A 57,671-nucleotide genomic window follows, 5' to 3' on the forward strand; every position below is an offset into this window, starting at 1 on the left:
GGGGCTGGGCCGCCCCTGGCCCCACCCGGGGGGGCGGGCCGCCGCTACGCGGGTCCCCGCCCCGGCCGTATTCAGTTGTGACCCTCGGATTCAGCCTTTGATGGCGCCGGTGAGGACGCCCTTGGTGAAGTAGCGCTGGAGGAACGGGTAGACGATGAGGATCGGGACGGTGGCGAGGACGATGACCGCCATCTGCAGGGTCACGCCCGGCGGCGGGGGCTGGTCGGGGGAGACCACGGCTCCCGGGATCGCCACGCCGGCGAGGACATACTGCTGGAGCACGACCTGGATGGGCCACTTCTCGCTGTCGTTGATGTAGAGCAGCGCGTTGAAGTAGGTGTTCCAGTAGCCCACGGCATAGAACAGGCCCATCACCGCGAGCACGGGCTTGGACAGCGGCAGGACGATCTGGAGGAAGATCCGCCACTCGCCCGCGCCGTCGATCCGGGCCGCTTCGATGAGTTCCTCTGGCAGGCCCTGGAAGAAGTTCCGGATCACGATCATGTTGAAGGCCGAGATGAGCCCGGGAATGATCAGCGACCAGGTGGAGTCCAGAAGACCGAGGTACTTGATGAGCAAGAAGTTCGGGATGATGCCGGCCGAGAAGAACATGGTCGCCAGGACCATGACGAGGACGACCTTGGCGCCAGGGACCTGGCGAGTGCGCGCCAGGCCCCAGGCGAGCATCGATGTCGCGGCGAGGGAGAGCAGGGTGCCCACGACGGTCAGGTACACGGAGTTCATGAGGCCCTGGGTGACGGTGCCGCCGTTGAAGATCGCGCGGTAGGCGTCGAGCGAGTACTCGGTCGGGAAGACGACGCCGGCGCGGGCCTGCGAGGGCGAGGCGAAGCTCATCGCGATCACGTACACGAGCGGGTAGATCATCGTGATGACGATGAGGGCGATGACGACGGCCTTGACCGCCTGGACCGTGCGGGACGGCGGGGCCACCCAGGGCGGGCGCCCGGGCTTGTGTCGGCGGGCCATGGTGGTTGCGGCCATTAGAAGATCCCCTCTCCGCCCATCTTCTTGGCGAGTCTGTTGGCCGACAGGACCAGGATGGTGCCGATGATGCCCTTGAGCAGGCCCGCCGCCGTCGCGATGCCCCATTGGCCGCCGAGGACGCCTCTGAAGTAGACGAACGTGTCGAGCACTTGCGCGGCTTCCGCGCCGACCATGGGCTGCTGCAGGAGCAGCTGCTCGAAGCCCACGGTGAGGATCGAGCCGATGTTGAGGATGAGCAGGAGCATCGTGACCGGGACGAGCGCGGGGAGCGTGATGTGCCAGGTGCGCTGCCAACCGGAGGCGCCGTCGATCGCGGCCGCTTCGTAGCGGTCGTTCGGGATGCCCGCGATGGCGGCGAAGAAGATGATGGTGCCCCAGCCGATGTCCTTCCACATGCCCTGGGCGACGACGAGGAGCTTGAAGGTGTCGGCGTTCGTCATCGCGTCGAACCCCGTCATCCCCATGTCGCCCAGGATGTTCGCGACCAGGCCGCCGCCGCCGAGGACCTGCTGCCACACGGAGATGACGATGACCCAGGACAGGAAGTGCGGGAGGTACACGACGGTCTGGACCAGACGCCGGACCTTCTCCGAGAGCAGCGAGTTGAGCAGGAGCGCGAGGGCGATCGGAGCCGGGAAGGCGAAGACCAGCTGCAACACCGCGATGACGAGCGTGTTGCGGAGGGCGGTGAGGACTTCGGGGTCGGTCCAGATCGCCTGGAAGTTCAGGAAGCCGACCCAGGGCGAGCCCTCGAAGCCGCGGAACGGCGAGTAGTCCTGGAACGCGATGACGTTGCCGAGCATGGGCACGTACGCGAACACGAGGAAGAACAGCGCGCCCGGGATGATGAAGGTGTAGGACCACCGTTCGCGCCAGATGCGCTGGCCCAGTGAGAGCTTGCGCTTTCCGGCGGGTGCGGGCGGCCCCGGGGCCCGCTCAACGCGGGTCCCGGGGCCGGTCTTCTCAGCGGTGACGCTCACTTACTTGCCCGCGTCCTTGAGCGCCTGGGTGTACTCGTCCTTGACCTGCGTCCCGCCCTGCGCCATGTAGTTGGAGACGAAGGACTCGAGGTCGTCGACGCTCTCGCGGCCGGTGATGACGCCGTTCTCGAAGTCCGTCCAGAGCTGCTTGAGCTGCGCGCCCTTGGTGATGAACGTGGCGGAGGCGCTTTCGAGGCCTTCGAGGTCACGCGCGATCGAGTTCTGGGCCATGGCCTCCATGACCGTGACGAACGAGTCGGCCCAGGGGGCCGCGTTCGGGTGGATGCGGTACGAGTTGTCGCCGGAGGTGACGCCGACGTACTGCACACCGAGCTCGGTCTTGTAGTCCATGTTCGAGACCGGCATGCCGAACTCGTTGAACTCGAAGTGGCGTCCCTGCTGGCCCGAGCCGATGAACAGCGCCTCCTCGGAACCGAACGGGGCCGAGAAGTAGTCGAGGACGTTGAGGATCTCGGTGAGCCGGTCCTCGTCCTCGGCGGCCTTGGCGGACACGCAGGTCGACTTGCCGTAGGGGACGTTGCGGACGACGAGCTGCGCGGAGCCGTCGAAGCCGGGCATGTCGAAGAAGTCGAACTTCGCGCCCGGAAGGTCGGCCTCCCACTGGGACAGGCCGGCCGCGCCGATCGCCGCGCCGACCGCGTCGTAGCGGATCGCGGCACCGGAGACGATGTCGGTTGCCGTGGGGGACATCGAGACCGGGTCGAAGATCCCCTCGGCCCAGGCGCGCGCGAGCCATTCGAGCATCGCCCTGTAGTTCTCGGTCTGGGTGATGTGGACCAGATCGCCGTTGCCGTCGAGCTGCCATTCGGGGCCGGTCTTGAACAGGCGCTGGAACATCGAGGCGGTTCCGGGGTGGGCGTCGTACTTGTTGAGCCCGTAGACCTTCTGGCCGCCGGGGCCCGTGCCGAGGGCCGAGACCTCCTTGAGCATGGTGAACAGCTCGTCGGCGTCCTTGGGGGCGCGCCCGATCGAGGTCTGGTCGACCAGGTCGGTGCGCATCACCGGGAGGTTGGTGAGGTTCCAGACGATCGAGGGGATCTGGTAGATGCGGCCGTCCTTGAGGCTGGCCTGCCAGATCTCCTCCTTGCGCGCGGCCAGGTTGGGCCACTTGAGGATGTTGTCGCCCGAGAGCACCTCGGAGAGGTCGGCGAACGCGCCGTCGCGGATGCCCTGGAGGTTCACCGCGGACTGGTCGTTGACGAAGACCAGGTCGGGGACCTCGCCGGAGGCGAGCATGGTCGCGAACTTCTCGTCGAACACCGGCTGGGGCACGAACTGCGGCTCGAAGCTGACGCCGAGGCGCTCGTTGAGCTCCTGCCAGTACGGGTTCTCGTCCAGGGGCTTGGACGGGTCGCCCCAGGTGAGCTGGAAGCTGGTGACCGTGCCGCCCGAACCGGGCTCGCGCTCGACCGACTTGAAGTAGGTCTTCGGGTACTCGGTGTAGACGTTCTCCATGCCGGGCGTCTCGGTCGAGTAGAACGGCTGGACTTCCAGATCCGGTGCGGGCTGGTACGTCGGCAGGTCGTAGTCGCCGCCGCCCGAGGCGCCGCCGGTGCTGTCGCCGGAACATGCGGCGGTGGTGCCGAGCGCGGTGACTGCGGCTGCGGCGCCGGCCGCGCCGAGAAGCTTACGGCGAGTGACTTCGGCCATGAGGGGCCTCCTTAAATCAACGTTGATACAGGGGTGAGGGATGTGGCTGGTGTGAAGGTTATGGCGACGACCGTGGCGGTTGCCTGCCGGGTGCCGGTCCAGGTCGCCGGGGAGATAACGCTATCACTAGACATGGAAAGTAGTCAATGATTCATGTTGCGAAATCTCGTATATCGGCGAGTTGTGTTCGGTTGCAGCGCAATGAAATTGCAGCTTGTTGCGAAATCGATGCGAGATCTTATGGCCGTCTCTGGCGTTCGCATTCGTTGCGCAACGGACGGATAACGGTTTCTATCATGTCCGATTCAGGCCTGCCTCCAGAGCGTCTCGGGGTCCACGCGGTGCACCAGCGGCCGGCCCGCCACGTACCGCTCGGCATCCTCGACCATGTACAGGCCCATGCGGGACAGCTCATTGCCGTGGGAGCCGGCCACGTGCGGGGTGAGGAAGACATTGGGAAGGTCGTAGAGCGGCGAGTGCGCCGGGAGCGGCTCGGGGTGGGTCACGTCGATGACCGCCGAAAGACGCCCGTTGAGGACCTCGGCGGTGAGCGCATCGGTGTCGAGGAGGCGCCCGCGCGCCGTGTTGACCACGACGGTGCCGTCCCGCATGAGCGCCAAGCGCTCCGCGTTGATGAGGTGCTCGGTCTCGGGCAGGTCGGGCGAGTGGATGCTCACCACGTCCGCCCGCGACACGAGTTCCTCCAGCCCCACCAGCTCCGCACCGAGTGCGGCGGCCTCGGCCTCCTCCACGAACGGGTCGTACAGGAGCACCGTGAAGTCGAAAGGCCGCAGCAGCTCCAGCACGCGCCGCCCGATCTTCGAGGCGCTCACGATACCGATCGTGCGACCGAAATTGCCGACCTCGGGGTGGATGTAGCCGAGCTTGAAGCTCCGCTCCTTGCGGAAGCCCTCACGGAGCTGGAAGATCCCCTTGCCCGCCAAGAGGATCGACGCGAGCGTGTACTCCGCCACCGGCAGCGCGTTCGCCCCCGACGAACTGGAGACGACCAGGCCCCGCTCCCAGCCGGACTCGCCGATCAACCACTTGACCGTACCGGCCGCGTGCAGCACCGCCTTGAGGTTCGGGGCCCCGGCCAGCGTCTCGTCGGTCAGCATCGGCACCCCCCAGCTGGTGACCACGACCTCGGCCTCGGCCAGCGCCGCCTTCGCGGCGGGTTCGGTGAAGTCCCGCACGACGAGTTCGGGGTCGAAGTCGAGCACGGTGGCGAGCCGCTGCATGAGCGGCGCGGGGAAGAGCAGCGGGAGGAACTCGGGGCTCATCGCCAGGAGGGCTCGGGGTCGGTCTGCCACTCTGCATCCTTCGGGGTTGCCGGATAGATATCGGTTTCTAAGTTAGATCTCGATTCCCGTCTTGTCGAGACCCGTGGATCGACCAATGTCCACAGGTCGATGCGGTAGCAGCCGAAGATGCGATCGATCATGCAGGTAGACAACCAGATTCATGAGATATAACGATTCGGTAACTTGAGACACCGAGAATCGAGGTCCAGCGTAAGTGAGCAGAGAACGTTATCTGTCTGAGCCTTGATTCTCGCCACGGCAGGCGCTATCGTCCGCATAGACGGATTCCGATATTCGGCTGCTTGTGCACCAGGGCCGCGGCCCCCAGCGCCCGCCACCCGCGCTGGGGGGAACCGGAACGCCATGCCCCGACATGCCCCTCAGGGCCCTATCTCGAAAGGACGTGCAATGACGCAAGTCGACCGACGAAAGCGGCCGCGCCTCACCGCGCTGGCCGCCGCCCTCGTGGCGGGCATCGCGGTGGTAGCCGCGCCGCCCCCCGCGCAGGCGCAGACGGAGGAAGCACTGCCCTACGCCGGCCTCCTCACCGACCACGTCGTCCAGATCAACGAGACCGTGAGCGACGCCGGGTTCGTCCACCCCGGCGTGGGCCTCTCGGCCGACGACCTCCGCAACGCCCAGGAGATGGTCCGCACCGGCCAGGAGCCCTGGGCCTCCTACTTCGACGCCATGACGAAAGTCGGCGAAGCCTCCAAGACCTACCGCGCGACCAACTCGAAGTCCGCCTCCGAACCGGACGTCGCGCTCGACCCGAACTTCGACCACGGAGGCCTGCGCGGCCGCGAGACCCGGGACTCCTTCGGCGCGCTCACCCAGTCGCTCATGTGGGTCATGACCGGCAACGAGGTCTACCGCAAGAACGCGATCCAGGCCCTGCGCACCTGGGGGAGCATGAACCCCGACGGGTTCGTGTACTTCCCCGACGCGCACATCCACACCGGCAAGCCGCTGTCGCAGTTCCTCATGGCCGCCGAGATCATCCGCGCGACCGAGCCGACGGCCGACGACACCCCCGGCACCCAGGACGGCTACGACGTCGTGTGGAGCGCCGCCGACGACGAGAAGCTGCTGGGCAACTTCGCCGAACCGGTCGTCGAGAAGTTCCTCTACTCGCCCGAGCGGTGGATGAACCAGCACAACTTCGGCCTCTACGGCCGCATTGCCACCGCGATCTACGCCGACGACGCCGAGGCCTACGCCAAGGGCGTCGAGTGGTTCACCGTGAACTCCGAGTTCGTGGACTACGCCAGCGGGAGCATCGCGCAGCAGATCCCGCTCATCGAAGCCGACGACCCCGCCAACCCCTACGGCGAGGACTTCGTGCAGCTCCGCGAGATGGGCCGCGACCAGGCCCACGGTGAATGCAACATCGACAACTTCGCCGCGATGGCGCGCTTCCTCCACGTTCAAGGCACCAAAGTGGACCCCGAGGACGGCACCGTCTCCACCGCCGACGACGCGGTGACCGCGTACGGGTTCCTCGGCAACCGGCTCCTCGAGGGCGCCGACGCCTTCGACGGCTACATGATGGGCCAGCCCACCAAGTACATCGACGACCGCGGCACCGGCGGCACCATCTCCCCCGCCTACCGCGGCCGGATGTTCAACGCGCTCAACGAGCTGTACTACCAGTACACGTACGTCGAGGGCGTGGACGTGGAGGCCGAGGCCCCGAACGTCGCCCTGCTGAGCGAGCGCATGGACGGACCCCTCTACAAGTACGGGACCGGCGTCCACAACTTCTGGGCAGCCGGCGACAAGAGCGTCGAGTACTGGGTGGCGTTCCCTCCCGAGATCGCCGGCACTGAGCCGAGGTCCGTCGAGGACACCACGCTCACCTTCGGCAACTACGGCATCCCGCTCGACGCCGGCACCGAGATCGTCACCGAGGGCGACCGCACCTTCGCCCGCGCGACCGCGGACGCGGACGGCACCGTCAGCGTCGTCAGCCGCGTGATGTACCCCGGCAACAGCAAGATGGGCGTCCTCGTGCGCACCGACGGCCCCGCCGTCATGGAAGTGCTCGACAAGGAGGAGCGCGACCCCCGCAACGAGGCCGAACCGGAACCGGGCGTCATGTCGCGGATCGAACTGCCCGACACGCAGGGCGAATGGCGGTACATCACCTACCGCGCGACCGGGCCCAACACCCAGTTCTACCGGATCACAGGCGATGGTGCGACTGTGGACTTGGACGCGTTGATGTTCAACGCCCAGAACCAGCTCACCCCGCCCGCGTTCGAACAGGCCCGCGGCAGGTACTACCTGTGGCCCGACGCGACCTCGACCTTCGAACTCGGCGCGACCGACACCGGCGGCGCCCCCGCCTACAGCGCCTCCGGCCTGCCCGAGGGCGCGGAGCTCGACGCCGAGACCGGCACCGTCACATGGAAGCCGACCGACCGCGACCGCGGCACCCACAAGATCCAGATCATCGCCGACGACGGCGACGCCGTCACCGCACGGACCTTCGAACTCGTCGTGGCCAAGAACCGGCCCAAGATGATCGACACCGCCGTCGCCGACGGCACCGATGAGGGCGCCGTCTACACCACCGCCAGCCTCGAGCCGTACCAGGCCGCACTCGCCGCCGCGCGGGACGCGTCCGAGAACGGCACCGACGCTGACTTCCGCACCGCCTTCGAGGCACTGCTCGACGCCATCGAAGCACTCGAACTGCTCAACGCGCGCCTCGCGGACGGATCGCTCGACTACCGCAACGCGGTCACGCCCGGCAACATGACCGTGAACCAGACCCGCGCCCTCGCCGACGGCAACAACAACAGCCACTTCGGCGACCTCCGTGTCGGGTACGTCACGCTCGACTTCGGCACCCGGTACCGCGTCGCGCCCGGGTCGTTCGGCCTCCAGGCCCGCTTCTCATTCCCGATGCGGTCGCAGGGCACCAACGTGTACGGCTCCAACGACGGCATCACGTGGACCCTCCTCACCGAGCGGCCGACCGGCGACACCAACGACATGGAGAACATCCCCGTCATCGCCGAACACCGCGGCAAGGAGTTCCGCTACCTGAAGCTCCAGATCGACGATCCGGCTCCGCCGATCGACCCCGCCTACCCGGGCATCTGGTCGGTCGGCGAATTCCACGTCTTCGGCGACCGCTCGGAAGTCCCCGGGGACATCACCGATGTCTCCGTGGCCTCTCCGGACGCGCTGGCGGGCAGGGTGAACGCCGGCGACGTCGTCGACGTGACCTTCACCAGCGCGAAGCCGATCAGCGACGCGACGGTGAGCATCGGCGGCCAGGAGCTCACCGTGACCAGCGAGGACTCGCTGTCGTGGACGGCCACCGGCACACTCGGTGACCTGACCGGCGGCGGCCGCCTCGACCTCGCGATCGACCACACCACTGAGGACGGAGCAACGGCCGCGACGATCCACGGCGCGACCGACAACACCGCCCTCTACGGCTCGGACGAACGGAACCTCATCGACCTCGCCGACGCCCAAGTGGTCAAGGCGGACGGCACGGCCGACGAAGCGAAGGCCACGCAATCGGCGAAGATGTTCGACGGCAACGCCTCGACGTACAGCGACATACCCGCCGTCGACGGCGAGTCCTACCTGGTCTTGGACTTCGGCGCGGGCATGCAGGTCAGCGTGGAGCGCTTCGACTACCTTGCGCGCCGCGACAACGAGGGCGTGCGCCGCATGGACGACCAGGTGATCCAGGGGTCGAACGACCTCAGCACCTGGACGACGATCGCCGACGCATCCTACAAGTCGCTCTCGTGGCAGAACCTCCCGTCGAAGGAGGCGGAGGCCTACCGCTACCTGAGGATCGTGAACAGCGCACCGATCTACATCGCGGAGCTGCGGCTCTTCGGCGCGCCCGTGTACGACATCGACCCGATCCTCGATCGCGCCGACGCCGTGGACCTGAGCGCCTACACGCGCGGGTCGCAGCTCCTGTTCCCCCGCGAGGTCGCGGCGGTCCGTGAGGCGCTGGCCGAACCTGACGCCGACGAGCAGGCGCTCGCCCAACGTCTCGTCGACGCCTGGGATCTGTTGGACCCGTTGATGACCGAGGCGCCCGCCGCCTTCGATCAGTCCTGGGTCGCGGCCAGCACGGGTTCGTGGGACGGCACGAAGGACGCGTCCGCCAACGGCTGGGCCATGTTCGACGGCAACACCGGGACGTTCACCGACACGACCACGAAGTCGTGCACGAACACGGTGCTCCCGACTGACGGGTCCGCATTCACCGTGATCGGCATCAAGTACTTCCCGCGTGACAACGCATGGTTGCGGGTGACCGGACTGGAGATCCAGGGCTCCAATGACGGAGGCGCGACCTGGACCAAGTTCGCGAGCACCGGAAGCCCGGTCCGCGGCTGGAACACCGTGGCCATCGCCGAACCCGTCCACTATGGGGCGCTGCGCATCAGCGGCGGCAACGGCTACTGCAACGTGGCCGAACTCCAGTTCCTCGTCGCAGTCATCGACAAGTCCGGCCTCGCCGTCCACCTCGACGACGCTGCCGAACTGACCGAGGCCGGCTGGACCGCCGACTCCTGGTCGGCCCTCGTCGCCGCCCGCGACGCGGCCACCACCGTCAACGGCGACAAGGGCGCCACTCAGGAGGAGGTGGACACCGCCTCCGACGCCCTCGCCGCGGCGATCGACGGCCTCACCAAGGCCTAACTGCTCGACACAGTGGGCCCCAAGCGCGAATGCGCTTGGGGCCCTTCTTCATGTAGACATGCGCTGCATTTCCTGCGATCTCGTTCACCTTCACTCACTCGTTGCCCATGCGTCCCTCCGCGTGAAAGGACTCCCCTTGATGCCGGAGCACGAAATCATCATCAAGGCGATCCAGGACGAACCGCAGTCGGCGGCGTGGCTGCTCGATCTCGACGTTGACCACAGCCATCTCGCCGCTGCGGCCGCCCAAATCGAGCGCGTCGTCGCGACCGCGGCCGCTCTCAAGGCCGGCCGCGCCGCCCTCGCCGCCTGACACCGCACCTCGCCGCATACGTCGCGCGCCCGCTCGGTCCTCCTGTGACATCAGGAGACCGGGCGGGCGTTCGTCGTCGTCAATCGGGGTTGGTCTTTGGCCGGGGTTCAAGCAGTCAGCGACGAAGAGGTGAATGGTGGGGCGGGGTCAGGTGGCGGGTGTGAGGTTAGGCGGGGTGGGCGGGGTGGACGGGGTGGACGGGGTGGGCGGGTGACACGCCCGGGCGCGGGGTGCGAAGGCGCGGTTCGGTTGCGGCCCAGTCGGTTCGGTACGGAACGTGAATGGTTTCGCATCGTGTGGGTGATGACAGTCGGGGGTTGTATGGGGGACAATTGAGGTACGTACAGGGACAGGAAACTGGTACAGGTGTCGGGGTAGGTGTAAGCAGACTACGACAAGCCTCTGGCCGATCCGACAAACCGACTTGTTTCGAGGCGACGACCCCGCAAGCCAGGGTGCTCCTCCTCCACTGGAGGCGTCCGATCTCACCCCCGTGCCATCGCCCGCAGCTGTCCGCGCCCCCGATGGGCCGTGACTGGGTGGACGATCCTAGTTGGGATCACCCCAACCAGAAGGCAATGCCCCACACGGGGGCACCTGCGATTCGAGCACGACCCGTCAGCGTCAGCGGTGAGGCCACACCGAGCGAATAGAGGACTCGGTACGGCGACACCGCAAGCACGTCCATGGCGAGCACCACCCCGTCCCGGCAGCGCCGCGCCCGCAAGCCCGCGCGACTGCAGGACGGACCCCGAGGAACAGGAAGCGATCCTCGGGAGGCGAACCCGCCACCGGCAACCACCGGGACCATCACCGGCATCCGCCAGGAGGCCGCACCGCTCCCTCAGGGACGGCAGGCACCAGCACCCGCCCCGGCAGGAACGGCGTGTTCAGGCGAAAGCCGAAGGGCCGGAACCGGAAGCCCAAGCAAGGTCGACAAGGCCAGCAGGGCCAGCAGGGCCAGCGAGGGAAGCAAGTAGAGCAGCGGGAAGGAGGCGACAGGCACATGAGAACCACGACCATGCACACGAACACGAACACGAACACGAACACGAGCATGTCCGGGCCGACCCCGTCGACCGGCGGCTCCCTCGTCGCCGACCACCCGGTCACAGCGGCATCGGGCCGGACCCACCCGGCCCGGCCAGCAGCGGCCACCGGACCGGCCCCGGCGGCCCACTCCCAGGCCACCGCCCACCGCTCCTTCGCTGCCGGATCGAACCCGGGTCGAATCGCCACCCGGCCCCGGAGACGGAGCCTTAGGCGCCACCCCGCGCTTCCGTCGCTGCCTGATTGAACCCGGGTCGAATCGCCGCCCGGCCCCGGAGACGGAGCCTTAGCCGCAGCTCCTGTCCGGAGCGCACCGTCCCGGGCGGCCCCGGGCGATAGCATCGGGCCGTGAGCGTGTTGCGGGAACGTGGGTCCACTGGGGTCGGTCCGGTTGAGCTGTTCTTCGACCTGGTGTACGTCTTCGCGATCACGCAGCTGTCGCATTTCCTGCTGCACCATCTCGATATCGCGGGCGCGCTCGAGTTCGCGGTGTTGTTCGCCGCCGTGTGGTGGGGCTGGAACTACACCGCCTGGGCCGCCAACTGGCTCGACCCGAACGACCGCACCGTGCAGTCCTGGTTCGCCATGTGGATGTTCGCCTCGCTCGGCATGGCCGTCGCCGTCCCGGAGGCCTACGGCGACCGCGCCTGGCTGTTCGTCGTCTCCTACCTGGCACTGCAGCTCAGCCGCGCCGCGTTCATGGTGTGGGCCTGGCGCGGGCAGGTCATGAGCCGCAACTACGCCCAGCTGCTCGCATGGAGCGCGATCGCCGGAGTCGTGTGGGTCGCGGGCGTGTTCACGCCCGAAGCGGCACGCGTGTGGGTGTGGCTCGGAGCGGTCCTCCTCGACTACCTCGGGCCGCGGGTGAACTTCTGGCTGCCGCGCCTCGGATCGACCCCGATGTCGACGTGGCCGCTCAGCGAAGACCACCTCGCCGAACGCAACCGCCTCGTGTTCATCGTGGCCCTGGGCGAATCGATCGTGATCCTCGGCGCGACCCTCACCGGCACGACGCTCACCGCCTCCGCCGTCATCGCCTCGATCCTCGGCTTCACCACCATCGTCGTCCTCTGGCAGCTCTACTTCGCGACCCCGCACGGCAACATCGAACACGAGCGCATCGCCCTCGAGCGGGCGACCGAGGTCTCACGCAGCGCCTACGCATACGCGCACGCCCTCATGGTCGCCGGCGCGGTCGTCATCGCGGTCGGGGTCGAACTCGTCCTCGCCCACCCCTGGGACACCGCCGACGCGGCCGCCATCGCCACCGTCCTCGGCGGTCCCGCGATCTACCTGGTCGGCAACGTCGTCTTCAACCGCGCCATCAGCGGCCGCATCGCCGCCTCGCGGATCGCGGCCCTCGCCGGCCTCGCGGTGCTCGCGCTCATCGGATTCGCGCTGCCCGTCCTGGTCCTCGCGGCCCTCGCGCTCGCGGTGCTCCTGCTGCTCGCGCTCGCGGCCTCGGGCTGGTTCCGGCTGCCGTCGATGAACGTCGAGAGCTGATCAGCGAAGCGGATTGAACCGCATCGCCGGTTCAGGGGAGACCGTGAACCCCAGCTGCTTGTACAACCCCTCGCCCTCTTCCGAAGCGAGGAGTTCGAGCACGTGCACCTGCCGGTCCGCGAACCAGTCGAGCAGCGCCCGTGTGCAGGCGCGGCTGTAGCCGCGCTTGCGCCACCGGGTATCGGTGACCACGTTGAAGATCCACCCGTACCGGCCCGTCGGGTTGTGCGGCCCGGGCAGCCGCTCGCTGATGGTGCCGACGGCGCACGCCGCGAGCGCGCCGGAGCCGTCCGGGGCGTCGATCACGGTGATGCCGATCGTCGGCTCTTCCCCGCTCATCCGGCGCCGCAGGACCTCGGCGGCCGAGTCCTTCCAGGCGTCGTCGCCCGTGCCGCGGAGTCCGACGAAGCTGGAGAACATGATCTCGCGGAGGCGGACGAGCTCTTCGATGTCGCCGAGGTCGGCGTGGCGTGCGTTGACCATGTCCGGGAGCATACGGGCGCAAAGCCCCGTTCGCCTAGGCCGTTTCACGGGTTCCCCCGGCGTGCAGAACGTGCCATGATGTGGTCTATGTCCCACCGCCCCAAGGATCTCAGTCCCGAGCAGCTCCGCTTCCGGCCGCAGGGGCCGGTGCGCTGGCTTTCGCCGCGCACGCTCCTCGACACGAGCATGCGGTTCGGTCTCGCCCGGGTCTTCGGCGGGTACGTCGACAAGCGCGAGATCATCGGGGGCCGTCCACAAGGGGTGTACAACCACGCCGACCGGGACGAGCTGTGGCTCGACTATGTGGCGGACGTGGGCGACGGCTTCAACGCCACCTATTCCATCGCGTACCTCATGGCGCAGGACCACATCGAGGTCGGCGGCGAGAGGCTGCCGCGCGGCTCGGTGCTCGTCATGGGCGGCGACGAGGTGTACCCGGCGGGGGACTGGCTCGAATACGAGCAGCGCATGAAGGGCCCCTATGAGGCCGCGAACCCGGGGCATCCGGTGACGCTGTACGCGATCCCGGGGAACCACGACTGGTTCGACGGGCTCACCGCGTTCGCCCGGCAGTTCACCGAGGGCCGCTCGGTGGGCGGCTACAAGACGGTCCAGAAGCGGTCCTATTTCGCGCTCGAGCTGCCGCACCGTTGGTGGTTGTTCGCCGTCGACGCCCAGTTCGACACCCATCTCGACCAGACGCAGATCGAGTACTTCCGGCACGCGGCCGAACGGATGCGCAAGGGCGACCAGGTGATCCTGTGCGTACCGCAGCCGTCCTGGCTGTGGACCGAGGACGATCCGCGCTCGTTCGACCGGATCGACCACTTCATCCGGGACGTGGTGGCCGTGCGCGGCGCCCGCGTGCCGCTCGTCATCACCGGCGACCGCCATCATTACGCCCACTACGAAGAGGTCGACGGCTCCCGCCACCTGGTCACGGCCGGCGGCGGCGGCGCGTACCTCTCACCGACGCACACGCTGCCGGAGGAGCTGACGGCGCCGCGCAAGTCGGTGCCCGAACCCGATGCGCGCGAACGGGACTACCTGCTCACCAAGGAGTACCCGTCGAAGGCGAAGTCGATGGGCTACGCGTTCGGGATCTTCGCGAGACTGCCGTGGCTGAACAAGGGCTTCGTGGCGCTCATGGCCGTCGTGGGCCTCATCGCCACGGTGTCCATCCTGGAGGGCACGGGCACGTTCGTGGCCGTGACCGCGGTGCTGCTCGGCGCCGGCGTCGGCTTCGCGCACCCCGGGCAGGGGAGCCGCACCTCGCGGCACTACATGCTCGGCGGCCTGCACGGCCTGGCACAGGTCGCCCTGTCCTGGGGCGGGGCGCAGCTCATCAGGATGTTCGACGACGTGAGCCTGTGGACCTATCTCGCCTACCTGCCGGTGGCCGGGCTCGTCGGGACCTGGCTCGTGGGCCTCTACCTGGTGGTGGCGAACCGCTTGGGTGTCAACACGAACGAGCTGTTCGCGGGGCTCGGCGTGATCGACCAGAAGTGCTTCCTGCGGATCAAGGTCGCCGCCGACGGCGTCACGGTCTATCCGATCGGGCTCGACCGCGTCGGCCGCCGCTGGGTCGCGGATCCGGACGGGGCGCCCACGGACTCGTTCATCAAACCGGTCGACCCGCTCAAGCCCCGCCTGATCGAGCCGGGCTTCGCGGCGCTCCATCCGGGCCCGCGCAGCAGCGAGGTGCCCCCGCAGCATCCGGTGCGCCGCCTGGTCGCCCAGGCCGGTGAATGGTTCAAGCTCGGTTAGTTCAGGCGGCCGCCGAATCCCGACTGGGGCCGCGGCTCGGGCGGCGTCTCCAGGACCGCCGCTTCCGGGCCGTGCCCGCCGCGGCCCATGAGCCGGTGCAGCGCCGGGCTGAACACGGCGAGGACGACGGCGGTGAGGATCGCGATCCCGGCGAGGATGAAGAAGAACGCGGCCTCGCCCACCCTCGGCACGAGGAACGCGAACGCCTGCCCGCCGAGCGGAGTGCCCACCGCCGGGCCGAGGAACCACACGCCCATCATCTGGCCCTTGAGGTTCGGCGGCGCCAGCTGCGTCGTCACGCTCAACCCCACGGGCGAGACGCACAGCTCGCCGAACGTCAGCAGCAGGTACACCCAGGCCATCCACGCGAGCGCGACGAGCACGCCGTCGTCGGCGCGGGTCTGCAGCCACCCGAGGAACACGTACGCGAAGCCCACGAGGAACACGCCGATCGCGAACTTGTACGCCGTCCCGAACCGCGTCCCGGCCTTGAGCCAGATGACGCCGAAGATCGGCGAGAAGACCAGGATGAAGATCGAGTTGAAGTTCTGCACCCCGCCCGCGGGCAGGTGGAAGCCCCACGAGTCGAGGTCCACCGAGTTGCCCGCGAACGCGGTGAGCACCGAACCCATCTGGAGGTACAGCATCCAGAACACGACCGAGGCGATGAACAGGCCCACATAGGCGCGCAGTCCCGCCTTCTCCGCGGGGGTGATGTCCTTCGCCTCGCCGAAGATGTAGACGAAGTACCAGACGGCGGCCGCGATCGACAGGCCCGTCACCACTGTGGGCACCGTCGAGAGCGTCAGCGTCCCGGTCCAGCCCCAGACCGCGACGACGACGGCCGCGATGACGAGCGAGACCGCCACGATCTTCGCCGTCTTCCGCTTCTCCGCCTCGCTCAACGGCCGCGCCGGGCCGATCCCGGCGTTCGTCAGGCGCGGCCAGCCCCGCACGTACCAGAGCAGGCCGAAGGCCATCCCGACCGCGGCGGCGCCGAACCCGAGGTGCCACCGGTCGTCCCCCGCGAGGAACGGGGTGATGAGGATGCCGAGGAACGCGCCGAGGTTGATGCCCATGTAGAACACGGAGAACCCCGAGTCGCGGCGCGCGTCCGTGTCGTCGTCGTAGAGCTTGCCGACCATCACCGAGATGTTCGGCTTCAACAGGCCCGAACCGGCCACGACCAGGAACAGGCCGAAGAACACCATGGCCGGATTCTTGACCGGGACGGCCATCGAGAGATGGCCGCACATGATGATGATGCCGCCGATGAGGACCGCGCGCCGCGGTCCGAGGACCCGGTCCGCCAGCCACCCGCCCGGCAGCGCCGTCAGGTACACGAGTCCCGAGTAGAGCGAGGCGATCGGGACGGCCACGGTGTCGGCGAGCCCGAGCCCGTTCTGCGCCACGTCCGCGACCAGGAAGGTGAGCAGGATGCCCTGCAGCCCATAGAAGCTGAACCGCTCCCACATCTCGGTTCCGAATAGGACGGCGAGGCCGCGGGGGTGCCCGAAGAAGGTCTGCTCGCGGCCGACGGGACGCATTTCGCGGTGGGACATCGGCGCTCCCGAAGTGCTCGTCTCCTCGGCGCGACGTGCGCCGATACCTGCGTACGGTAGTAGCTCGGGCGAGGCCGGACGGGGGAATGCGCGAACGTGTCATACCCGAACGGATGCGTTGCGGCCGTTTGTCTGATATGCGGCTGCGCAGGGTCTACGATCCGGCCTATGAGCGACGATCCTTACTGGAACTCCGGGCATGTGGACGAGCCCTCCGGCCGCTTCTCCGGCGGCGACCCCCTGGTGACCGACACCTTCGAAGGCTGGTGGCACGCTTCACTGGACGTCGTGCAGCGCTCCTGGCGGACCGTCGGCCTCATCCTGCTCGTCGGCGTGGTCCTGCCGCGATGGATCCTCAACGCCTTCAACAACACCGTGCGCACCCGCGACATCGAGATCACCGACACCGACTGGGGCACGATCGTCCGCGACGTCAACCCGGGCGTCGCCGCCGGGATCATCGGCGCGATCCTCACCCTCGCCGTCCTCTACGTCTCCGGTTCGGCCGCGCTCGCCGCCGTGCGCACCGCCGCCGCCGAGGCCGCGGGCGGCTTCCTCGCCCTCGGCGAAGCCTGCTCCTTCGGCTTCAAACGCGGCGGCACGTTCTTCCTGTGGCTCCTGCTCGCCTGGGTCACCGTCGCCGTCGGCCTCGTCCTCTGCGTCCTGCCCGGCCTGTGGGCGATCTTCGCGCTCAGCCTCATGGCACCCGCCGCGGTCTTCGAAGCCCGCCGCAGCCCCTACGCCCGCTCGATCCAGCTCACGCACTCCGCGTTCTGGCCCGCGCTCGGCCGCATCGTCATCATCGTGCTCGTCGCCGCCGCCGCGAACCTCATCATCGGCCTCGTCGGCCTGCTCATGGCCGGGGTCTGGCACGCGCTCTTCGCGTCCTGGCTCGCGAACGTCCTCATCATCATCACCGAGGCCGTCATGGCACTGCTGCTGCTCGTGCCCATGATCTGGATCGTCGCCGCGTCCCTGTGCACCTACGCGTGGCTGCGCGGCCGCGCCGAGTCCGTCTCGGCCACCTCGCTCTCGGCCGAGGCCGCGGGCGTCGCCATCCCGACCGCCGAACCCGGCGAGCCCGGCCACCCGGGCAGGTCCGACCTGCCCGAAATGCCGGACCAGGGGAGCTCCACCACCTGACCCGCCGATCGCACCGCAAGGGCGCCCGGGCCGCGCGGCCCGGGCGCGCGCGCTCTTCACCACGTGTTCCGCGCCCCGCATTGGCACTCTCAAGGCGAGAGTGCTATACCTGGAGCTGGCACTCGCAGCTGGCGAGTGCTAACAGCGATGAGGTGGTCGGACCAACATCGGTCCACCGTCGCGGGGATGCCGCCTCACCGTCGACCACGAACGTTATCCGAAAGGAAGCCATCGACCATGGCGAAGATGATCGCATTCGACGAGGAGGCTCGCCGCGGGCTCGAGCGAGGCATGAACACCCTCGCTGAAGCCGTCAAGGTGACCCTCGGCCCGAAGGGCCGCAACGTGGTGCTCGACAAGAAGTGGGGCGCCCCCACGATCACCAACGACGGTGTCTCCGTCGCCAAGGAGATCGAGCTCGAAGACCCGTACGAGCGCATCGGCGCCGAACTGGTCAAGGAAGTCGCCAAGAAGACCGACGACGTCGCGGGTGACGGCACCACCACCGCCACCGTGCTCGCCCAGGCCCTCGTCAAGGAAGGCCTCCGCGCGGTCGCCGCCGGCGCCAACCCGATCGCCATCAAGAAGGGCATCGAGAAGGCCGTAGCCGCCGTCGTCGAGCACCTCCAGTCCACCTCCACCGAGGTCGAGACCGAGGAGCAGATCGCCAGCACCGCTTCGATCTCCGCCGGCGACGTCACCGTCGGCGCCATCATCGCCGAGGCGATGGAGAAGGTCGGCAAGGAAGGCGTCATCACCGTCGAGGAGTCGAACACCTTCGGCCTCGACCTCGAGCTCACCGAGGGCATGCGCTTCGACAAGGGCTACCTGTCCGGTTACTTCGTGACCGACCAGGACCGCATGGAGGCCGTGCTCGAGGACCCGTACATCCTCGTCGCCAACCAGAAGATCTCCGCGGTCAAGGACCTGCTCCCGACCCTGGAGAAGGTCACGCAGACCGGCAAGCCGCTCCTGATCATCGCCGAGGACGTGGACGGCGAAGCCCTCCCGACCCTGGTCGTGAACAAGATCCGCGGCATCTTCAAGTCGGCCGCCGTCAAGGCCCCCGGCTTCGGCGACCGCCGCAAGGCCATGCTCGGCGACATCGCCATCCTCACCGGCGGCCAGGTCATCTCCGAGGAGATCGGCCTCAAGCTCGAGAACACCGACCTGTCCCTGCTGGGCCAGGCCCGCAAGGTCGTCATCACCAAGGACGACACCATCATCGTCGACGGCGGCGGCGAGGAAGAGGCGATCCAGGGTCGGATCAACCAGATCCGCGCCGAGATCGACAACTCCGACTCCGACTACGACCGCGAGAAGCTGCAGGAGCGCCTGGCGCGCCTCGCCGGCGGCGTCGCCGTCATCAAGGTCGGCGCGGCCACCGAGGTCGAGCTCAAGGAGCGCAAGCACCGCGTCGAAGACGCCGTGCGCAACGCCAAGGCCGCGGTCGAAGAGGGCATCCTCGCCGGCGGCGGCACCGCGCTGGCCCAGGCCGGCGCGATCGCCTTCGACAAGATCGAAGCCGAGGGCGACGAGGCGACCGGTGTCGAGATCGTGCGCCGCTCGCTCGGTGCGCCGCTGCGCGCCATCGCCGAGAACGCCGGCCTCGAGGGCGGCGTCGTGGTGGAGAAGGTCCGCGACCTGCCCACCGGCCACGGCCTGAACGCCGCGACCGGCGAGTACGTGGACATGCTCGCCGCGGGCATCCCCGACCCGACCAAGGTCACCCGCTCGGCGCTGCAGAACGCCGCGTCGATCGCCGCGCTGTTCCTCACCACCGAGGCCGTCGTCGCCGACGCCCCGGAGAAGGAATCCGCCGGCGGCGCGCCCGACATGGGCGGCATGGGCGGCATGATGTAAGCAGCCCTCGAGGCTTGCTTACTCAGGTCCACTGAGCCGATTCAAGGTCGGCGAGCGGGCGCCTTGGGCGTACTGCGAGGGAGGACCGCTCACTGTATTGTGAGTGGTTCTCCCTTTCTCTGTACTGGCTACCAGTGCAGACGGCGTAGTCCGCTGCGCGAGCGCGGCATACCGCCCCCTCCAAGGGCGGTATGCCGCGTCTTCGCATCCCATGCGCGCCAGCACTTTCCGGCCCTTCACATCACGTGCCTCCCGCGTTACCCTGAGCCCGTGCCCCCCGCGCCCCACCCACAGCACCGCCTCGCGACGGTCGTCTTCGCCGTGATCGCGTTCGCCGCAATCGCCTTGAGCTGCTTCGCCGGTGGCCTCGCCGCCGAGTACCGCACCGTCGACCTGCTCGACTCCGGGGGTTTCGACGGCGTCGAGCCGCCCGCCTACCGAGAGAGCGGCCCCGTCCTCCTCGTCTGCGGCGACGACGCCGAGGACTTCGCCGAACGTAACGACGACGTGGACCTGCGCCGCGTCGAGAACCAACGCCTCTACGAGGACTGCCTCGCGAGCGGCCATCGCGACCTCGCCTCCGCGGTGGCCGCAGCCGAGCCCGGCTCCCGCATCCTGGTCCTCCCCGGCCGCTACGATCTCGCCGAGACGCTGCTCTTGGACGGCACCGCCGACCTCCAGATCGAAGGCCTGGGCGACGGCCCCGAAGCCGTGCTCCTCTCCGGCGGGTTCGCACTCGACACGGTCCTCGAAGCCAGGGATGCCACCGGCATCCATCTCAGGAATCTGACGCTCGGCCAGGCCCGCGAATCCGGGCTCCTGCTCGACGGTGTCGAAAGCGTCGCAGTCGAATCCGTGGACGTCGTCCAGAGCGGCGGTCACGGTCTCCATGTCAGCGGCTCCCGTGCGGTCGCCCTCACCGACTGCCGCGCCACGGCCGCCGATGACGCCGGGATCGCCGTCGAGAACTCGAAGGCGACCGTCGAAGGCTGCGAGTCCACCGGCAGTGCCACCGGGATGCTCGTCTCCGGGAGCATCGCGGTCGTCGACGGGAACCGCCTGCACGGCAACACCACCGGCCTCGCGGTCACCGATACCGGTCCGGCTCCGAATGTCGCCGTCACCGGCAACCTCGTGTACGGCAACAACACCGATCACTACGACCGCCTCGGCACCCCCGCCTGCGCCGCCGATCTCGCCGACCGGGACTGGTCCGAGGGGATCGTCTGCCCCGAGCGCACCGTCCCGCTCGGCGTGGGGGTCCTCGTCGCCGACGCCGCGCGTGTCAGCGTCACCGGCAACCGCATCTGGAACCAGGAGGCCGCCGCCATCGCCACGTGGGGCACGCCGGGTGTCTACGGCGGTGCGGGGGATGCGAACACCTTCGCCGAGAACATCTTCGGTGTCCGCGACGACGGCCGGCGCGAGCGTAATCGGCTCGACCTGTGGTGGGACGGCACGGGCTCGGGCAACTGCTTCGACGAGCCGAATGCGTTCCGCACCTTCCCGGCGGTGCTGCCCGATTGCGAGGACGGGGCCGGGGCTTCGCGGATCTCGGGTGAGCCGTTGCGGGCCTTGAAGGTGTGGCGGTGCGGTGTCGGCGATGCCGCGGCGGGGATGCCTGAGGGCTGCGACTGGTTCGGGGCGCGGTTCACCGACCGGCTCGAGTTCCAGGTGGCCGTGGTCTTCACCGCGGCGCTGCTGTTCCTCACCGGGGCGGGCTGGCTTGCGGCGGCGCGTACGGAGCATCCGCCGCGTGCGGGCCGGATGACCTTCTCGGCCATGGCGACCGGCGCTGGCGGCCTGCTGCTGGTGCTGGCGGTCTGGTCGGGGCGGGCGGACTACGAGGCGTTGGCGGTCGGCCTGTGGGGTGTGGGCTGGCTGCTCGCGGGGCGTTCGTGGCGGCAGTGCGGGATGCCGTTCTTCGGGTTGTTCACGGGTCTGATCGGTGCGGTGGCGGTGATGGACGCGGTCGATCGGGCGGTGTGGACGCTGCCGTTCGTTCCGGTTTCGCCGGCGTGGATCTGGTCGGTGTCGCTGCCGTTGTGGACGCTGGTGGCGCTGAGCCTGGCGTTCGGTCCGCGCCGCCGGGAGGAGGAGCGGCCCGTGGTGGAGCGGACGCCGGTGACCGCGCCGGCGCATGATCGCTGGGATTGGTGACCGGGGCGGGCGGGTGGTCCGGTCCGGCTCTGCAGTCGCGACAGGGGTCGATCACGTACTGTTGTGCCATGACTTGGACGTGGATGCTCGAAGACGCCGACGGCAATGCGATCGACACCCCCGACAGCGACCTGGGCAGCCAGGGCGATGCGGAGTCGTGGTTGGGCGAGCGGTGGCGCGAGTTCGCCGAGCAGGGCGCTGCGGCCGCGATCCTGTTCGAGGACGGCCGCCAGGTCTACCGGATGGAGCTTTCTCCGGCTGAGGAGTAGTCGTCGGGGGAGGTCGCGCTGTGCGCGTGAGTTGCCGGCGTGGCAAGACCGGCGCAGCGTGAGAGTCGCCGTCCGTCGCCCGGCCGTAATAGGCTGGGCGGCGTGACCGACTCTGGTTCCCTCACTTTGACAGCGACCCGTGCGAAGGCCGGGCTCGACGCCCGGCGCGGCATCGTGCGCCTCCACCCTGAAGCCTTGACCGCGCTCGGGCTGCGTGCCGGTGACGCGGTGGAGCTGACGGGGCGGCGTACGACGGCCGCGATCGCGCTCGCCGCCAACCGCTACGCGTCTCGTCGTGCGCTGTACGCCGACGATCTGACGTTGGGGAACATCGGTGCGCGCGACGGCGATCCGGTGCGGCTCGCGCCGGTGTCGCTGGCGGCGGCCGACCGGGTGGTGCTCTCTGGTCCGGCTTCGGCGGTGGCCGTGGTCGATCCGGACACGCTGCGCTTGGCGCTGCTGTCGAAGGTCGTGGGCGAGGGCGATGACGTGTCGCTGCTGCCGATCGAGCTGGGGGACGGGCAGCGCGAGATCGTCGCGTCGACCCGCCGCACGCTCAACAACACGCTCGGCATCGGCTGGACCACCATGGTGCTCAACGTGGTCGAGTCGATTCCGGTGAGCGGCGCGATGATCACCTCGGACACGCGGGTGGAGTGGCAGCACGACGCCCCCGCGTCCATCGACGTGCCGCTCGAGTCCGGCCGGGTCGCGAACCTGGGCCGCGCCCGCGCCCCGATGCCCGCCTCGTATGCGGGTGGTGAGGCCGCCGCGGTCCGCCCTCGCGCCGAGACCGCGGGCCGGGTCGACGCGCAGCCCGAGGCCCGGCCCGGGATCGCGCCGATCCCGTACGAGGAGCTGGCCGGGGCCAAGATCCCCGCCGAGGAGCTGCGGGAACTGCTCGACCTCGGTTTCAACCACCGGGAGGTCCTGAAGGTGGTGGGCACCGACATGGCGCTCGGCGTGCTCGTCTCGGGGCCGTCGGGGGCGGGGAAGGCCACGGTGGCGCGCTCGGTCGCGGCCGCCGTCGGCGCCCGCGTCAGCGAGGTCTCCGGGCAGGATCTGGCCGCACTCGAGGCGAACGCGGCGGCCGACCGGCTGCGCGCCGCCGTGGCCGAGCTCGCGGTCCCGGGCGTGCTGCTCGTCCGCGGGGTCGAGGCGATCGCTCCGGCCGGGAAGCGGACCCCGTTGGGCACCATGTTCACCCGTCTCGTCGACGAGGTCCTGTCCGAGCCGGGCGAGCACGCCGTGGTGTGCACGACCGCGCGCATCGAGGACGTCGACACCGCGCTGCGCTCGCGCCTCGAATATGAGGTCGTGGTCCCGATGCCGGACGCCGACGCCCGCCGGGACCTCCTCGTGTACTTCACGCGCGGCATGAAGGTGGCCGAGGACGTGAAGCTCGAGAAGGTCGCGCACCGCGCCCCCGGGTACGTGGCCTCCGACCTCGCCGTCATGGTCCGCGAGGCCGGAGTGCGGGCGGCCATGCGCGCCAAGGACGGCGGCGCGACCGCGCTGCAAGGCGCCGACTTCGACGGCGCGCTCGAGTCGGTGCGGCCCACGAGCATGTCCGGGGACTCGGTCGAGCTCGGCGGGCTCACACTCGCCGACGTGGGCGGCATGGACGACCTCAAGCAGACGCTCACTGAGACCGTGCTGTGGCCGCTGACCTACCCGGACGCGTTCACGCGTTTGGGCATCGAGGCCCCGCGCGGCATCCTCCTGTATGGACCTCCCGGTTGCGGCAAGACGTACATCGTGCGCGCCGTCGCGGGCGAGGGGCACGCGAACGTGTTGAGCGTCAAGGGCTCCGAGCTGCTGAACAAGTGGGTCGGCGAATCGGAGAAGAACGTGCGGGAGCTGTTCCGACGCGCCCGCCAGGCGAGCCCGACCCTGATGTTCTTCGACGAGCTCGACGCCCTCGCGCCGGTGCGCGGTGGCGGGACCGACGGCGGCACCGCCGACCGCGTGGTCGCCGCGCTGCTGACCGAGCTCGACGGCGCGGAGTCGCTGCGGGACGTCGTCGTGGTCGGCGCGACCAACCGGCCCGACATGATCGACCCGGCGCTGCTGCGGCCCGGCCGGCTCGAACGCCTCGTGTACGTGCCGCCGCCGGACGCGGTCGGCCGCGCCGACATCCTGCGCGCCAACGCGAAGAACGTTCCGTTCGCCGACGACGTCGACCTCGACCAGGTCGCCGACGAGCTCTGGCTCTACTCGGCAGCCGACTGCGCCGCGCTCGTGCGCGAGGCCGCGCTCACCGCCATGCGTGAATCCCTGGAAGCCAGCATCGTCACCGCCTCCCATGTGGCCCAGGCGATGGAGCGCGTCCGCCCCAGCCTCGACCCCGAACAGCTCGAATACCTGGAGAACTACGCCCACAACCGGGAAGGCTGACCGCGGGCGCCGCCGCGGTGTTGCGCCTCCGTGACCGCGAGTCGATAACCTGGACGCATGTCCTCCCCGTCGACTCCCGCCCACGACCAGCGCTGGCCGCCGCAGCTGACCGCCTGGGAGCGCGCCACGAACCTGCCGCTGCTCGCCCTGGCCTTGCTGTTCCTCATCGCCTACGCGGTCCCGATTCTCCGGCCGGGCCTGCCCGGTTGGGTCGGGTCCGCCGCGAACGCCGTCTTCGCCCTGGTCTGGATCCTGTACGCGATCGACTTCGCGGTGCGGATCACGAAGGCGGGCGAAGGGAACCGCGTCCACTTCGTCGTCACGCACCCGCTCGACCTGCTCATGGTGCTCCTGCCGATGCTGCGGCCGCTGCGGGTCGTGCGCATCGTCGTGCTGCTGTCCGAGGTCTTCCGCCGCCACGCGGAGGCCTCGAAGCGCTTCCAGGCGGTCTTCTACGTGGTCAGCGTGACCGGCATGATCCTGCTGGTCTCCAGCCTGGCGATCCTCGACGCCGAACGGGACGCGGACCAGACGCAGATCGCCGACTTCGGCGACGCCCTGTGGTGGTCGGTCGTCACCGCCACCACCGTGGGTTACGGCGACATGGTGCCGCAGACCACCGAGGGCAAGGCCATCGCGGCCTTCCTGATGTTCGCGGCGATCGGCCTCGTCGGCCTGGTGAGCGGCTCGCTCGCGTCCTGGTTCGTCGACCGCGTCTCCGCCGCCGAAGAGACCCTCGAACGCGCCGAGTTCGCCGAGCTGCGCACTCGCATGGACCATATGGAACGGCAGATCGCCGACCTCCACGCCGCGCTCGTGCCCGGACCCGGCACCGGCCTCCCGGCCCCTCGTGAAGGCGGCGTACCGACTACCGTGGATTGACCGGCACGTATAGGTTGCAGTGGACGGTCCTGTCCGGAATGTTCAGCCTCCGTTGGCATATCCGTCACCATCGCGCACTAGCCTGCCCGGGGACGCGCAGGCGCGGCCGACGCCGCGCCTTTCCTGGAGGGAATCCCATGCGACTGACGCGACTGCTGCCCGCGAGGCTGCGCCGCAGGCTCCGCGCCGCCGCCAATGCCCGCGCGGCCTCCGTCCCGCTCCCTGCCTCCTCGGAATTCCTGCACGTCATCGCCACCCGCCATGGCATCGGCGTCTTCGACGAGCAGTGGTTCGCCTACCGGCAGCTCCTGCTCGAGCACGTCACCCTCGCCTCGCTCGACGCCCAGACCCACCGCGACTTCGTGTGGCTCATCGCGATCGACCGCGAGATGCCCCCGGTCGCGAGGCAGCGCCTCGACGATCTGGCCGCCGAGCGACCCTGGATCCACCTCGCGGAGACCGAGCTCAAACGCGATTTCGTGCCCGACCTCGTGTCCTGGACCCGCGAGGAGGCGCGCGCCCGCGGCAAGGGCTGGGCCCTCACCACGCGCCTCGACGATGACGACGCGATCCACCGCGGCCTGGTCGGACGCCTCCACGGAGCGGCCGCCGCGTACCTCGCCGAGGGCCGCGCCGCGCCCGCGATCCTCTCGCCCGTCTTGGGCTGCAACTGGGTTCCCTCAGAGGCGGCCGGGCACCGCGCCTACCACCACAGTCCCTCGATCGGCCTCAGCCTCCTGGAGCCGGCCGAACGCGCGACCACGGTCTACCGCCGCAACCACTCGACGCTCGCCCAGACCCTCGTCCCCGGCGGCGTCAGCGTCCGCCACCTCGACGGCGAGACCCCCTCCTGGCTGTACGCCCACACCGGGCTCTCCGACCAGCAACGCGACGGCTCCGAGCGTATGTCCAAAGTGGCTGAACATTCGCACGCGGTCACGCTCGACGCCGCCGCGCTCGCCGAGTTCGGCATCACCTCGGAAGGACTGCGCCTGCTGCGGCGCACGCCCGAACCCGAGCCGCACGAGACCCTGCACCTGCTCAACCGGCGCGGCCTCGACGTCGAGCAGGAGATCCACGACCTCCGCGAGGCCATGTCCCGCAATGGCGGCGGCGACGCGGCCCTGCGCCGCAAGATCGCGAAGCTCCACGCCGAACGCCGCCGCATGCACGAGCACCTGATCCGCTAAGACACTGACGCGAGCCGTAGGTGGCATGGATCATGGTTTGCATGTATGCGAGTATGCGTTATCGATCGAGCTTCTTCTGGTACACGTTCTCGTGGCAGACCAGCCGGTAGCCGACAGACTCGTTGATGGCGATCATATGGGTGTTGCTGGTCGCGTTGCCGGTCCACACGTACTTCATGCGGGGCCGCCACGCGCGCACCTGACGCTGGTTCGCGATCTTGAGGAGCGTGCCCAGCCGGTGACCGCGAAACCGCGGGTCGACGATCGTGTCGCCCTGGTGGCAGTGCTCCTCGGCACCGCCTTCGATGATGATCTCGGTGAACCCGGCGACATCGCCGGTCTCCTTGTGCACGGCCGCCGCATGGAGGTGCAGTTCGCCGCGCAGTCGGCGCATGTCGGCCCAGTCGCGGATGCGCTCGCGGTCGATGGCCGCCTCCTGGAGGTCCCAGTCGCCCAATGGCATGTCGGTGTACATGCGGCCGTGCAGGTACGCGATGCCGTCGATGATCCGCTCGGGCGGCAGGCCCGCGAACGGCACGATGTCGAAGTCCGCGGCTTTCGCCGAGGCCTGGTCCCAGAGCAGGTCGAGGGCTTCCTCGTCCACGGTGTCGAGATCGACCGCGCGGACCGCGCCGCCCAGGGACATGGTGTAGCCCTTGCCGACCGCGAACACGGCGCCGTCCGCGCTGATGTCGGGCGCGCCGTCGCCGGGCATCGGCAGCCACGTCGAGATCGTGCTCCGGCTCTCGTCGGCGGCGCGTTCCTCCATGTGCCGTAGCAGTGCCGAGCCGACGCCGCGGCGCCGCTCGTTCGGGTGCACGCCCAGTTCGAAGTACATCGAATGCGTGTTGTCGAGCACCGGTAGCGCGAGGTCGAGATGGCCGAGGACCCGTTCGTCGCGGACCGCGACCCAGCGTTCCCCGCGGGAGTCGTTCCGGCTCACCAGGATCGAGGCGAGCACGTGCGCAGGGTTGAACGGCCTGGCTCCGGCGTGGTCGTGTGCGCCGACGGCCTCCATGACCGCGAGGCGGGACCGGACCTGCGCGAGGTCGCCCAAATCGAGGGGCACGATGTCGAAATGCGTCATGGCCCGAGTCTGGCGGACCATGCCGACGCGATCAAGCCTATTGCCTTGTGCGGCAATAGGCTTGGAGGAAATGGTTTGGGCGCCTGGGGATTTGGGCACACACCGAAAGGGGAGTTGGTCGGGAGACCGCAGATCCTGACACCGGCTGGCGCTGCTCGACACGTTCTAGCCCCAGGACTCGCAGTCAACCGGGTGAGTGGCGACAGGACGTCTGCGGCCTCCCGCAAGAAGAATTCTTGCTTATTCACTGAATAGGGTCAAGACCCGACGACCGATTGATTTCTGTCGGGTACCCGACACAAGCATTCACATCGGTCACACACAGTGATAAATTCGGGAGTTCGGAAAGCGTTTGACTGGGAATGCTTTCCAAACCCCCGCTCTACTCAGGACTCCAGAAGTCCCGCTTCCTTAGCCGCTTTCAATGAGGGCTTCACCGTGTGCGTCGGTCCGACCAGCGAGGACACTGCATCGAGGGTCTTCAGGCCTTCACCGGTGTTGTAAATGACGGTCTCGGCCTCCGGGTCCAACTGTCCCGACTCAAGCAGCTTACGGAGCGTAGCGACGACCACGCCGCCGGCCGTTTCAGCGAATACACCGGTGGTCGCGGCGAGCAGCCGGACGCCCTCGCGGATCTCGTCGTCGGTCACCTTGGCCATGCCGCCGCCCGTGCTGCGGCACGCCTCGATCGCGTAAGGACCGGCCGCCGGGTCGCCGATGTTGAGGCTCTTCGCGATGCCCGTCGGCTTCACCGGCGTGATCACGTCCGTGCCCTCGGCGAACGCGTCGGCGATCGGGCTGCACCCGGCCGACTGCGCACCGAAGACCCGCACCTTGCCCGGCTCGACCAGCCCGATCTCGGCCGACTCCTCGAACGCCTTGTGGATCTTCGTCAAGAGCTCGCCCGAGGCCATCGGCACCACGACCTGCTCCGGCAGTCGCCAGCCGAGCTGCTCGGCCACCTCGTAGCCGAGCGTCTTCGAGCCCTCGGCGTAGTACGGGCGGATGTTGACGTTCACGAACGCCGTCGTCTCGAAGTCGTCCGTCTCCGTCAGCTCCGAGCAGAGCCGGTTCACGTCGTCGTACGAGCCCTGCACCGCGACCAGCTTGCCGCCGTAGATCGCCGACTGGACGATCTTGCCCGGCTCCAGGTCGTGCGGGATGAACACGATCGACGGCACGCCCGCGCGGGCCGCGTGCGCGGCCACCGAGTTCGCCAGGTTGCCCGTCGAAGCGCACGCGAAGCGGTCGAAACCGAGCTTGATCGCGGCCGAGACCGCGGTCGACACCACGCGGTCCTTGAACGAGTGGGTGGGGTTCGCCGAGTCGTCCTTCACCCAGAGCTTGCGCATCCCCAGCGCCTTCGCGAGGTTCTTCGCGTCGATGAGCGGGGTCAGGCCCGGGTTCAGGCTCACCCGGTCCTCGGGGTGGGCGCCCACGGGCAGCAGCGGCGCGTACCGCCAGATGTTCTGCGGACCGGCCTCGATCTGCTCGCGCGTGACCTTCGCCAGCTCCGCCTGGTCGTAGTCGACTTCGAGCGGGCCGAAACACTGCCAACAGGCGTGCTGGGCGATCAGGTCATAGGTGGCGTTGCAGTTGCGGCAGATCAGACCCTTGGCCGGGCTGTCGGCACCGAGTTCTCTGGTCTGCGAAGCAGATTGCGCATTGGACATACGAGAAGGCTCCTCCCTCATCTTCCCCGCGCAGCGGGCCGGAATTGGCACCTGCCGCCTGCCCCTGAAATGGCGGGCCGGTGGTTGCCGCAGCGTCGCAGGGCCGGACCCCTCAGCTGCTCTGGATGAAGTACGAGCCGAATGCTACGGGTGTGACAGCCGAATCCGCAACCGTTGTTCCAAGTTTCGAGATGGGTTCGCAATCCCACCGATCCGATCGGCGAGCTGTCCCGAGCCTGGTCAGGGCGCCACGAGGTCCAACGCGCCGCCTGCGCGTTGTCCGTGATCTGTCACGCCTACCGGGCCCGGCGCGTCGCAAGCCACACGGCCCGCGCGTCGGCCGTCCCGGCCACGTCGTGGACCCGCACGCCCCACGCGCCCGCCTCGAACGCCAGGACCGAGGTCGCGAGCGTCGCCGCCTCCCGCTCGCCGACCGGGCGCGGCTTCCCGCTCTCGTCCTCGAGGAGCTTCCCGAGGTACGACTTCCTCGAGGAGCCGAACAGCACCGGGTACCCCAGGGCCACGAACTCGTCGAGGTGCGCCGAGAGACGCCAGTTGTGCTCGGCCGACTTCGCGAACCCGAGCCCGGGATCGAGGATCAGCTTCGAGCGGTCCACACCGGAGTCCAGGGCCGCCTCGACCCGGTCCTCCAGCTCGGCCTTCACGTCGGCCACCACGTTCTCGTAGTGCTGGAGCCGCTGCATGTCCGCCGAATGGCCGCGCCAGTGCATCAGGACCCACCGCACGCCCGTGTCGGCCACGACCCGCGCCATGTCCGGGTCGGCCAAGCCGCCCGAGACGTCGTTGACGACGCACGCGCCGGCGTCGACGGCCGCCGCCGCCACGGCCGCCCGGGTCGTGTCGATCGAGACGGCGAGGCCCCGTTCGGACAGCGCCGCCACCACGTCCACGACGCGCGCGATCTCGGTCGCGGGGTCGACGCGGTCCGCGCCGGGCCGGGTCGACTCGCCGCCCACGTCGATCAGGTCGGCCCCCTCGGCGGCCATCTGCTCGCCGTGCGCCACCGCGTCGCCGAAATCGAGATAGCGGCCGCCGTCGGAGAACGAGTCGGGGGTGACATTGAGGACACCCATGATCTCGGGCCGGGCCGGGCCGTCCTGCGGTGCGCTCAAGTCGCCAGGTGTGGTCACGGCATCGACGTTACCCGTGCCCGGTCAGCGAAGCGTTCTCATCAAGCGAGGTCCGTGAGGTCCAGCACGTGCCACACCAGCAGCTCGCCGGTCCCGGTCGACCACCACAGGCACTTGGCGTCGGCGCCGGTCTCGCCCGCGCTGGAGGCCACGAGGTACTCGGCGCCCTCCTGGAGGTCGAAGAGCGTCAGCGTCGTCCCGTCGCCGGTGGCGGCCTTGGACTCCGCGAGCGGCTCGAACCGGTCGATGAGCCCGACGTCGGGCGACACCGCGGACGTGAAGCCCTCGGCGACCGTCGCCCGGTCGCTCCCGTCTGGACGGATGAGGTCGACGCGCGAGCCGTCCTCGGCGGTCACGATCAACCGGCACCACGTGGCCGAGCAGAGCGTCAGCTCGTCGGACCCGGAGAACACCTTGATGCCCGCGCCGGTGTCGGTGCGCACGAGCTGCGCCCCGCCCAGCGAATCGGATCCGGCGCTGGCGAGCCACGGCCAGGCGGCGGCCTGCCATGCGCCGCGGTGGCCCACGATCTCGACCTCGCCGCCGTCGACGTCGACCGACCGGTGCTCGGTGACGAGCGCTTCGTCGCGCGCGGTCGAGAGCCAGTGCAGCCCTTCGGCGGCGAACTGGAGGTCGTAGGCGCTTCCGGCGGTGATCACGTCCCCGGTGTCGGCCGTCAGGAGCGCGGCCTCGCCGGGGCTGCCGTCGGCGCCGCGTTCGGCGGTCCACAGTTCGGAGACGACCCGGCCCTGCTCGTCGGGCACCGACTGGAGCCACGCGAACCGCTCATCGGTGGCCGCCGCGGCGACGATCCCGGGCACGCCGCCGGGTTCGGCGACGACCTCGATCACGGCTTCGCCCTCGGCGGGCTGGCGCACATAGAGCAGGTTCCCGGCCTCGTCGGTGCCGAGGAGCGCGTTCAGGTCCGGGGAGGTGTCCAGGACGGCGAGCGGGGTCCAGGCCCGGCCCTCGATCTGGCCGGGCAGGTCGACCGGTTCGGCGTCCCAGGTCTCCCACACCGTCGGCGCGGTCTGCGGCACGGGGACGGTCTCGGGCCGGTCGGGGGAGGGCCAGGCGAGCCAGGCGACGGCGAGCACCGCCGTTCCCGCGAGGGTGAGCCGCTGCGCCAGGTCGTCCATCGGCCCCATTCTGCTACCGGCCCCGAACCGGGCTGCGGCTAGTCCCGCTCGCGGGACTTGTACAGGTACAGCAGGCCCGCGCCCACCCCGGCGGCGGCCGCGGTCGGGAGCGCGAGCTTCGCGGCGCGGCGGCCGCGCCGGTAGTCGAGGACGGGCCAGCCGTAGTGGCGGGCCTGGCGGGCGAGCCGCGTGTCGGGGTTGACGGCGATGGCCCGCCCCACCTTGCGCAGCATCGGCAGGTCGTTCGCCGAGTCCGAGTAGGCGGTGCACTGCTCCAGGTTGAGTCCACGCTCGGCCGCGAGCTGTTCGAGCCCATCGGCCTTCGCGGGGCCGTGCATGAGGTCCCCGACGAGGCGGCCGGTGTAGCAGCCGTCCTCGATCTCGGCGATGGTGCCGAGCGCCCCGGTCAGACCGAGGCGGGAGGCGAGGACACCGGCGAGCTCGACCGGGCTGGCCGTCACGAGCCACACCTCCTGGTCGGACTCGAGGTGGCGTTCGGCGAGGCGGCGCACGGGCGCGAGGATGCGCGGCGAGATGTCGCGGTCGACGACCTCTTCGCAGAGCTTGCGCATCTCCTCGACGGGGAACCCGGCGACGAGCTCGAGCGCGGAGGACTTGACGGAGGAGATGTGCCCGTGGTTCTCGGCGCCGAACTTGAAGCGCGCCTGCTTCCAGGCGAAGTTGAGGATGTCGCGCCCGGAGAGCACACCGTGCTTGGCGAGGGCGCGGGCGAGCCAGTACGTGGAGGCGCCGTGCATGAGGGTGTTGTCGACGTCGAAGAAGGCGGCGGTGGGGAGGTGGGCGAGCTCGTCGTCTCCCGGCGCGGCGGGCTCGACGACGACGGAGTGGGTCAGCGCGGAGCCGCCAGCCCGCACGGTTCGTGGGAGGGGCGTGGCGGAGGCGGTGGAGGAAGCCTCGATCTCAGACACCCTAAAAGCCTACAAGCCTCAGGCAGACGGCCTGTAACGCCTGGACGCGAGCCCGGTGAATTTCCAGTGTGGGCCTGGTTATATGAGCGCGGCTACGTGGGTTGGGAAGCGGAGCGCCGCCTTGGGCGGCTTCCGGCGGAGCGACCCCTTCCGGGTGACACCGCCGCCGCGAGGCCCTGGTTGCGTCGTGCCCCCGCGCCATGCCGGCGACTGCGGTCCCTTGGGCGGGTGGAGGATTCGGGACGGCATACGGCCTTGTGCGGCGAACCCACGACGGCGACGGGCCGGGAAGCCTCTCGGCTTCCCGGCCCGCTACTCCGCACTCATATCGCTCTCATGCATCGGCTCCGCGAACCGCGGCCGCTACTGGAACAGATCCGAGATGATCCCGGTCAATTCGCCCAGGACGTCGCCGTCCTCGGTCTCGTCGTTCGGCGCCCCGGTGGTCGCCGGGTCGCTCGCGCCGCCCGTGGCCGGATCCGTCAGCGGCGCTTCGCTGATCCCGCCCGAGTCGCCGCCCGTCGCGGGCTCCGACTCGCCGTCGGCCTCACCGGTGGCCTCGCCGCCGCCGGACTCCGCCGCACCGGTCTCGGCGCCTTCGGTGGCGCCCGACTCGGCCGGCGCCGTCGCGTCAACGGCGTCCTTCACGCACGAACCCGGGATCGGGCCCAGCGCGTCGGTCGCACCGCCGGCCTCGGTGCAGTCGAGCGCGCCGCGCAGCTCCACCGACCGGACCGCCGCGGCCTCGAGCACCGCGACCAGCTCCTCGCCCGCGACGAGCGCCTCGCCGTCGAGCTCGTCCGCCAGGTCCTCGAGCACCCAGCGGTGCTCGTTGGTGAACAGGTCGACGTAGTCGAGCGGTGCCGGGTCTCCGCTCTCCACGGCGATCTCGCCCAGCAGCGCGGTGCCGCTGCGCAGCTCCCCGGTGGCGTCGCTCAGCGCGCTCGCGACCGCCGCGTCGTCACCGACGACCTCGGAGGCCTCCTGGATGCGCGTGCGCGCGAACTCCAGGTACAGCTGCGCCCGCCCGAGGTCGTTGCCCGCCAAGGCGAGCTGCGCCCGCTCGGTGGAGCGTTTGACGCCGTAGAGGGTCTCGCCCGGCAGCGCGTCGCCCGAGGCCGCGGAGACCCCGGAGACGGCCACGGTGCCGGTGAGCAGGGCCGCCACGATCGCGAGGCGGCGCCCGCCACGCGGACGGCGCGGGAACATGTCGTCGAGCACCGGGGCCCGTCTGGTCTCGGGCACGACCGCGCTGGCGCGCGCCCTGGCGGTGACGCCGATGCCTTCTTCCGCGGCGACCGCCATGAGCCGCCGCCTGGTGGCGTCCTGCCAGTGCTGCGACGGCCGGCTCGCGGCCATGAGCTGCTCGCCGAGGCCGCCGAGCCTTTCGGTGACGCCGACGAGTTCGGCGAACGCTTCCGCGGCATCTGTGTGCACTGGCACGGCCGATGGGTCAGCGCTGCGCTGATGAGGGAGGGTGGGGTCCTCGGAGTCAAGCAGCCGCGCGAATTCCTCCGCGCGACGGCGCTCCATAGGGTTCAAAGTCACCGGGCACACCCCCTCTCACTGCATGGATCCTGCTCCTGTACTGAGAACAACGCACGAGTAGCCCCTGAGGTTACGGTTCGCCGAGAACCTTGCGACGCGGACCACTTTGTCCGCCCCGCCGTTGGATTCCGCGGCGGCAAAGGGCCATTGGAGGGCCCTGACCTGGCAGTGTCGGTCCGGCCGGGGAGTGCCCGGAGGACCGCTGATGACGAGTTGGCGGGCCGAAGCCCGCGGAGACGGGTTGTTGTCGCTTTTCCGACGGCAGCCTGAGCCGCCGGAGGCGAAGGAGGTGGAAAAGGGATCGGAAACGCCTACCTCAACCTCGGAAGCCGTCCGGCAGCAGCCGTGCGAGGGTGCGCACGGCCCGGTACTGGAGCGCCTTGACCGCGCCTTCGTTCTTGCCCATGGTGCGGGCGGTCTCGGCGACGGTGAACCCCTGCAGGAAGCGCAGCACGATGCATTCCTGCTGGTCGGGGTTGAGCTTCTTGACCGCGGTGAGGAGGGTGGCGTTGGTGAGCTTCTCCAGCGCGGCGGTCTCGGGAGAGGTGGTCGGGTCGGTCTCCGGGGAGTCGGTCCCCAGGACGTCGGGTTTGACGATCTCGAGCCGGTAGCGGCCCGACTTGAAGTGGTCGACGACCAGGTTCCGCGCGATCGTCACCAGCCAGGCCCCGAAGGCCCGGCCCTGCCAGCTGAAACTGGAGATGCGGCGCAGCGCCCGCAGGAACGTCTCGGAGGCGAGGTCCTCTGCCAGCTGGGCGTTGTTCACCCGGAAGTAGATGTAGCGGTAGACCGTATCGCTGTAGCGGTCGTAGATCTCGCCGAAGGCGCTCGGGTCGCCGTCCTGGGCGCGCGCCACCAGGTCGGCCACCTCGTCGCCGTCCACCTGGTCGGTGCTCGGGTCGTGCTGCTCGGGGCCGGCGGTGTCGGTCGCGCCGGCGCCCGCGCCGCTGCCGGAGCGCACGTGGTGCTGCTCGGCGGTGCCGGTGCCGAGGCTCAGGACGGTCCACACGGCCTGCCGGAGCCGTTCGAAGGTCGGGGCGGGCAGTCGTGTCAGGGACTCGACGATGGCGCTGCCGCCGTACAGGTAAGGGGCGAGATCTGCGTTGAGCATCGCGGTGTTTCGGTTCGCGTAGGGCACTCTTGGCGAAGCTTGCGAGCCATAGATGCGGCTGGACATTGCTGGTGCAATACCGGGCACTAGTGGCCTCCTCGTGTGAGGGGTCGGGCCGAGTCATGCGATCGGGTCCCGCAGGGACTGACCCGCCTGAGTCTAGAAATCAGGAAGGCCGCCGACGCGGATTTGCGTTCGGCGTGTCGCGTTCGGTGACGGCTTGGATGCAGGCGATGTCGGCGCTCGCCCGGTGCCCCGACGTACCCTTCTTCAAGGGGGCGGAATCCCACCATTACCTCCCCAAATGTTTGGAGGTCCGCGTTCGCGGACCGGTTCTGGCTCAATAGTGATCGAGGAATGACAGAGGGTGTCGCACAGCTTGTGCGATCTTCTGATTCCTGGAGGGAGCAGGGTGAACAGGCTGACGTTGCTGACTACAAGGGATTGCCATCTGTGCGGCGCCGCACGCGCCGATCTCGACCGGGTGGCCCGCGACACGGGCGTCGACTGGACCGAGATCGACGTCGCCGATGACGCTGCGTTGGCGCGCGAGTACGGTGACCGACTGCCCGTGGTGCTGCTCGACGGCCGCGAGCACAGCTACTGGGACGTGGACGTGCCGCGCCTCAAACGCGATCTCGAGGTGTCCGCGAAGTCGTGACGAATCCCACGAGTCGTGACACCGAGCGCGACGCGCCGAAAAAACCTGATTTGCGGGCATCAACGTTGTTTTAGGGCAAAATCGATCCGGACGGCGGCTCGCCGGGAATCAACGGGTTTCGGTACAGCTGGGATTCATCCCAGTGTTACGGGGGTGTACCGCACCGGTCCCGCGAGCCGCCGAGTCGCGTCCGGCCCCGGTTAGCGCCGCCTGTGCAAACTCCCTCACGGTCCACCTCCTAAGCTGGGTTGCGCGCCGGTGAACGGCGGCACGGAACTAGCGGACCTGGAGTTCCACCATTGACGACCACCGGCGAAGGCACCGACCACCGGGCCCCCAACGGCCCTGCCGCCACGGCCGCCGACCTGCCGGCCGCGACCGTCAGGCGCCTGCCCGAATACCTGCGCGCGCTCAGCTCGCTCGGCGAGTCGGGCGTCGAGACCGTCTCCTCTGAAACCCTCGCGGCCGCCACCGGCGTCAACTCGGCGATGCTCCGCAAGGACCTCTCCCAGCTCGGCGCCTCCGGGATGCGCGGCGTCGGCTACAACGTGGCCGCGCTCGCCGCCTATATCGCGGGTGTGCTCGGACTCACCAAAGACTCCCGCGTGGCCATCATCGGCCTCGGCCACCTGGGCCAAGCCCTGGCCAGATACCCCGGGTTCTCCGAAAGGGGCTTCGACATCGTTGGCCTCTTCGACGCCGACCCGGGCATCATAGGGAAGGACTTGGACGGCATCCAAGTGCGCGACGTCGCGCTCCTCGCCGGGGCGGTACGTGACGAAGGCATCAACATAGGGGTCATCGCCACACCCGGCGCGGCCGCCCAACATGTGGCCGACCTCCTCGTAGATGCTGGTGTCACAAGCATTCTCAACTTCGCGCCGTGTGTGCTCGCCGTGCCGCAGGGCGTGGCGGTCCGCAAGGTCGACCTGGCCGTCGAGCTGCAGATCCTCTCCTTCCACGAACACCACAAGACCATCGGCCAGGCGAACGCAGAGGTCGCGACATAGATGGGCGGCCACCACGTCCACCGCTCGCGGAGGCGTATATGAGCGATCGCGTCCACCGCTTGCGGAGGCGTATATGAGCGGTCACGTCGATCGCTTGCGGAGACGTAAATGAGCAGGGCCAAGAGACGGGAACGGTGAAGTGAACCTCCTGGTAGTCGGCATCTCGCATCGCAGTGCCGCGGTGGAGACCCTGGAGCGGCTCGCGGTGGGCCCCGAATCCGCCGCGGACCTCTCCCGCTCGCTCCTGCGCGGCAGCGAGGTCCGAGAGGCCGTCGTGCTCTCCACCTGCAATCGCGTCGAGGTGTACGCCACCGCCGCCACCTTCCACGGAGGCCTCTCCGCGATCGTCGACGAGCTCCACCGGGTCTGGGGTCTCGGGGAGTCCGATGCCGAGCTCGACTTCGCGTCCTGCGGGTACGTGCGCCACGGCGCCGACGCCGCCGCCCACGCCTTCCGGGTCGCCGCCGGGCTCGACTCCATGGTCGCGGGCGAGCCCCAGATCCTCGGCCAGCTGCGCGACGCCTACGAGACCGCGCGCGAGGCCGACCAGGTCGGCCGCCACCTCCACGAGCTGTTCCAGCAGGCGCTGCGCGTCGGCAAGCGGATCCACGCCGAGACCGACGTCGACGCCGCCGCGCCCTCCGTCGTCACGGCCGCCCTCGAACTCGCCGAGCGCGAGCTCGCCCGCGCCGGGTTCGCGAACGGCCTCACCCAGGCCCGCGCCGCCGTCGTCGGCGCCGGGTCCATGGGCAGCCTCGCCACCGCGACCCTCGCCCGATCCGGCGTCAAGTCCCTCAAGGTCGCCAACCGCGACCGCGAGAAGGCCGAGCGCCTCGCGTCCGTCTGGGATGCCGAGACCGCCTCCTACGACGACCTGACTTCCCTTGCCGCGCAAGTGGATCTGCTCGTCTGCGCGACCTCTTCGCCCGAGCCGGTGCTGCGCGCCGCGCACCTCGCGGGCCGCACCGCGCCGCTCGTCGTCTGCGACCTCGCCCTGCCCAAGGACGTCGCCGAGGAGGTGGCGAGGCTCGACGGCGTGCACGTCGTCGACATCGCCGAGATCCAGCGCGCCGACGCCGCCGGAGCCGCCGCCGACACGCTCGCCGAGGTCGAGGCCCTGCTCGCCGAGGAGATCGCGGCCTACAACGAAGGCCTGCGCGCCGACACCGTCACCCCCACCGTCGCCGCCCTGCGCTCGGCCGCCGCCGACATCGTCGAGGCCGAACTGGCCCGCGTCGCCCGCCGCGGCGACTTCACCGACGACCAGCGGGCCGAAGTCGCCCGCACCGTCCACCGCGTCGTCCAGCGGCTCCTCCACGAGCCCACGGTGCGCGTGCGCGAACTCGCCGGGCAGCCCGGGGCGCCCGACTACGCCCGCGCCCTGCGCGACCTGTTCGCGCTCGACGCCGCCGCCCTCGCCGAACCGCAGAGCGGCGACCTCGCGGAAGCCCTCAAGATCAATCCGGTCCCAGCGACCGAAGCACGCAACACCCTCGGCACCGCCCAACAGCAGACCGGAGCGCCTTCGCCGCGCCGGCTTTAGGAAGGGAACGCACCTGTGATCCGAGTCGGGACCAGGGGATCGAAGCTCGCGCTCGCACAGAGCGGGATGATCGCTGACGAGATAACCCGCCTCACGGGGGAGCCGGTCGAGCTCGTCGAGATCAAGACCACAGGAGACGGCACGACCGTGCCCGTCGCCCAGCTCGGCGTCGGGGTCTTCGTCAACCAGCTGCGCGACGCGCTGGAGCGCGAGGAGATCGACATCGCCGTCCACTCCTACAAGGACCTGCCGACGGCCCAGCCCGAGCACCTGGTCATCAGCGTGCCGCCGCGCGCCGACCCGCGCGACGTGCTCATCGCCTCCGACGGCCGCACTCTTTCCGACCTGGGGTCGGGCGCGCGGATCGGCACCGGTTCGCCCCGGCGCATCGCGCAGCTCAACGCACTGGGGCGCGGTTTCGAGTGCGTGCCGATCCGCGGCAACATCGACACCCGCATCGGCCGCGTCGGCGACGACCTCGATGGGGTGATCCTCGCGGCGGCGGGCATCAAGCGCATCGGACGCCAGGCGGAGATCACGGAATACCTGGACCCGCTAGTGATGCTTCCCGCCCCATCACAAGGGGCATTGGCGGTCGAATGCCGCAAAGCCGACATGACATCTGCGCGGATCTCAAGTAAGCTCAACGACCGGTACGCACAGGCCGCCGTCGCCGCCGAACGCGCCCTTCTGCAACGACTCGAAGCCGGATGCAGCGCTCCCGTCGCCGCACTCGCCGATGTCGCCGAAGGCGCCTCGCCGGGCGAGGTCGATCTGTATCTGCGGGGGGCCGTCGGTGCCGAGGACGGCTCCGTCATCGAGCGGCTCTCGACCACCGCCGCTCTCCCCGACACGGGCGATGCGGGCGCCGACGAACTGGCCGCCCGTGCCGCCGCCGTGGGGCGAGCGCTGGCCGAGGACCTTCTCGAGGCCGGTGCCGAGCAACTATTGAAGTTAGACCCAAGCTCTAGACGACTGTTGATGGAGAGAACATGACCAGTGCCCGTAAGCCGGTGGGCCGCGTGCGTTTCGTCGGGACCGGCCCAGGCGACCCGGGACTGCTGACCAAGCGCGCCCTCGACGCGATCCGCGAGGCCGACCGGGTCTACTACGACCGGTCGCTCCCGCAGTCGCTCATCGAGACCGCCAAGGAGCTCAACGGCGACGACTCGAAGATCAAGCTCATCGAGTCCTCCCCGAGCGACCAGGGCAAGCTCATGGCCGCCGCCGCGCGCGAAGGCGAGAACATCGCCCGCCTCATCGTCGGCGACGCGTACCCGAACCGGCTCGCCAAGGCCGAGATCAAGGCCGCCAGCGCCGAGCAGGCCCGCTTCGAGGTCATCCCGGGCATGAGCCACGCGCAGGCCGTCGCCGTCTACGCGGGCATGCCGCCCGGGGAGATCCGCACGGTCATCGACATCGACGACATCGCGTCCATCGAGCCGCTCATGATCGCCGACGCGATCAAGCGCGGCAGCCTCACCGTCACCGCGGACGTCTCGGACCTGTCGTCGCTGCGCGACATCCTGCTCGCGGGCGGCGTCTCCGGTGAGACCGCCGTCGCCGTCACCGGCGACGCGACCGGCGAGACCGAGTACACCACCACGTCCTCTGTGGACACCTTTGTGGAGGCGGCCCTCGGCTACGCCGGGCAGGTCGTGCTCACCATCGGCCCCGGCGTCGACGACCGGCACGAACTCGCCTGGTGGGAGGGCCGCCCGCTCTACGGCTGGAAGGTCCTCATCCCGCGCACCAAGGAGCAGGCCGGCATCATGTCCGAGCGCCTGCGCGCCTACGGCGCCATCCCGTGCGAGGTCCCGACCATCGCCGTCGAGCCGCCCCGCACGCCCGCCCAGATGGAGCGGGCCATCAAGGGCCTCGTCGACGGCCGCTACGCCTGGATCGTCTTCACCAGCCAGAACTCGGTGAAGGCCATCTGGGAGAAGTTCAAGGAGCACGGCCTCGACGCGCGCGCCTTCGGCGGCCTGCGCATCGCCTGCATCGGCGAGGCCACCGCGAACGCGGTGCGCGAGTTCGGCATCGAGCCCGAGCTCATCCCGACCGGCCAGCAGTCCTCGGAGGGCCTCCTGGAGGTCTTCCCGCCGCACGACCCGATCCTCGACATGGTCGGCCGGGTCCTGCTGCCGCGCGCCGACATCGCCACCGAGACCCTGGTCTCGGGCCTTTCCGAGCGCGGCTGGGAGGTCGACGACGTCACCGCCTACCGCACCGTGCGCGCCTCGCCGCCGGCCGCGGACATCCGCGACGCCATCAAGTCCGGCGGGTTCGACGCGGTGCTCTTCACCTCGTCCTCCACCGTCCGGAACCTCGTGGGCATCGCGGGCAAGCCGCACCAGCGCACCGTCGTCGCGTGCATCGGCCCGGCGACCGCCGACACGGCGACCGAGTTCGGTCTGCGCGTCGACGCCAAGCCCGACAACGCCTCCGTGCCGGACCTCATCGAGGCCCTCGCCGAGTACGCCATGGAGCTCAAGCAGCGCCTGGCCGAGGGCCCGATCAAGACCCGCCGGGGCCAGAAGATCCAGGGGCCGACGGCCCTGAGGTTCCGTTAGCAACGTGTGAAAAGGAAGTGGTCGCAGTGCCGAACAGTCCCGAGTTCCCGGTCATCCGCCCTCGGAGGCTGCGACGCACTGCGGCCCTTCGCCGTCTCGTGGCGGAGACGCGCGTCCATCCCTCTGACCTCGTCCTCCCGGTGTTCGTCAAAGAGGATCTGACCGAACCCGTCGAGATCGCCTCGATGCCCGGCGTGTACCAGCACTCCGTGGACTCGATCCGCAAGCTCGCGGTCGAGGCCGCCCGGGCCGGGATCGGCGGGCTCATGCCCTTCGGCATCCCGGCGGTGCGCGACGCGATCGGCTCGGCCGCAACCGATCCGAATGGCATCCTCAACGTCACGACGCGGGCGATCCGGGAGGAGATCGGCGACGACCTCGTGGTCGTCCCCGACCTGTGCCTCGACGAGTTCACCGACCACGGCCACTGCGGCGTACTCCGCCCCGATGGCACTGTGGACAATGACGCTTCCCTCGTGCGCTATGCCGAGATGGGTGTGGCGCTGGCGGAGTCGGGCGCGGACCTGCTCGGCGCCTCGGGGATGATGGACGGCCAGATCGGCTATGTCCGTGCCGCCCTTGACGAAGCCGGCCACACCGATACCGGGCTCCTCGCCTACGCGGCGAAGTACGCCAGCGCCTTCTACGGTCCGTTCAGGGACGCGGTCGAGTCGCAGCTGCAGGGCGACCGTCGCACCTACCAGCAGGACAACGCGAACGTGACCGAGGCGCTGCACGAGATCGACCTCGACATCCGGCAGGGCGCCGACATCGTCATGGTCAAGCCCGCGCTCCCGTATCTCGACATCGTGAAGGCCGCCGCGGAACGCAGCCCGGTCCCGGTGGCGGCGTATCACATCAGCGGCGAGTACGCCCAGATCGTGGCGGCTGCGGAGCGAGGCTGGATCGACCGCGACGCCGCGATCCTCGAGTCCCTCACCAGCATCAAGCGAGCCGGAGCGGGCATCATCGCCACCTACACGGCCCTGGAAGCGGCAGCGCTCCTCCGCTAGGACCCGGTTGCGCCGGCCGCCAAATGAAAGCATTTCGCTTTCAGTCGCGGGCCGCCTGGGCCGCGCTCCGGCGGACGGCCGATGAGGGCGGGATCGTGGATCTCGACAAGTCGGTCGATGAAGCGCTGCTGCAACTCTCGGCGTCGGCTCAGCGGTGGTCAGTTCAGCGCGGCGTTGACCATGACCGGTTCGGGGTGGAGGCGGATGGCGAAATCCTTCTCCACCTTTTCCGTCACTTCGGTTGCGAGCGCTAGGAGTTCGGCTGCCGTGGCGCCGCCCCTGTTGGTCAGTGCCAGGGTGTGTCTGGTTGAGAGGCTTACGTTTCCCCGCCGATAGCCCTTTTCGAAGCCTGCGGCCCCGATGAGCCAGGCTGCCGAGACCTTGACCTGGCCGTCGCCCGTCTCCCAATGGGGCGGTTCACCTCCGGCTTTCGCTGCCAGTTCGTGGTAGACGTGCTCGCCGATGATCGGGTTGGTGAAGAAGGAACCCGCGCTCCAGGTGTCGTGGTCGGCCTCGTCGAGGACCATGCCCTTGCCTCGCCGCAACTCGAGGACTGCTTCGCGTACCTGCCGCAGGCCCTCACGGACGCCCACCTCCACACCGAGCTTCTTCGCGAGCTCGCCATAGGCGATCGGCTGCGAGGACGTCTTCTCCTCCAGCTCGAACGCAACGCTCATCACGAAGAAGCGGTCCTGGTTCTTGAAAGCGCTGTTCCGATACGAGAACCGGCACTCCTCCCGGGTCCAGTCTCGGATCTCATCGGTCTTGCGGTCCCAGACGCGGACCGAGTCGATGGTGTGGGCAACCTCTTGGCCGTACGCACCCACGTTCTGGATCGGCGTGGCTCCCGCTGAGCCGGGGATTCCGCTGAGGCATTCCACGCCGGAGAGTCCGTTCTCCGTCGTCCAAGCCACGAAGTCGTCCCAGACCTGGCCGGCCTCGACGCGCACATGCCCGCGGCGCCCCGGTTCGATCCCGCCGCCCCGCAGCACCACGACCGTGCCGTCGAAGCCCTCGTCGCCGATCACCACGTTGCTGCCGCCCGCGAGCACCAGCGTCGGGCCCTTCGCCCCGCGCAGGGCCTCGACCGCCTCCACAGAGGAGTGGGCCTCGATCAGCTCGCTGGCCGGACCTCCTATTCTCAGCGTCGTGTACTCGCTGAGAGATTTGCCCCGAATGGTGCCGTTCGCGGCCTGCTCGCTCGGACTTGGGCTGGCGTGTGTCACGCCCGAAAGCCTAAGCTTTACGCAGGCTACGAGGAACGGCGGTCACCATGGCTAAGCTGCGCATCACCGACTACCTCACCGAACTGAAGACCGAGGCCGCGGGCCTGCGCTCGGCGTGCGGACCCGAAGTGCTCGGCCGCGTCGCACCCTCCCGCCCCGACTCCACCGTGGGCGGCATCCTCCTCGAACTCGCCCGCGAATACCGCTGGGCGGTCGAAGCCCTGTTCACCCGCCCCGTCACCGACGAGGACCTCCCGCAGCCGCCGCCCGTGACCGCCGAGGGCACCGCCGTCCTCGACGTGTTCGACCAGTCGCTGGCGGCCGTGCTCGACGCGATCGAGGCGCGCGGGCCGGACTCGCCAGCGTGGACCTGGGCGCCCGTGGAGTGGCGGGCCGAGTTCTGGCACCGGCGCGTCGCCGTCGCCACTGGGCTCGCCCGCTGGGACGTGCAGATGGCCGTGGGCTCGACCGCGCCCGTCCCCGCGGCGCTCGCCGCCGAGGCGATCAGCGAGGTGTTCGAGGCGTTCCTGCCGGTCGGCGCGCGCCGCGGCGCCCATCCCGAGTCCACCGGTCTCGTGCAGCTGTTCGCGCAGGACGCCGACGCGACCTGGTTCGTGCGCCTGCGCGAGGGCCGGGTCGCGCTGCTCGACCAGCCCGATTCGCGCACGGAGCTGCAGGCCCGCGCCGCGGGCTCGGCCTCGGACATCGCCTTGGCGCTGTGGGGAAGACTGCCGTTCGGGATCTGCGACGTGGCGGGCGACGAGGCCTTGCTGCAGGCCCTGCGGGTGGAATAACGTTTCGGTAAACCTTCCGCGGAAACCGGACAAACGTTCGGCACCGACTTGGCAAAGGCATTCCCCCGCGGCTAGGCTCAGCTCACGACCGCACGGTGCTGCGCATCACGCGGTCGTGATCGCAGCGCAGGGTCGCGCCGCTCCGGCAAAGGTCCCGCTCTGTGATGACACAACCGCCTTTTACCACGGATCGTCTGGCACGTACCTGCCAGTGAAAGGGACCGAACATCATGGCAACAGTGACGTACGCGGGTGCCTCGCGCATCTACCCGGGCACCGAGAAGCCCGCCGTCGACAAGCTCGACATCGAGATCCAGGACGGCGAATTCCTCGTCCTCGTCGGCCCTTCCGGCTGCGGCAAGTCCACCTCGCTCCGGATGCTCGCCGGCCTCGAAGAGGTCGACGAAGGCTCGATCTTCATCAACGACACCGACGTGTCGAACCTCCCCCCGAAGTCCCGCGACATCGCGATGGTCTTCCAGAACTACGCGCTCTACCCGCACATGTCCGTCTTCGACAACATGGCGTTCGCCCTCAAGCTGCGCCGCATGCCGAAGGCCGAGATCAAGCAGCGCGTGGAAGACGCCGCGAAGCTCCTCGACCTCAGCGACTACCTCGGCCGCAAGCCGAAGGCCCTCTCCGGTGGCCAGCGCCAGCGCGTCGCCATGGGCCGCGCGATCGTGCGCGAGCCGCAGGTGTTCCTCATGGACGAGCCGCTGTCGAACCTCGACGCCAAGCTCCGCGTCCAGACCCGTTCGCAGATCGCCTCGCTCCAGAAGCGCCTGGGCATCACCACCGTCTACGTCACGCACGACCAGGTCGAGGCGCTGACCATGGGTCACCGCATCGCGGTCATGAAGGACGGCCTGCTGCAGCAGTGCGACACTCCTCGCACGCTGTACGACAAGCCGAAGAACACCTTCGTCGCCGGCTTCATCGGCTCCCCGGCCATGAACATCAAGACCGTGTCCCTGACCGAGAACGGCGGCCTCTTCGGCGACGTCATCCTCCCGCTCTCGCGCGAGGTCCGCGACGCCGCCACCCAGGACGGCGGCGAGCAGCAGGTCACCATCGGCATCCGCCCCGAGCACTGCAAGCTCGGCGCTGAGGGCTCCGGCGGCATCCCGATCGAGGTCGACCTCGTCGAGGAGCTCGGCTCGGAGGCCTACGTCTACGGCCACGCCGCGTACAACGGCTCGTCGGAGCGCTTCGTCGTCCGCACCGAGTCCGCGAACGTCCCGCGCCTGGCCGAGACCGTGTACGTCGTGCCGGAGCCCGGCCACGAGCACGTCTTCCACGCCAACACGGGCGAGCGCCTGAACTAATCCGGGCGGGCCGGTCTCCGGTCCGAGCGGGTCAAGACCGCCAGGGGTCGCGCTGCTGCAGCGCGACCCCTTTCGCGTGCAAGCTCCTCGTGTCCATGCCGAAACGCATCGGCAACCGAGCGGGCGCTACGGTAGTGAGTATGGCCACCCTCACTCCCCGTAGGCCACGGATCGAAGGCGCCGACGCATTCACCGTCGGCACCGAGTTCCACCGCGCCCTCGACGACGGACGCCTCGAGTGCACCGTCTGCCCGCGGGCCTGCCGTCTGCGCGAAGGGCAGCGAGGCCTGTGCTTCGTGCGGGCCCGCCACGGCGACCAGATCGTGCTCACCTCGTACGGACGCTCCTCCGGGTTCTGCATCGATCCCGTAGAGAAGAAGCCCCTCAACCACTTCCTGCCCGGCACCCCGGTACTCTCGTTCGGCACGGCCGGATGCAACCTGGCCTGCAGGTTCTGCCAGAACTGGGACATCTCCAAGTCTCGCGAGATCGACACGCTCGCTTCGGAGGCCGAGCCCGAGACGCTCGCCACGACCGCGAATCGCCTGGGCTGCAGGTCGATCGCGTTCACCTACAATGACCCTACGGTGTTCCTCGAATACGCGGCCGACTGCGCGGACGCGGCCCGCGAGGCCGGGCTCAAGGCCGTCGCGGTCTCGGCGGGGTACATCGGACCCGAAGCGCGACAAGAGCTCTACGCGCACATGGACGCCGCGAACATCGACCTCAAGGCGTTCACCGAGGAGTTCTACCGCAAGATCGCTTTCGCTTCACTGAGGACTGTCCTCGATACACTCGAATACCTGGTGCACGAGACCGACGTGTGGACCGAGATCACCACGCTGCTGATTCCCGGGCACAACGACTCGGACGACGAGATCGCCGCCGAATGCGCATGGATCGGCGAGCACCTCGGCCCGGACGTGCCGCTGCACTTCACGGCGTTCCACCCGGATTTCAAGATGCGCGACGTGCCGCCGACCCCGGTCGCGACGCTCCGCCGGGCCAGGCGGATCGCCCTCGACGCGGGACTGCGGTACGTCTACACCGGCAACGCGCACGACCCGGAAGGCCAGACCACCACTTGCGTGCACTGTGGCGAAGTCCTCATCGTGCGTGATTGGTACCGAATTGACCGGTACGCGGTGTCGGATAGTGGACAGTGCGATCATTGCGGCGCCGCCGTTCCCGGAGTTTTCGACGGACCGGCGGGAGACTGGGGTCCCAAACGGCAACCGATCCGCATGACCGAGCCGTCACACAGACGAACACCCGCATTACCAGAGCACCTCCCGGCTCACCGACCAGAGCCTTCACACCGACCATAGGAACCACCACCGGAAGACCTGCGATGCCTTCGATCAAATCAGACACCGTACGGCCCGCCGCCGTCGCCGGACGCTTCTACCCGGCCGACCCCGGGCTGCTCCGCGCCGACGTCGAGCGGCTCATCGACGCCGTAGGGCCGGTGAGCGAACCGCTCGCCGCCGCCTACATCGCGCCGCACGCCGGCTACCGCTACTCCGGACCCGTCGCCGCCGAGGTCTACGCCAGACTCGCCGCCCACCGCGGCCGCGTCAAACGTGTGATCCTCGTCGGACCCTCCCACCACTACCCGCTCCGCGGGCACGCCGCCGCGCCCTACGCGCGCTGGGAGACCCCGCTCGGCGAGGTCGCCGTCGCGGCCACCCACGTGGTCGGCTCCTCGCGGCTGCCGCACGAGGCCGAGCACTCGCTCGAAGTCCAGCTGCCGTTCCTGCAGGTCGCGCTCGGCCCCGACATCGAGGTCACCCCCGTGGCCTTCGGCATGGGCCAGTCCCCGGACGGCGCCCGGCTCATCGCCGCGCTCCGCGAGGAGGCCGGCGACGACTCGGTGGTCATCTGCTCCACCGACCTCTCCCACTTCCACGACCAGGCCACCGCCGAACGCGTCGACGCCGTCACCGCCGAAGCCATCCGCAGCCTCCGCCCGCGCGAGATCGCCCCGCACCACGCCTGCGGCGTGTTCGCCCTGCGCGCGACCCTCGCCTGGGCCGACGCCACCGGACGCCGCCCGCGCCAGCTCGCCCTGGCCACCTCGGCGGACACGGTCGGCAGGCCCGACCGCGTGGTGGGCTACCCGGCCTTCGCGATCGAACGGCCGATCCTGGCCGACTGAGCCGGCCGCGCGGGTGCCGGTGTGACACGGCGCGATGAGGGGAAACTCGCATGCTGCGCAGCGGCGGCGACATTTACCCTTGTAGGCGTGACCGAGCACGAGCAGTACACCGACAGCGCCGACGACCTTCCCGAGCAGATGCTGATCCGGCGCGAGAAGCGCGCCGCCCTCCTCGCGGAAGGCAAGGAGCCCTACGCGCTCGGCTACCCGCGCACCCATTCGCTGGCCGAACTGCGCGAGCAGTTCGCGGGTCTCGCCGACGGCGAGTCCTCAGGCGTCACCGTGAGCACCACCGGACGGGTGATCTTCGTGCGCACGGCCGGGAAGCTCTGCTTCGCCCGCCTGCGCGACGGCGACGGCACCGAGTTCCAGGTGATGCTCTCCCAGGGCAACGTCGGCGAGGAGCGGCTTTCCGACTGGAAGCGCCTGGCCGACATCGGCGACCACATCGGCGTCACCGGCGAGGTCATCACCTCCAAGCGCGGCGAGCTGTCGGTCATGGCCGACTCCTTCGAGATCACCAGCAAGGCCCTGCGCCCCCTCCCCGTGGCCCACAAGCCGCTCGCCGAGGAGACGCGCGTCCGCCAGCGCTACGTCGACCTCATCGTCCGCCCGGAGGCCCGCGCGAACGCGCGCAACCGCGCGAAGGTCGTGCGCTCGCTGCGCGAGCAGCTCGACGACCGCGACTTCGTCGAGGTCGAGACCCCGATGATGCAGGTGCAGCCGGGCGGGGCGACCGCGCGGCCGTTCGTGACGCACATGAACGCGTACGACATGGACCTGTACATGCGCATCGCCCCCGAGCTCTATCTGAAAAGGTGCGTCGTCGGCGGTATCGACCGCGTATTCGAGATCAACCGGAACTTCCGCAACGAGGGCGCCGACTCGTCGCATTCGCCGGAGTTCGCGATGCTGGAGGCCTATCAGGCGTACGGCGACTACCGCACGATCGCCGGGCTCACCAAGTCGCTCATTCAAGGCGCCGCGCGTTCGGCGTTCGGGACCGAGGCCGTGGAACTCGCGGACGGCACCCAGTACGATCTCGGCGGCGAGTGGGCCGAGATCACCCTCTTCGGGTCCCTTTCCGAAGCGCTCGGAGAAACAGTGACCGTGGACACGCCGCTGGAGACGCTGCGCGCTTACGCCGAGAAAGTCGAACTCGGTGTCGACCCCAAGTGGGGGGCCGGGAAACTCGCGGAGGAATTGTTCGAGGTGCTGGTCTCCGACCACATCATCGAGCCGACCTTCGTGTTCGACTACCCGGAGGAGACCTCGCCGCTCACGCGCGGTCACCGCACCACTCCCGGCCTCACCGAGAAATGGGACCTGTACGTGCGGGGCTTCGAACTCGCCACCGGCTATTCGGAGCTCATCGACCCGGTGATCCAGCGCGAGCGCCTGGAGGCCCAGGCCAGACTGGCCGCGAAGGGCGACGACGAGGCGATGACCGTCGACGAGGACTTCCTGCGCGCGATGGAGTACGGCCTCCCGCCGCTGTGCGGGATGGGCATGGGAATCGACCGGTTGCTTATGGCGCTCACCGGACTCGGTATCCGAGAGACCATCCTCTTCCCGCTGGTGAAACCCGAATAGCAAAGCCAAAGGAAGCGCGCCGGCTGAGCTCATTAACGGCTCGCAAGCTTCGCCGAGGTGGCTCTATTCATCGAGAGCCCTCCTCCGGCGCGGTCCCATTTCGCCCGGACCCGGGAGACTTCGACGCATTCAAGTCGCCAGGTGACCTGGACGGTAGCGACGTATTCACAAATAGATGCGCCCACCCTCTTTCCCTTCGCTAATGGACTCGTATATGCTCTGGCACTAGCAAGACGGTTGTCCCGGCAGCGGTAGTCGCTACAGTTCGAGAGGAATTTGCCATGGCGAAGAAGACACAGGTCATCCTGATCGACGATATCGACGGCAGCAAGGCTGAGGAGACCGTCAAATTCGCTATCGACGGACAGGCCTACGAGATCGACCTCTCGGCGGGCCACGCCAAGGAACTGCGCGACGCCTTGGAGAAGTTCCAGGAGGCCGGCACCCGACTCGGCCGCTACAGCCTGGGCGCCCCGCGCGGCCCGGTCCGCGGCGCCGCCGCCCCGCGCCGCCAGACCGTGGACCGCGAGCAGAACAAGGCCATCCGCGAGTGGGCCGAACGCAGCGGCAAGCGCGTCTCGCCCCGTGGACGCATCCCGCAGGCGATCGTCGAGGAATACAACGCCGCGCACAACTAGTCAGGCAGCCTCGCGAACCGACTTCGATGCCCGCTCTCCCCTGGAGGGCGGGCATTTCGTCTTGAGCGGGCGGAAGCGCCGTTCCTCCCCGTGGGACAGCGGATTCGGCCGGACTGTCGCACCCGTGGGGCACCATTGGATTGCCGCGGCGGGGGAACGGGTATTGCGCTCACAGCGAACCTGTTATCACCGGGAATGGTCTTAGAGGCACGCTTGTTGTCACCCACGTGGCACCCGTCGTCCGCGGACCCGGGAGATAAGGTGTACCCACAGGGTTTTGCAAGCCACGACCAGTAACGACGACAAGTAGCGGCGGACGCGAGGAGCAGAAGCGCATGTTTGAACGGTTTACGGACCGTGCCCGACGCGTGGTCGTCTTGGCTCAAGAAGAAGCCAGGATGCTCAACCACAACTACATCGGCACGGAACACATCCTGCTCGGCCTCATCCACGAGGGCGAGGGCGTGGCGGCGAAGGCCCTGGAGAGCCTGGGCATTTCCTTGGAAGGCGTCCGCCAGCAGGTCGAGGAGATCATCGGCCAGGGCCAGCAGGCCCCGTCCGGGCACATCCCCTTCACCCCGCGGGCGAAGAAGGTGCTCGAGCTGAGCCTGCGCGAAGCGCTGCAGCTGGGTCACAACTACATCGGCACCGAGCACATCCTGCTCGGCCTGATCCGCGAGGGCGAGGGCGTCGCCGCCCAGGTCCTCATCAAGCTCGGCGCGGACCTCAACCGCGTGCGCCAGCAGGTGCTGCAGCTGCTCTCCGGTTACCAGGGCAAGGAGCCCGCGGGCGCGACCGCCGGCGGCACCTCCCAGGAGGCGCAGCAGTCCGGTTCGCTCGTGCTCGACCAGTTCGGCCGCAACCTCACGCAGGCCGCGCGCGACGGCAAGCTCGACCCCGTCATCGGGCGTCAGCGCGAGATCGAACGCGTCATGCAGGTCCTCTCCCGCCGCACCAAGAACAACCCGGTGCTCATCGGCGAGCCCGGCGTCGGCAAGACCGCCGCCGTCGAGGGCCTCGCGCAGGCGATCACCAAGGGCGAGGTCCCCGAGACCCTCAAGGACAAGCAGCTGTACACGCTTGACCTGGGCGCGCTCGTGGCCGGCTCCCGCTACCGCGGCGACTTCGAAGAGCGCCTGAAGAAGGTCCTCAAGGAGATCAAGACCCGCGGCGACATCATCCTCTTCATCGACGAGATCCACACCCTCGTCGGAGCAGGGGCCGCCGAGGGCGCGATCGACGCGGCCTCGATCCTCAAGCCGATGCTGGCCCGCGGCGAGCTGCAGACCATCGGCGCGACCACCCTCGACGAGTACCGCAAGTACCTCGAGAAGGACGCCGCCCTGGAGCGCCGCTTCCAGCCGATCCAGGTCGCCGAGCCGTCCCTGGCGCACACCATCGAGATCCTCAAGGGCCTGCGGGACCGCTACGAGGCCCACCACCGCGTCTCCATCACGGACGGCGCCCTGGTGCAGGCAGCGACCCTCGCGGACCGCTACATCTCGGACCGGTTCCTGCCGGACAAGGCCATCGACCTCATCGACGAAGCGGGCGCGCGCATGCGCATCCGCCGGATGACCGCACCGCCGGACCTCCGCGAGATCGACGAGGAGATCGCCGAGACCCGACGCCAGAAGGAGTCGGCGATCGACGCCCAGGACTTCGAGGCCGCCGCGCGTCTGCGCGACACCGAGAAGCGCCTCCACGAGAAGCGCGCCAAGCGCGAGCAGGAGTGGAAGGCCGGCGACCTCGACCAGGTCACCGAGGTCGACGAGGAGATGATCTCCGAGGTCCTCGCGAACTGGACCGGCATCCCGGTCTACAAGCTGACCGAGGAGGAGACCTCCCGCCTGCTGCGCATGGAGGAGGAGATCCACAAGCGCATCATCGGCCAGGAGGACGCCGTCAAGGCCGTCTCCAAGGCGATCCGGCGCACCCGCGCCGGGCTCAAGGACCCGAAGCGGCCGTCCGGCTCGTTCATCTTCGCCGGCCCGTCCGGTGTGGGTAAGACCGAGCTGGCGAAGGCGCTCGCGGAGTTCCTGTTCGGCTCCGAGGACTCGCTGATCCAGCTGGACATGTCCGAGTTCCACGACCGCTACACGGTCTCGCGCCTCGTCGGTGCGCCTCCCGGCTACGTCGGCTACGACGAGGGCGGGCAGCTCACCGAGAAGGTCCGCAGGAAGCCGTTCAGCGTGGTCCTGTTCGACGAGATCGAGAAGGCCCACCCGGACGTGTTCAACACGCTCCTGCAGATCCTCGAGGACGGTCGCCTGACCGACGGCCAGGGCCGCATCGTCGACTTCAAGAACACGGTGCTGATCCTGACCACGAACCTCGGCACGAAGGACGTCGGCAAGGCCGTGTCGCTGGGCTTCCAGGCGGACGCGTCCGAGGGCGGCGACTACGACCGGATGAAGGAGAAGGTCTCGGAGGAGCTGAAGAACCACTTCCGCCCCGAGTTCCTGAACCGCATCGACGACACCATCGTGTTCCCGAAGCACACGCAGGAGGCGATCGTCGCGATCGTCGACCTGATGGTCAAGCGCATCGAGGACCAGCTCGCGAACCGCGACATGGCCCTGGAGCTCACGGACAACGCGAAGCTGTACCTGGGGCACAAGGGCTACGACCCGGTCATGGGCGCGCGGCCGCTGCGTCGCACGATCCAGCGCGAGATCGAGGACACGCTCTCGGAGAAGATCCTCTTCAACGAGTTCACGCCCGGCCAGATCGTCATCGTGGACGTCGACGGCGACCCGAAGGACGTCGAGAAGACGCACCTGACGTTCAGGGGCGCCGACAAGCCCGCGGGCGTGCCGGACACGCCTCCGGCCGAGCTGGCCGGCGAGCGGGCTCCCAAGAGCCCGGGAGCGGGCACGGGCACCATGCCGCCGAAGAGCCCGGGCGCCGGGCCGCGAGGCGGCCAGGTGGGCCAGGGAGGCGCCGCTTAACCGCGGAGGCCGACAGAGCGAACAGGGGCGGGACCGCGAGGTCCCGCCCCTTTCATGTGCCCGGACGAAGCCGCGCCCCGCCCCGGATGAAGGCAACTCGGACCTTGCCGATGCTTTTTAGGGAATGCTGGGAGGCCTGAACGAGGAGGTTCGGATGGCCGAGGTGAGGCAGGAGCGAGTCGTCGTCGGTATCGACGGTTCACCCACGTCGATGCGGGCACTGCGGTGGGCGCTGCGGTACGCGGAACGGACCGGCGCGAGGATCGAGGCGGTCCACGCCTGGCAGACGCCGACCTCGTACGGAGCACCGCTGGCGGTGCTACCGGGTGAGGATTTCGCGGCTAAGGCCGAGCAGGCGGTGAACGAGTCGGTCGATCGGGAGCTCGGCGGCCGCCGCGATCTCGAGGTGGAGCGCATCGCCGACATGGGCTATGCGCCGAAAGTGCTGATCGAGCATTCGAAGAAGGCTGACCTGCTGGTCGTCGGCAGCCGGGGGCGCGGCGGTTTCACCGGAACGCTTCTCGGCTCGGTCAGTCTCCACTGCGTCACCAACGCCGCCTGCCCGGTCGTCGTGGTACGAGCGAAGGACTGAAAGGCCGTGATCGCTTGAGGGCCGGCCGACGTCGGCCCTCAGCGTCCGTGTCGGCCGGCCATGCCGCGGCGGCCCGCATTCCCCTCGCCAACACACGACACGCCGGGCAGTGTTCCGGTTTCCTCGGTTTGGCCCTGCGGCCCCGCGGGAGTTGGAATGCTGAATCGGGAGGCCTGTGGCGGGCCGCGCGGTCGGTGTCGGCCACGGCCTCCACCGCCTCGTGCGAGCCGACCGCTCGGCGGAGCGCCACAGAACGGAGAACGCCGTGGGGAGCATGACCGGACGCAACGCGATCGTCACCGGAGGGGCGCGCGGCATCGGTGCCGCGATCGCCCGCCGGTTCGCCTACGAAGGAGCGACCGTCACCATCGGGGACGTTCAGCATCTCGAAGGCGAGCGCCTGGCGGACCAGCTCGGCGCCTCAGCGCGGTTCGAGCCGCTCGACGTCGCCGACGCCCGCAGTTGGGAGGCCGTTCTGACCGCGGCCGAGCAAGCATTCGGGCCGGTGTCCGTACTGGTCAACAATGCCGGAATCCTCCGAACGGGCGGCATCGCGGATCAGGAGCCCGAAGCGTTCCGCGCCGTGTTCGAGGTCAATCTGTACGGCGCCTGGCTCGGCATGCACACGGTCGTCCCGTCGCTTCGCCGGGCCGGCGGTGGCGTCGTGATCAACGTTTCCTCGACCGCTGGGCTCATGGGATACGCCGACTTGGGCGCCTACACGGCGAGCAAGTGGGGATTGCGCGGCCTGACCAAGACCGCCGCCCTCGAACTCGGGCGCGATCACATCCGTGTCTGCTCCATCCATCCCGGGCCGATCCGCACGCCCATGACCGCCGAGATGGACGAGGCGATCGCGGCCGCGCAGCCGATCGCGCGCTTCGGTACGCCCGAGGAGATCGCCGCGATGGCGGAGTTCATCGCCGTGGAAGCCACCTATTCGACCGGCTGCGAATTCGTCGCCGACGGCGGTGCGACGGCCGGGAGCACCATCCTCAACGACCAGGACTGACCCGTGAGCGCCCGCAGGAGGGCAGACATGATGAAGCGAGAGCGTGCCCCTGGGCGCATCGTGGTCGGCGTGGACGGTTCGGCATCGTCGGTGCAGGCGCTGCGCTGGGCGCTGCGGCAGGCCGAACTGGCCGGGGCGCAGGTGGAGGCGGTGCTGGTGCTGGACACCACGACCTCCCTCGGCATGGCGATGACGATCCCACCATTCGAGGATCTTCTGGCCGAGGGCGAGCGATCACTGGCGCAGGCCGTCGCCCGGGCGGCCGGTGAACAGACGGACGAGGTGATCCGCACCGTCGAGTACGGCCACCCCGCCACCGTGCTGATCGAACGCGGCGAAGACGCCGATCTGCTGGTGCTCGGGAACCGCGGTCACGGCGGGTTTCGCGGGGCGCTCCTGGGCTCGGTCGGCTACCACTGCATCCAGCACGCTTCCTGTCCGGTCGTGGTGGTCCCCACCGGACGCTGAGCCCGGCCCCGCCCGGGAGCCGATGCGGCTGCCATGGACCTCCGCTCGGTCCCGCGAGCCGTGCCGCAGCGGCCTCGCCGGGAGGCGAGCAGGCCGCGCAGCGGTAGCCGGGACCCTTATCGAGACCCACGCGAAAAAACGCCGGGGCTTGCACGAAAGTGCAGCTCCGGCGTCTTGGCTGTTGGCCAGTGGCGGAGGATAGGGGATTCGAACCCCTGAGAGCTTTCACTCAACACGCTTTCCAAGCGTGCGCACTAGGCCACTATGCGAATCCTCCGCGGAGTACCTTACCCGACGATCGGAAGCGCCTCCAACTGGGTAACGGGTGGTGACCTGGGTTGCATTGCGCGCGCTCGGAAGGCGAGCGGGTCGCGTGACCTCGACTACCCAGGGGGCGCTCCCGGTTCGGCGGCGGCGTTCGAGTGGGGTAGACTTTCGCCCGTCCCTCATGCGGCGTCATCTTGTGAACCTCCCCAGGGCCGGAAGGCAGCAAGGATAAGCGAGCTCTGTCGGGTGTGTGAGGGACCCCGCCGCCTTAGCTCAGTCGGTAGAGCGATTCACTCGTAATGAATAGGTCAACGGTTCGATTCCGTTAGGCGGCTCAAGCAGAAAGACCCCGGTCTCCCGGGGTCTTTTTCGTTCCCCCATCAGTCCGAGACCCCCGGGAGTCTCACCGTGACGGTCAGGCCGCCTTCCGGGCGGGCTGTGGCGGTGGCTTCTCCACCGTGGGCCTTGGCGACGGCCCTGACGATGGAGAGGCCGAGTCCGGCGCCCTGAGACGCGGTGGCGAGTCGTTCGGTGCCGAAGCGGCGGAAGGGCTCGAAGAGACCCTCCACTTCGAAGGCGGGGACCACCGGGCCCGAATTGGCGACCTCCAGGACCGCGGTGGCGCCGTCGCGGCGGGTCGTGACGGTCACCCAGCCGTCCTCGCCGGTGTTGTAGCGGATCGCGTTCTCGACCAGGTTCTGCACCAGGCGCTCCAGGAGGACCGGCTCGCCCTGCGTCGGGGCCTCCTCGCATTCGGCGGTCACGGCGACCCCTCCCGAAGGAGTCTGGGCGACCACGTACTCGGCCACGTCCGAGAGGTCTACATAGGAGCGCTCGGCGAGTTCGCGGTCGGATCGCATGAGCAGCAGGAGGCCCTCGATCAGCCGCTCGTGACGGGAGTTCACCTCGAGCAGTGTCTCGCCCAGCAGCCGCAGGTCCGCGGACGCGTCCTGGCGGTGCACGGCCACCTCGAGGAGCGCGCGGGTCACGGTCAGCGGGGTGCGCAGCTCATGGGAGGCGTTGGAGATGAACGCCCGCTGGCCGTCGAAGGACTGGTCGAGGCGCTCCAGCATCCGGTTGAACGTCTCGGAGAGCTCGCGGAGTTCGTCGCGGGGACCGCTGACCTTGATGCGCCGGTGCAGGCCCTTGTCGGCCGCAGGCGATTCGGCGATCTCGGCGGCGGTGTCCGTCACCCGTTGCAGCGGCCGCAGCATCCGCCCGGCCACGATCCATCCGATGGCGATCGTGCCGAGGCTGACCAGCAGGAGCGCCTGCGGTCCCTGGTTCCGGATCGCGTTGAGGGCTGCAGACCAGACCTTGCCGGTGACGAGGATCCTGAAGTCCTGCGATTGGACGAACACCCCGTCATCGGTCGTGGGGAGCGGCGGGCCCTCCGTGCTGCCGTAGACGTTCTGGAAGATCTGGTTCTCGTCGGGGACGGCCTGCTCGACGAGGCTGTACGTGAGCACCAGGAGCAGCGTGCCCCCGGCGATGAACAGCCCGCCGTAGACGAGCGTCAACTGGGCCCGGAGCGTGAGTCGGAAGCGGCGCCTCATGAGATCCGGTACCCCACTCCGGGTTCGGTCAGGACCACCGGCGGGTCGCCGAGTTTGCGCCTGAGCTTGAGGATGGTCATGCGCACGGCCTGCGTGAACGGGTCGGTGTGCTCGTCCCAGGCCTTCTCCAGGAGCTGCTCGGCCGAGACGGGCGCGCCGTCGGCGCGGAGCAGCTCGGTGAGGACCGCGAACTCCTTGCGGGACAACGGCACGTATCGCCCGTCGCGGAACACCTGGTGCAGGTGCGTGTCGAGGGAGATGCCGGCGCGTTCGAGGACCGGCGGCGCGGCGGGCCTGGCTCGGCGGCCGAGGGCGGCGACGCGGGCGGCGAGCTCCCGGAACGCGAACGGCTTCGGCAGGTAGTCGTCCGCGCCGAGGGAGAGCCCGGTGACGCGGTCGTCGATGTCCGAGGCGGCGGTCAGCATGAGCACGCGTGTGTCGCCCTGCTCGGCGGCGATCGCGCGGCAGACCTGGTCGCCGTGCACGCCGGGCAGGTCGCGGTCGAGGACGACCACGTCGTAGTCGTTCACGCCGAACCGCTCCAGGGCCGCCGCTCCGTCGAACGCGATGTCGACCGCGTGCGACTCGCCGCGCAGCCATTCGGCCACGGCATCGGCGAGCAGCGGCTCGTCCTCCACCACCAGGATTCTCATGCGCTCATCATGGCGTGCCCGGCATTGCCGCGGCATTGCCGATTCGGCTTACGGCCGGGCAATGCCGCCGCGACTGTACTGATCCTGCCGCAGGGACCTCCCCGGCGGCGAAGAAAGGACGAATTGCCATGCGGCGACACACGATCGCACTCCTCTTGGGGCTGTTGGCCCTATCGGCCGCGGCCTGCACCGACGACGACGGCGGCGGCGGCGTGGCCAGCGCCGACGGCACCGCCACCGAGTCCGCCTCCGCGGAGGACGCAGCGGAGCTGGACGGCTTCGAGGAGGCGCTGGCCTACTCGGAGTGCATGCGGGACAACGGCGTCGCGGACTTCCCCGACCCGGAGCAGAACGGCGGCGGGATCAGTCTCTCCCTGCCCGAGGGCATCGACCCCCAGGACGAGGAATTCAAGGCCGCTGAGGAGGCCTGCGAGGACATGATGCCGGGGCCGGGGGAGGACGCGACGCTCGACCCGGAGATCTACGAGGCGCTGCTCGGCTATTCGGAGTGCATGCGGGAGAACGGGATCGCGGAGTTCCCGGACCCGCAGCCCAATGGCGGCATCATGATGAACGGCGATATGGGCTTCGACCCCCAGAGCGAAGAGTTCCAGGCCGCCGAAAAGGCGTGCGAGGATCTGCGTCCCCAAGGTCCCGGCGCTGAGAACGACAGCGAGGACGAGTGATGACCCGCAAGCGCCGCAAGGGCGGTGCCGGAAAGGTCGTGGCCGTGACGGCCGTCGTGATCGCCGCGGCCGGGGCGACGGCGGCC

Annotated in this window: 44 protein-coding genes, 2 tRNA genes, 1 other RNA gene, 1 pseudogene and 1 riboswitch (1 of these 49 only partly in view); of the genes and pseudogenes, 31 read left to right on the forward strand and 17 right to left on the reverse strand. The window is 69.2% G+C overall.

The annotated features are described in order from the left end of the window. Positions 1–90 precede the first annotated feature (90 nt). The 4 genes from JHY01_RS13065 to JHY01_RS13080 all read right to left on the reverse strand — a co-directional run bounded on the left by JHY01_RS13065 (position 91) and on the right by JHY01_RS13080 (position 4,939). Complete coding sequence (locus JHY01_RS13065; protein WP_240192711.1) at positions 91–1,002, reverse strand: carbohydrate ABC transporter permease; 912 nt, start codon at positions 1,000–1,002, stop codon at positions 91–93. Continuing rightward, complete coding sequence (locus JHY01_RS13070; protein WP_205326093.1) at positions 1,002–1,985, reverse strand: sugar ABC transporter permease; 984 nt, start codon at positions 1,983–1,985, stop codon at positions 1,002–1,004. Before JHY01_RS13070 ends, JHY01_RS13065 begins: the two co-directional genes overlap by 1 nt. Beyond that, positions 1,986–3,656, reverse strand: a complete 1,671-nt coding sequence (locus JHY01_RS13075; RefSeq protein WP_205326094.1) for an extracellular solute-binding protein — start codon at positions 3,654–3,656, stop codon at positions 1,986–1,988. It lies immediately after the preceding gene. A gap of 305 nt (positions 3,657–3,961) precedes the next feature. Beyond that, the gene (locus JHY01_RS13080) at positions 3,962–4,939 is read right to left on the reverse strand and encodes a hydroxyacid dehydrogenase (protein WP_374199526.1); all 978 of its coding nucleotides are present in this window, start codon (positions 4,937–4,939) and stop codon (positions 3,962–3,964) included. A gap of 429 nt (positions 4,940–5,368) precedes the next feature. On the opposite strand from JHY01_RS13080, the gene JHY01_RS13085 reads away from it, so the two are divergent. The 3 genes from JHY01_RS13085 (at position 5,369) to JHY01_RS13095 (ending at position 12,512) form a co-directional block, all read left to right on the forward strand. Next, complete coding sequence (locus JHY01_RS13085; protein ID WP_205326096.1) at positions 5,369–9,646, forward strand: putative Ig domain-containing protein; 4,278 nt, start codon at positions 5,369–5,371, stop codon at positions 9,644–9,646. A 139-nt stretch (positions 9,647–9,785) separates the two neighbouring features. Then, on the forward strand, positions 9,786–9,959 hold the full coding sequence (locus JHY01_RS13090) for a hypothetical protein (RefSeq protein WP_205326097.1): 174 nt from the start codon (positions 9,786–9,788) through the stop codon (positions 9,957–9,959). Between the two features lie 1,398 nt (positions 9,960–11,357). Next, on the forward strand, positions 11,358–12,512 hold the full coding sequence (locus JHY01_RS13095) for a low temperature requirement protein A (protein WP_205326098.1): 1,155 nt from the start codon (positions 11,358–11,360) through the stop codon (positions 12,510–12,512). On the opposite strand, the gene JHY01_RS13100 is transcribed toward JHY01_RS13095, so the two are convergent. After that, complete coding sequence (locus JHY01_RS13100) at positions 12,513–12,995, reverse strand: GNAT family N-acetyltransferase (RefSeq protein ID WP_205326099.1); 483 nt, start codon at positions 12,993–12,995, stop codon at positions 12,513–12,515. 87 nt (positions 12,996–13,082) lie between these two features. On the opposite strand from JHY01_RS13100, the gene JHY01_RS13105 reads away from it, so the two are divergent. Continuing rightward, positions 13,083–14,762, forward strand: a complete 1,680-nt coding sequence (locus tag JHY01_RS13105; protein ID WP_205326100.1) for a metallophosphoesterase — start codon at positions 13,083–13,085, stop codon at positions 14,760–14,762. Here JHY01_RS13105 and JHY01_RS13110 read toward each other — a convergent pair. Beyond that, complete coding sequence (locus JHY01_RS13110; protein ID WP_205326101.1) at positions 14,759–16,324, reverse strand: peptide MFS transporter; 1,566 nt, start codon at positions 16,322–16,324, stop codon at positions 14,759–14,761. The genes JHY01_RS13105 and JHY01_RS13110 overlap by 4 nt on opposite strands. Before the next feature lie 168 nt (positions 16,325–16,492). Between JHY01_RS13110 and JHY01_RS13115 the strand changes: the two genes are divergently transcribed. The 7 genes from JHY01_RS13115 (at position 16,493) to JHY01_RS13145 (ending at position 26,228) form a co-directional block, all read left to right on the forward strand. Further along, the gene (locus JHY01_RS13115) at positions 16,493–17,467 is read left to right on the forward strand and encodes a hypothetical protein (RefSeq protein WP_205326102.1); all 975 of its coding nucleotides are present in this window, start codon (positions 16,493–16,495) and stop codon (positions 17,465–17,467) included. A 237-nt stretch (positions 17,468–17,704) separates the two neighbouring features. Further along, a complete protein-coding gene (gene groL / locus JHY01_RS13120; protein ID WP_205326103.1) occupies positions 17,705–19,330 on the forward strand; it encodes a chaperonin GroEL in 1,626 nt (541 codons plus the stop codon). Positions 19,331–19,600: 270 nt separating this feature from the next. Further along, on the forward strand, positions 19,601–21,490 hold the full coding sequence (locus JHY01_RS13125; RefSeq protein WP_205326104.1) for a nitrous oxide reductase family maturation protein NosD: 1,890 nt from the start codon (positions 19,601–19,603) through the stop codon (positions 21,488–21,490). Positions 21,491–21,558: 68 nt separating this feature from the next. Beyond that, positions 21,559–21,759, forward strand: a complete 201-nt coding sequence (locus JHY01_RS13130) for a hypothetical protein (RefSeq protein ID WP_205326105.1) — start codon at positions 21,559–21,561, stop codon at positions 21,757–21,759. A gap of 102 nt (positions 21,760–21,861) precedes the next feature. Further along, positions 21,862–24,156, forward strand: coding sequence for an AAA family ATPase (locus JHY01_RS13135; protein WP_205326106.1), 2,295 nt, complete (start codon positions 21,862–21,864; stop codon positions 24,154–24,156). A 57-nt stretch (positions 24,157–24,213) separates the two neighbouring features. Beyond that, on the forward strand, positions 24,214–25,038 hold the full coding sequence (locus tag JHY01_RS13140) for a potassium channel family protein (RefSeq protein WP_205326107.1): 825 nt from the start codon (positions 24,214–24,216) through the stop codon (positions 25,036–25,038). A gap of 137 nt (positions 25,039–25,175) precedes the next feature. Then, positions 25,176–26,228 (forward strand): glycosyltransferase, encoded by a 1,053-nt coding sequence (locus JHY01_RS13145; RefSeq protein ID WP_205326108.1) that lies wholly within the window; start codon positions 25,176–25,178, stop codon positions 26,226–26,228. Between the two features lie 58 nt (positions 26,229–26,286). Here JHY01_RS13145 and JHY01_RS13150 read toward each other — a convergent pair whose 3' ends face one another. From JHY01_RS13150 to JHY01_RS13180, 7 genes are all read right to left on the reverse strand, one after another. Next, positions 26,287–27,315, reverse strand: a complete 1,029-nt coding sequence (locus JHY01_RS13150; protein ID WP_205326109.1) for a GNAT family N-acetyltransferase — start codon at positions 27,313–27,315, stop codon at positions 26,287–26,289. A 386-nt stretch (positions 27,316–27,701) separates the two neighbouring features. Then, positions 27,702–28,988: a threonine synthase gene (gene thrC, locus JHY01_RS13155; RefSeq protein ID WP_205326110.1), complete on the reverse strand. Its 1,287-nt coding sequence runs from the start codon at positions 28,986–28,988 to the stop codon at positions 27,702–27,704. Between the two features lie 14 nt (positions 28,989–29,002). Beyond that, positions 29,003–29,120, reverse strand: a riboswitch (SAM riboswitch). A 164-nt stretch (positions 29,121–29,284) separates the two neighbouring features. Continuing rightward, positions 29,285–30,082, reverse strand: coding sequence for a dihydropteroate synthase (gene folP, locus JHY01_RS13160; RefSeq protein WP_205326147.1), 798 nt, complete (start codon positions 30,080–30,082; stop codon positions 29,285–29,287). Positions 30,083–30,180: 98 nt separating this feature from the next. Beyond that, positions 30,181–31,278, reverse strand: coding sequence for a hypothetical protein (locus JHY01_RS13165; protein ID WP_205326111.1), 1,098 nt, complete (start codon positions 31,276–31,278; stop codon positions 30,181–30,183). Between the two features lie 38 nt (positions 31,279–31,316). Then, positions 31,317–32,207, reverse strand: a complete 891-nt coding sequence (locus JHY01_RS13170; protein WP_205326112.1) for an HAD family phosphatase — start codon at positions 32,205–32,207, stop codon at positions 31,317–31,319. Positions 32,208–32,570: 363 nt separating this feature from the next. Continuing rightward, positions 32,571–33,650 carry a DUF5667 domain-containing protein gene (locus JHY01_RS13175; RefSeq protein ID WP_205326113.1) on the reverse strand — a complete coding sequence of 360 codons (1,080 nt, stop codon included), beginning with the start codon at positions 33,648–33,650 and terminating at the stop codon, positions 32,571–32,573. A 421-nt stretch (positions 33,651–34,071) separates the two neighbouring features. Next, positions 34,072–34,866, reverse strand: coding sequence for an ECF subfamily RNA polymerase sigma factor, BldN family (locus JHY01_RS13180; RefSeq protein ID WP_205326114.1), 795 nt, complete (start codon positions 34,864–34,866; stop codon positions 34,072–34,074). Positions 34,867–35,278: 412 nt separating this feature from the next. Here JHY01_RS13180 and JHY01_RS13185 point away from each other — a divergent pair, with 412 nt between their 5' ends. From JHY01_RS13185 to hemB, 6 genes are all read left to right on the forward strand, one after another. After that, positions 35,279–35,527 carry a glutaredoxin family protein gene (locus JHY01_RS13185; protein WP_205326115.1) on the forward strand — a complete coding sequence of 83 codons (249 nt, stop codon included), beginning with the start codon at positions 35,279–35,281 and terminating at the stop codon, positions 35,525–35,527. Positions 35,528–35,892: 365 nt separating this feature from the next. Next, the gene (locus JHY01_RS13190; protein WP_374199527.1) at positions 35,893–36,537 is read left to right on the forward strand and encodes a redox-sensing transcriptional repressor Rex; all 645 of its coding nucleotides are present in this window, start codon (positions 35,893–35,895) and stop codon (positions 36,535–36,537) included. Positions 36,538–36,676: 139 nt separating this feature from the next. Then, entirely contained in the window at positions 36,677–38,080 is a 1,404-nt protein-coding gene (locus JHY01_RS13195; RefSeq protein ID WP_205326117.1) for a glutamyl-tRNA reductase, read from the forward strand. 15 nt (positions 38,081–38,095) lie between these two features. Beyond that, entirely contained in the window at positions 38,096–39,076 is a 981-nt protein-coding gene (hemC, locus tag JHY01_RS13200; RefSeq protein ID WP_205326118.1) for a hydroxymethylbilane synthase, read from the forward strand. Next, on the forward strand, positions 39,073–40,653 hold the full coding sequence (locus tag JHY01_RS13205; protein WP_205326119.1) for a uroporphyrinogen-III synthase: 1,581 nt from the start codon (positions 39,073–39,075) through the stop codon (positions 40,651–40,653). Before hemC ends, JHY01_RS13205 begins: the two co-directional genes overlap by 4 nt. 26 nt (positions 40,654–40,679) lie before the next feature. Further along, entirely contained in the window at positions 40,680–41,666 is a 987-nt protein-coding gene (hemB, locus tag JHY01_RS13210; RefSeq protein WP_205326120.1) for a porphobilinogen synthase, read from the forward strand. A gap of 158 nt (positions 41,667–41,824) precedes the next feature. Here hemB and JHY01_RS13215 read toward each other — a convergent pair whose 3' ends face one another. Continuing rightward, a complete protein-coding gene (locus JHY01_RS13215) occupies positions 41,825–42,892 on the reverse strand; it encodes a UDP-N-acetylmuramate dehydrogenase (protein WP_307814426.1) in 1,068 nt (355 codons plus the stop codon). Between the two features lie 47 nt (positions 42,893–42,939). Between JHY01_RS13215 and JHY01_RS13220 the strand changes: the two genes are divergently transcribed. From JHY01_RS13220 to JHY01_RS13265, 10 genes and pseudogenes are all read left to right on the forward strand, one after another. Next, complete coding sequence (locus JHY01_RS13220; protein ID WP_205326121.1) at positions 42,940–43,686, forward strand: hypothetical protein; 747 nt, start codon at positions 42,940–42,942, stop codon at positions 43,684–43,686. A gap of 230 nt (positions 43,687–43,916) precedes the next feature. Beyond that, positions 43,917–45,011, forward strand: a complete 1,095-nt coding sequence (locus tag JHY01_RS13225) for an ABC transporter ATP-binding protein (RefSeq protein ID WP_205326122.1) — start codon at positions 43,917–43,919, stop codon at positions 45,009–45,011. 140 nt (positions 45,012–45,151) lie between these two features. Next, positions 45,152–46,339, forward strand: coding sequence for an AmmeMemoRadiSam system radical SAM enzyme (amrS, locus tag JHY01_RS13230; protein ID WP_205326123.1), 1,188 nt, complete (start codon positions 45,152–45,154; stop codon positions 46,337–46,339). A gap of 23 nt (positions 46,340–46,362) precedes the next feature. Next, entirely contained in the window at positions 46,363–47,169 is an 807-nt protein-coding gene (amrB, locus tag JHY01_RS13235; RefSeq protein WP_205326124.1) for an AmmeMemoRadiSam system protein B, read from the forward strand. 138 nt (positions 47,170–47,307) lie between these two features. Beyond that, entirely contained in the window at positions 47,308–48,762 is a 1,455-nt protein-coding gene (gene lysS / locus JHY01_RS13240) for a lysine--tRNA ligase (protein WP_205326149.1), read from the forward strand. Between the two features lie 281 nt (positions 48,763–49,043). Further along, positions 49,044–49,400: an Lsr2 family protein gene (locus tag JHY01_RS13245; RefSeq protein WP_205326125.1), complete on the forward strand. Its 357-nt coding sequence runs from the start codon at positions 49,044–49,046 to the stop codon at positions 49,398–49,400. A 335-nt stretch (positions 49,401–49,735) separates the two neighbouring features. Further along, positions 49,736–52,246 (forward strand): annotated as a pseudogene (locus tag JHY01_RS13250) (ATP-dependent Clp protease ATP-binding subunit); the annotation flags it as partial. Positions 52,247–52,505: 259 nt separating this feature from the next. Continuing rightward, on the forward strand, positions 52,506–52,943 hold the full coding sequence (locus tag JHY01_RS13255; protein WP_205326127.1) for a universal stress protein: 438 nt from the start codon (positions 52,506–52,508) through the stop codon (positions 52,941–52,943). Positions 52,944–53,217: 274 nt separating this feature from the next. Next, on the forward strand, positions 53,218–53,955 hold the full coding sequence (locus tag JHY01_RS13260) for an SDR family NAD(P)-dependent oxidoreductase (RefSeq protein ID WP_240192738.1): 738 nt from the start codon (positions 53,218–53,220) through the stop codon (positions 53,953–53,955). 27 nt (positions 53,956–53,982) lie between these two features. Further along, the gene (locus JHY01_RS13265) at positions 53,983–54,423 is read left to right on the forward strand and encodes a universal stress protein (RefSeq protein ID WP_205326129.1); all 441 of its coding nucleotides are present in this window, start codon (positions 53,983–53,985) and stop codon (positions 54,421–54,423) included. Between the two features lie 189 nt (positions 54,424–54,612). On the opposite strand, the gene JHY01_RS13270 is transcribed toward JHY01_RS13265, so the two are convergent. After that, positions 54,613–54,700 (reverse strand) — tRNA-Ser (locus tag JHY01_RS13270). Between the two features lie 161 nt (positions 54,701–54,861). On the opposite strand from JHY01_RS13270, the gene ffs reads away from it, so the two are divergent. Beyond that, an RNA gene (gene ffs, locus JHY01_RS13275) (signal recognition particle sRNA small type) lies at positions 54,862–54,955 on the forward strand. After that, positions 54,953–55,025 (forward strand) — tRNA-Thr (locus tag JHY01_RS13280). Before ffs ends, JHY01_RS13280 begins: the two co-directional genes overlap by 3 nt. A 45-nt stretch (positions 55,026–55,070) precedes the next feature. Here JHY01_RS13280 and JHY01_RS13285 read toward each other — a convergent pair. Further along, positions 55,071–56,246, reverse strand: coding sequence for a HAMP domain-containing sensor histidine kinase (locus tag JHY01_RS13285; protein ID WP_205326130.1), 1,176 nt, complete (start codon positions 56,244–56,246; stop codon positions 55,071–55,073). Beyond that, positions 56,243–56,899: a response regulator transcription factor gene (locus tag JHY01_RS13290; RefSeq protein WP_205326131.1), complete on the reverse strand. Its 657-nt coding sequence runs from the start codon at positions 56,897–56,899 to the stop codon at positions 56,243–56,245. The genes JHY01_RS13285 and JHY01_RS13290 overlap by 4 nt, the downstream gene beginning before the upstream one ends. 128 nt (positions 56,900–57,027) lie before the next feature. Between JHY01_RS13290 and JHY01_RS13295 the strand changes: the two genes are divergently transcribed. Both JHY01_RS13295 and JHY01_RS13300 read left to right on the forward strand, forming a co-directional pair. Next, positions 57,028–57,585: a hypothetical protein gene (locus JHY01_RS13295; RefSeq protein ID WP_205326132.1), complete on the forward strand. Its 558-nt coding sequence runs from the start codon at positions 57,028–57,030 to the stop codon at positions 57,583–57,585. After that, on the forward strand, positions 57,585–57,671 hold the beginning of the coding sequence (locus JHY01_RS13300; protein WP_205326133.1) for a peptidoglycan-binding protein. 1,002 nt of this gene lie beyond the right edge of the window; 87 of the gene's 1,089 nt are visible here — the first part of the coding sequence; it begins with the start codon at positions 57,585–57,587; its stop codon lies off the right edge, out of view. Before JHY01_RS13295 ends, JHY01_RS13300 begins: the two co-directional genes overlap by 1 nt.

This window comes from Glycomyces sp. YM15, assembly GCF_016918015.1.
GTDB lineage: Bacteria > Actinomycetota > Actinomycetes > Mycobacteriales > Micromonosporaceae > Glycomyces.

Coding starts and splice junctions, on each gene's coding strand:
- amrS (WP_205326123.1), top strand. CDS start 45,152: ATGGCCACCCTCACTCCCCGTAGGCCACGGATCGAAGGCGCCGACGCA.
- JHY01_RS13140 (WP_205326107.1), top strand. CDS start 24,214: ATGTCCTCCCCGTCGACTCCCGCCCACGACCAGCGCTGGCCGCCGCAG.
- JHY01_RS13080 (WP_374199526.1), bottom strand. CDS start 4,939: ATGAGCCCCGAGTTCCTCCCGCTGCTCTTCCCCGCGCCGCTCATGCAG.
- groL (WP_205326103.1), top strand. CDS start 17,705: ATGGCGAAGATGATCGCATTCGACGAGGAGGCTCGCCGCGGGCTCGAG.
- JHY01_RS13130 (WP_205326105.1), top strand. CDS start 21,559: ATGACTTGGACGTGGATGCTCGAAGACGCCGACGGCAATGCGATCGAC.
- JHY01_RS13180 (WP_205326114.1), bottom strand. CDS start 34,866: ATGCTCAACGCAGATCTCGCCCCTTACCTGTACGGCGGCAGCGCCATC.
- JHY01_RS13100 (WP_205326099.1), bottom strand. CDS start 12,995: ATGGTCAACGCACGCCACGCCGACCTCGGCGACATCGAAGAGCTCGTC.
- JHY01_RS13105 (WP_205326100.1), top strand. CDS start 13,083: ATGTCCCACCGCCCCAAGGATCTCAGTCCCGAGCAGCTCCGCTTCCGG.
- JHY01_RS13065 (WP_240192711.1), bottom strand. CDS start 1,002: ATGGCCGCAACCACCATGGCCCGCCGACACAAGCCCGGGCGCCCGCCC.
- JHY01_RS13205 (WP_205326119.1), top strand. CDS start 39,073: ATGACCAGTGCCCGTAAGCCGGTGGGCCGCGTGCGTTTCGTCGGGACC.
- JHY01_RS13245 (WP_205326125.1), top strand. CDS start 49,044: ATGGCGAAGAAGACACAGGTCATCCTGATCGACGATATCGACGGCAGC.
- JHY01_RS13085 (WP_205326096.1), top strand. CDS start 5,369: ATGACGCAAGTCGACCGACGAAAGCGGCCGCGCCTCACCGCGCTGGCC.
- lysS (WP_205326149.1), top strand. CDS start 47,308: ATGCTGATCCGGCGCGAGAAGCGCGCCGCCCTCCTCGCGGAAGGCAAG.
- JHY01_RS13110 (WP_205326101.1), bottom strand. CDS start 16,324: ATGTCCCACCGCGAAATGCGTCCCGTCGGCCGCGAGCAGACCTTCTTC.
- JHY01_RS13255 (WP_205326127.1), top strand. CDS start 52,506: ATGGCCGAGGTGAGGCAGGAGCGAGTCGTCGTCGGTATCGACGGTTCA.
- JHY01_RS13090 (WP_205326097.1), top strand. CDS start 9,786: ATGCCGGAGCACGAAATCATCATCAAGGCGATCCAGGACGAACCGCAG.
- amrB (WP_205326124.1), top strand. CDS start 46,363: ATGCCTTCGATCAAATCAGACACCGTACGGCCCGCCGCCGTCGCCGGA.
- JHY01_RS13145 (WP_205326108.1), top strand. CDS start 25,176: ATGCGACTGACGCGACTGCTGCCCGCGAGGCTGCGCCGCAGGCTCCGC.
- JHY01_RS13285 (WP_205326130.1), bottom strand. CDS start 56,246: ATGAGGCGCCGCTTCCGACTCACGCTCCGGGCCCAGTTGACGCTCGTC.
- JHY01_RS13150 (WP_205326109.1), bottom strand. CDS start 27,315: ATGACGCATTTCGACATCGTGCCCCTCGATTTGGGCGACCTCGCGCAG.
- folP (WP_205326147.1), bottom strand. CDS start 30,082: ATGGGTGTCCTCAATGTCACCCCCGACTCGTTCTCCGACGGCGGCCGC.
- JHY01_RS13165 (WP_205326111.1), bottom strand. CDS start 31,278: ATGGACGACCTGGCGCAGCGGCTCACCCTCGCGGGAACGGCGGTGCTC.
- JHY01_RS13220 (WP_205326121.1), top strand. CDS start 42,940: ATGGCTAAGCTGCGCATCACCGACTACCTCACCGAACTGAAGACCGAG.
- JHY01_RS13115 (WP_205326102.1), top strand. CDS start 16,493: ATGAGCGACGATCCTTACTGGAACTCCGGGCATGTGGACGAGCCCTCC.
- thrC (WP_205326110.1), bottom strand. CDS start 28,988: ATGTCCAATGCGCAATCTGCTTCGCAGACCAGAGAACTCGGTGCCGAC.
- JHY01_RS13265 (WP_205326129.1), top strand. CDS start 53,983: ATGATGAAGCGAGAGCGTGCCCCTGGGCGCATCGTGGTCGGCGTGGAC.
- JHY01_RS13295 (WP_205326132.1), top strand. CDS start 57,028: ATGCGGCGACACACGATCGCACTCCTCTTGGGGCTGTTGGCCCTATCG.
- JHY01_RS13075 (WP_205326094.1), bottom strand. CDS start 3,656: ATGGCCGAAGTCACTCGCCGTAAGCTTCTCGGCGCGGCCGGCGCCGCA.
- JHY01_RS13260 (WP_240192738.1), top strand. CDS start 53,218: ATGACCGGACGCAACGCGATCGTCACCGGAGGGGCGCGCGGCATCGGT.
- JHY01_RS13225 (WP_205326122.1), top strand. CDS start 43,917: ATGGCAACAGTGACGTACGCGGGTGCCTCGCGCATCTACCCGGGCACC.
- JHY01_RS13290 (WP_205326131.1), bottom strand. CDS start 56,899: ATGAGAATCCTGGTGGTGGAGGACGAGCCGCTGCTCGCCGATGCCGTG.